At 43.6% G+C, this 57671-nt stretch carries 49 protein-coding genes (1 of these 49 running past the window's edge); 36 read left to right on the top strand and 13 right to left on the bottom strand.

Going from position 1 to position 57671, the window contains the following annotated elements:
* Positions 1-1708, top strand: the 3' portion of a protein-coding gene (gene gyrA, locus OCV12_RS10075) for a DNA topoisomerase (ATP-hydrolyzing) subunit A (protein WP_261884575.1). 953 nt of this gene lie to the left of the window's left edge; 1708 of the gene's 2661 nt are visible here — the last part of the coding sequence; the start codon falls outside the window, past its left edge; the stop codon is at positions 1706-1708.
* A gap of 174 nt (positions 1709-1882) precedes the next feature.
* Positions 1883-2512, top strand: a complete 630-nt coding sequence (locus OCV12_RS10070) for a tetratricopeptide repeat protein (RefSeq protein WP_261884574.1) — start codon at positions 1883-1885, stop codon at positions 2510-2512.
* Positions 2513-2551: 39 nt separating this feature from the next.
* Here the strand turns inward: OCV12_RS10070 and OCV12_RS10065 are convergent, their stop codons facing one another.
* Both OCV12_RS10065 and nrfA read right to left on the bottom strand, forming a co-directional pair.
* On the bottom strand, positions 2552-2896 hold the full coding sequence (locus OCV12_RS10065) for a rhodanese-like domain-containing protein (protein ID WP_261884573.1): 345 nt from the start codon (positions 2894-2896) through the stop codon (positions 2552-2554).
* 126 nt (positions 2897-3022) lie between these two features.
* Positions 3023-4453 carry an ammonia-forming nitrite reductase cytochrome c552 subunit gene (gene nrfA / locus OCV12_RS10060; protein WP_261884572.1) on the bottom strand — a complete coding sequence of 477 codons (1431 nt, stop codon included), beginning with the start codon at positions 4451-4453 and terminating at the stop codon, positions 3023-3025.
* 482 nt (positions 4454-4935) lie between these two features.
* On the opposite strand from nrfA, the gene nrfB reads away from it, so the two are divergent.
* The 15 genes from nrfB to OCV12_RS09985 all read left to right on the top strand — a co-directional run bounded on the left by nrfB (position 4936) and on the right by OCV12_RS09985 (position 19676).
* Positions 4936-5520, top strand: a complete 585-nt coding sequence (gene nrfB, locus OCV12_RS10055) for a cytochrome c nitrite reductase pentaheme subunit (RefSeq protein WP_123301150.1) — start codon at positions 4936-4938, stop codon at positions 5518-5520.
* A gap of 3 nt (positions 5521-5523) precedes the next feature.
* Positions 5524-6210 (top strand): cytochrome c nitrite reductase Fe-S protein, encoded by a 687-nt coding sequence (gene nrfC / locus OCV12_RS10050; RefSeq protein ID WP_017632059.1) that lies wholly within the window; start codon positions 5524-5526, stop codon positions 6208-6210.
* Positions 6211-6212: 2 nt separating this feature from the next.
* Entirely contained in the window at positions 6213-7187 is a 975-nt protein-coding gene (gene nrfD / locus OCV12_RS10045) for a cytochrome c nitrite reductase subunit NrfD (protein WP_261884571.1), read from the top strand.
* A gap of 131 nt (positions 7188-7318) precedes the next feature.
* The gene (locus tag OCV12_RS10040; RefSeq protein WP_261884570.1) at positions 7319-9235 is read left to right on the top strand and encodes a heme lyase CcmF/NrfE family subunit; all 1917 of its coding nucleotides are present in this window, start codon (positions 7319-7321) and stop codon (positions 9233-9235) included.
* Complete coding sequence (locus OCV12_RS10035) at positions 9216-9770, top strand: DsbE family thiol:disulfide interchange protein (protein ID WP_261884569.1); 555 nt, start codon at positions 9216-9218, stop codon at positions 9768-9770. The genes OCV12_RS10040 and OCV12_RS10035 overlap by 20 nt, the downstream gene beginning before the upstream one ends.
* Positions 9767-10207 carry a heme lyase NrfEFG subunit NrfF gene (gene nrfF / locus OCV12_RS10030; protein WP_261884568.1) on the top strand — a complete coding sequence of 147 codons (441 nt, stop codon included), beginning with the start codon at positions 9767-9769 and terminating at the stop codon, positions 10205-10207. Before OCV12_RS10035 ends, nrfF begins: the two co-directional genes overlap by 4 nt.
* An 89-nt stretch (positions 10208-10296) precedes the next feature.
* Positions 10297-10473 (top strand): hypothetical protein, encoded by a 177-nt coding sequence (locus tag OCV12_RS10025; protein WP_176680958.1) that lies wholly within the window; start codon positions 10297-10299, stop codon positions 10471-10473.
* Between the two features lie 209 nt (positions 10474-10682).
* Positions 10683-11318 (top strand): GTP cyclohydrolase II, encoded by a 636-nt coding sequence (locus tag OCV12_RS10020; RefSeq protein WP_390904523.1) that lies wholly within the window; start codon positions 10683-10685, stop codon positions 11316-11318.
* 177 nt (positions 11319-11495) lie between these two features.
* A complete protein-coding gene (locus OCV12_RS10015) occupies positions 11496-12755 on the top strand; it encodes an imelysin family protein (protein WP_176680959.1) in 1260 nt (419 codons plus the stop codon).
* A gap of 112 nt (positions 12756-12867) precedes the next feature.
* Positions 12868-14256 (top strand): di-heme oxidoreductase family protein, encoded by a 1389-nt coding sequence (locus OCV12_RS10010; RefSeq protein ID WP_261884567.1) that lies wholly within the window; start codon positions 12868-12870, stop codon positions 14254-14256.
* Between the two features lie 159 nt (positions 14257-14415).
* Entirely contained in the window at positions 14416-15477 is a 1062-nt protein-coding gene (locus OCV12_RS10005; protein WP_261884566.1) for an imelysin family protein, read from the top strand.
* On the top strand, positions 15467-16555 hold the full coding sequence (locus OCV12_RS10000) for a DUF1513 domain-containing protein (RefSeq protein WP_261884565.1): 1089 nt from the start codon (positions 15467-15469) through the stop codon (positions 16553-16555). The genes OCV12_RS10005 and OCV12_RS10000 overlap by 11 nt, the downstream gene beginning before the upstream one ends.
* 81 nt (positions 16556-16636) lie before the next feature.
* On the top strand, positions 16637-18175 hold the full coding sequence (locus OCV12_RS09995; protein ID WP_261884564.1) for a L,D-transpeptidase family protein: 1539 nt from the start codon (positions 16637-16639) through the stop codon (positions 18173-18175).
* 198 nt (positions 18176-18373) lie between these two features.
* Positions 18374-18922: a YcbK family protein gene (locus tag OCV12_RS09990; protein ID WP_048607178.1), complete on the top strand. Its 549-nt coding sequence runs from the start codon at positions 18374-18376 to the stop codon at positions 18920-18922.
* Between the two features lie 100 nt (positions 18923-19022).
* Entirely contained in the window at positions 19023-19676 is a 654-nt protein-coding gene (locus OCV12_RS09985; protein WP_132935726.1) for an MBL fold metallo-hydrolase, read from the top strand.
* A 102-nt stretch (positions 19677-19778) separates the two neighbouring features.
* Here the strand turns inward: OCV12_RS09985 and OCV12_RS09980 are convergent, their stop codons facing one another.
* Positions 19779-20579, bottom strand: coding sequence for a DUF2982 domain-containing protein (locus OCV12_RS09980; protein ID WP_261884563.1), 801 nt, complete (start codon positions 20577-20579; stop codon positions 19779-19781).
* Between the two features lie 220 nt (positions 20580-20799).
* Between OCV12_RS09980 and OCV12_RS09975 the strand changes: the two genes are divergently transcribed.
* The 9 genes from OCV12_RS09975 (at position 20800) to OCV12_RS09935 (ending at position 32754) form a co-directional block, all read left to right on the top strand.
* Positions 20800-21192 (top strand): hypothetical protein, encoded by a 393-nt coding sequence (locus OCV12_RS09975; RefSeq protein WP_048664741.1) that lies wholly within the window; start codon positions 20800-20802, stop codon positions 21190-21192.
* A 521-nt stretch (positions 21193-21713) separates the two neighbouring features.
* Positions 21714-22808, top strand: a complete 1095-nt coding sequence (locus tag OCV12_RS09970; RefSeq protein WP_017060957.1) for a TRAP transporter substrate-binding protein — start codon at positions 21714-21716, stop codon at positions 22806-22808.
* 197 nt (positions 22809-23005) lie between these two features.
* On the top strand, positions 23006-23551 hold the full coding sequence (locus OCV12_RS09965; RefSeq protein ID WP_261884562.1) for a TRAP transporter small permease subunit: 546 nt from the start codon (positions 23006-23008) through the stop codon (positions 23549-23551).
* 9 nt (positions 23552-23560) lie between these two features.
* The gene (locus OCV12_RS09960; RefSeq protein WP_048664743.1) at positions 23561-24844 is read left to right on the top strand and encodes a TRAP transporter large permease; all 1284 of its coding nucleotides are present in this window, start codon (positions 23561-23563) and stop codon (positions 24842-24844) included.
* Between the two features lie 104 nt (positions 24845-24948).
* Positions 24949-26304 (top strand): cache domain-containing protein, encoded by a 1356-nt coding sequence (locus OCV12_RS09955; protein ID WP_048659562.1) that lies wholly within the window; start codon positions 24949-24951, stop codon positions 26302-26304.
* Positions 26297-26935 carry a response regulator transcription factor gene (locus OCV12_RS09950; protein ID WP_176680967.1) on the top strand — a complete coding sequence of 213 codons (639 nt, stop codon included), beginning with the start codon at positions 26297-26299 and terminating at the stop codon, positions 26933-26935. The genes OCV12_RS09955 and OCV12_RS09950 overlap by 8 nt, the downstream gene beginning before the upstream one ends.
* A 169-nt stretch (positions 26936-27104) precedes the next feature.
* Entirely contained in the window at positions 27105-28703 is a 1599-nt protein-coding gene (locus OCV12_RS09945; protein ID WP_239846914.1) for a BCCT family transporter, read from the top strand.
* Between the two features lie 272 nt (positions 28704-28975).
* Positions 28976-30547, top strand: coding sequence for a BCCT family transporter (locus OCV12_RS09940; protein ID WP_176680969.1), 1572 nt, complete (start codon positions 28976-28978; stop codon positions 30545-30547).
* 323 nt (positions 30548-30870) lie between these two features.
* The gene (locus tag OCV12_RS09935; protein WP_239846915.1) at positions 30871-32754 is read left to right on the top strand and encodes a methyl-accepting chemotaxis protein; all 1884 of its coding nucleotides are present in this window, start codon (positions 30871-30873) and stop codon (positions 32752-32754) included.
* 85 nt (positions 32755-32839) lie between these two features.
* Here OCV12_RS09935 and OCV12_RS09930 read toward each other — a convergent pair whose 3' ends face one another.
* The 3 genes from OCV12_RS09930 to OCV12_RS09920 all read right to left on the bottom strand — a co-directional run bounded on the left by OCV12_RS09930 (position 32840) and on the right by OCV12_RS09920 (position 36144).
* Positions 32840-34258 (bottom strand): hypothetical protein, encoded by a 1419-nt coding sequence (locus OCV12_RS09930; protein ID WP_261884561.1) that lies wholly within the window; start codon positions 34256-34258, stop codon positions 32840-32842.
* A gap of 203 nt (positions 34259-34461) precedes the next feature.
* Positions 34462-35079 (bottom strand): redoxin family protein, encoded by a 618-nt coding sequence (locus OCV12_RS09925; protein WP_261884560.1) that lies wholly within the window; start codon positions 35077-35079, stop codon positions 34462-34464.
* 180 nt (positions 35080-35259) lie between these two features.
* Positions 35260-36144 (bottom strand): winged helix-turn-helix domain-containing protein, encoded by an 885-nt coding sequence (locus OCV12_RS09920; protein WP_261884559.1) that lies wholly within the window; start codon positions 36142-36144, stop codon positions 35260-35262.
* A 259-nt stretch (positions 36145-36403) separates the two neighbouring features.
* On the opposite strand from OCV12_RS09920, the gene OCV12_RS09915 reads away from it, so the two are divergent.
* Both OCV12_RS09915 and OCV12_RS09910 read left to right on the top strand, forming a co-directional pair.
* Positions 36404-36694 carry a hypothetical protein gene (locus tag OCV12_RS09915; RefSeq protein WP_261884558.1) on the top strand — a complete coding sequence of 97 codons (291 nt, stop codon included), beginning with the start codon at positions 36404-36406 and terminating at the stop codon, positions 36692-36694.
* Positions 36695-36703: 9 nt separating this feature from the next.
* Positions 36704-37561 carry an EAL domain-containing protein gene (locus tag OCV12_RS09910; protein ID WP_261884557.1) on the top strand — a complete coding sequence of 286 codons (858 nt, stop codon included), beginning with the start codon at positions 36704-36706 and terminating at the stop codon, positions 37559-37561.
* Positions 37562-37762: 201 nt separating this feature from the next.
* Here the strand turns inward: OCV12_RS09910 and OCV12_RS09905 are convergent, their stop codons facing one another.
* The 5 genes from OCV12_RS09905 to trxB all read right to left on the bottom strand — a co-directional run bounded on the left by OCV12_RS09905 (position 37763) and on the right by trxB (position 43758).
* Positions 37763-38104, bottom strand: a complete 342-nt coding sequence (locus tag OCV12_RS09905; protein ID WP_261884556.1) for a hypothetical protein — start codon at positions 38102-38104, stop codon at positions 37763-37765.
* A gap of 111 nt (positions 38105-38215) precedes the next feature.
* Positions 38216-38791 carry a nucleoside 2-deoxyribosyltransferase gene (locus tag OCV12_RS09900; RefSeq protein WP_261884555.1) on the bottom strand — a complete coding sequence of 192 codons (576 nt, stop codon included), beginning with the start codon at positions 38789-38791 and terminating at the stop codon, positions 38216-38218.
* 347 nt (positions 38792-39138) lie between these two features.
* The gene (gene cydC / locus OCV12_RS09895; RefSeq protein WP_261884554.1) at positions 39139-40860 is read right to left on the bottom strand and encodes a heme ABC transporter ATP-binding protein/permease CydC; all 1722 of its coding nucleotides are present in this window, start codon (positions 40858-40860) and stop codon (positions 39139-39141) included.
* Complete coding sequence (gene cydD, locus OCV12_RS09890; RefSeq protein ID WP_123296783.1) at positions 40853-42637, bottom strand: heme ABC transporter permease/ATP-binding protein CydD; 1785 nt, start codon at positions 42635-42637, stop codon at positions 40853-40855. The genes cydC and cydD overlap by 8 nt, the downstream gene beginning before the upstream one ends.
* Before the next feature lie 161 nt (positions 42638-42798).
* Positions 42799-43758, bottom strand: coding sequence for a thioredoxin-disulfide reductase (gene trxB / locus OCV12_RS09885; protein ID WP_050052961.1), 960 nt, complete (start codon positions 43756-43758; stop codon positions 42799-42801).
* 312 nt (positions 43759-44070) lie between these two features.
* Here trxB and OCV12_RS09880 point away from each other — a divergent pair, with 312 nt between their 5' ends.
* The 4 genes from OCV12_RS09880 (at position 44071) to OCV12_RS09865 (ending at position 50961) form a co-directional block, all read left to right on the top strand.
* A complete protein-coding gene (locus OCV12_RS09880) occupies positions 44071-44457 on the top strand; it encodes a DUF6575 domain-containing protein (protein WP_261884553.1) in 387 nt (128 codons plus the stop codon).
* A 123-nt stretch (positions 44458-44580) separates the two neighbouring features.
* Complete coding sequence (locus OCV12_RS09875; RefSeq protein WP_261884552.1) at positions 44581-48357, top strand: hypothetical protein; 3777 nt, start codon at positions 44581-44583, stop codon at positions 48355-48357.
* A gap of 728 nt (positions 48358-49085) precedes the next feature.
* Positions 49086-49742, top strand: coding sequence for a 2OG-Fe dioxygenase family protein (locus OCV12_RS09870; protein ID WP_029405418.1), 657 nt, complete (start codon positions 49086-49088; stop codon positions 49740-49742).
* A complete protein-coding gene (locus tag OCV12_RS09865) occupies positions 49726-50961 on the top strand; it encodes a cysteine desulfurase-like protein (protein ID WP_261884551.1) in 1236 nt (411 codons plus the stop codon). Before OCV12_RS09870 ends, OCV12_RS09865 begins: the two co-directional genes overlap by 17 nt.
* A 155-nt stretch (positions 50962-51116) precedes the next feature.
* On the opposite strand, the gene OCV12_RS09860 is transcribed toward OCV12_RS09865, so the two are convergent.
* Positions 51117-51788 (bottom strand): type 1 glutamine amidotransferase domain-containing protein, encoded by a 672-nt coding sequence (locus OCV12_RS09860; RefSeq protein WP_261884550.1) that lies wholly within the window; start codon positions 51786-51788, stop codon positions 51117-51119.
* Positions 51789-52031: 243 nt separating this feature from the next.
* On the opposite strand from OCV12_RS09860, the gene OCV12_RS09855 reads away from it, so the two are divergent.
* Both OCV12_RS09855 and OCV12_RS09850 read left to right on the top strand, forming a co-directional pair.
* Positions 52032-52916, top strand: a complete 885-nt coding sequence (locus tag OCV12_RS09855; RefSeq protein ID WP_261884549.1) for a LysR family transcriptional regulator — start codon at positions 52032-52034, stop codon at positions 52914-52916.
* 241 nt (positions 52917-53157) lie between these two features.
* Positions 53158-54450 (top strand): sensor domain-containing diguanylate cyclase, encoded by a 1293-nt coding sequence (locus OCV12_RS09850; RefSeq protein WP_261884548.1) that lies wholly within the window; start codon positions 53158-53160, stop codon positions 54448-54450.
* Positions 54451-54572: 122 nt separating this feature from the next.
* On the opposite strand, the gene OCV12_RS09845 is transcribed toward OCV12_RS09850, so the two are convergent.
* Positions 54573-55397, bottom strand: a complete 825-nt coding sequence (locus OCV12_RS09845) for a DUF2797 domain-containing protein (protein WP_029235797.1) — start codon at positions 55395-55397, stop codon at positions 54573-54575.
* Between the two features lie 303 nt (positions 55398-55700).
* Between OCV12_RS09845 and OCV12_RS09840 the strand changes: the two genes are divergently transcribed.
* Both OCV12_RS09840 and OCV12_RS09835 read left to right on the top strand, forming a co-directional pair.
* A complete protein-coding gene (locus OCV12_RS09840; RefSeq protein WP_261884547.1) occupies positions 55701-56996 on the top strand; it encodes a GGDEF domain-containing protein in 1296 nt (431 codons plus the stop codon).
* Positions 56997-57120: 124 nt separating this feature from the next.
* Positions 57121-57471 (top strand): GlpM family protein, encoded by a 351-nt coding sequence (locus OCV12_RS09835; RefSeq protein ID WP_017631289.1) that lies wholly within the window; start codon positions 57121-57123, stop codon positions 57469-57471.
* The last annotated feature ends 200 nt before the right edge of the window (positions 57472-57671 follow it).

Raw genomic sequence — 57671 nt, 5'->3', positions numbered from 1 at the left:
CCTATACGCTCAAACTCAACTGCAAACGACTTTCGGTATCAACATGGTTGCGTTGAACAACGGTCAACCACAGTTGTTCAACATCAAAGACATGCTTAAGTGCTTCGTAGACCACCGTCGCGAAGTTGTGACTCGTCGTACTATCTTCGAACTGAAGAAAGCGCGCGACCGTGCACACATCCTTGAAGCATTGTCTCTAGCACTTGCTAACATTGATGAAATCATTGAACTGATCAAGAGCGCGCCAACACCAGCAGAAGCTAAAGTTGGTTTAGTGTCTCGTGGTTGGGATCTTGGTAACGTTGCTTCAATGCTTGAGCGTGCAGGTACTGATGCGGCTCGTCCTGATTGGTTGGAAGACCAATACGGCATCCGCGATGGCCAATACTTCCTAACGGAAACACAAGCACAAGCTATTCTAGAACTTCGTCTTCACCGCCTAACTGGCCTAGAGCACGAGAAGATTCTAGACGAGTACAAAGCACTTCTAGAAGAAATCGCTGAGCTAATGCACATTCTTGCAAGCACTGAGCGTTTGATGGAAGTTATCCGTGAAGAACTTGAAGCGGTACGTGAAATCTATGGCGACGAACGTCGTACAGAAATCACAGCAGCAGTTCATGACATCGACATGGAAGAGCTGATTGCTCAAGAAGACGTTGTAGTAACGCTTTCTAACGCAGGTTACGTTAAGTACCAAATCCTAAGCGACTACGAAGCTCAGCGTCGTGGTGGTAAAGGTAAGAGTGCAACTAAGATGAAAGATGAGGATTACATTGAGCGTCTGCTTGTTGCTAATACTCACGATAACATCCTATGTTTCTCTACTCGTGGTAAGACATACCGTCTGAAAGTTTACCAACTGCCATTAGCAAGTCGTACTGCTCGTGGTAAGCCTATTGTGAACATTCTTCCTCTAGAAGAAGGTGAGCGTATTACGGCTATCCTGCCTGTTTCTGAGTTCTCTAACGAGAAATTCATCTTCATGGCAACAGGCGACGGTACTGTTAAGAAGACATCTCTGGATCAATTCGCAAACGTACGTGCTAACGGCCTAATCGCTGTTAACCTACGTGACGACGATTCACTGATCGGCGTTGACATCACTAACGGTGATAGCGACATCATGCTGTTCTCTAAATCGGGCAAAGTTGTTCGCTTTAACGAGGACAAAGTACGTGCAATGGGCCGTACTGCCTCTGGTGTTCGTGGTATGAAGCTTCCAGAAGACGATCAAGTGGTTTCACTGATTGTTCCTTCTAACGAAGGCGATATCCTAACTGTGACTCAAAACGGTTACGGTAAGCGTACTGAGCTAGCTGAATACCCAACGAAAGGCCGTGCAACGCAAGGTGTAGTATCTATCAAAGTCTCTGAACGTAATGGCCCAGTAGTTGGCGCTGTTCAAGTTGAAGAAGGCGATGAAATGATGATGATCACCGACGCAGGTACACTAGTACGTACTCGCGTAGCGGAAGTAAGCCAAGTTGGTCGTAACACTCAAGGTGTAACACTGATTCGTACTGCTGAAGACGAGAACGTTGTAGGTCTACAACGTATCGACGAAGTAGAAGAAGCTGAGATTGTAGAAGGCGAAGCTGAAGAAGCAAATGCTGAAACTATCAACGCTGAAGTTGCTGAATCAAGTGAAGAGCAAGCATCAGATGCTTCTGACTCTGAAAGTGATAGCGAGCAAGACACTGAGTAATCTCGATTACGCTAAGTAATTAAGCTTACTATTGAAAAAGCCGAGCCTAAGTGCTCGGTTTTTTATTGCCTGTTGTTTGTGGAGAAACGTTAAATACCAATAGCTATACCTTGATCAAGTTTGCTTTGTGGCGAAAGAGGTAGAGTGAATGGTCGGATAAAAAGGGAGAGTAAAATGGATATCTGGTTACTGGTTGCTTTGTTATTGATGAGCCTGTTTTTGGTGGTGATTGTTGTTGCATCAAACAAAAACAGTGGTAACCACAAGGGTAACCTTTTTATATCACTCGCCGCAGTGCTACTCAGTGTCACCGTCTGGTTTCAAATGAAACAAGAACTGCCTCAAGCACCTTCCAATGGCAACGAAAATTACACCACAATAGATTTTCAAGATGAGCTGCAACAAAGCCTTAAGCAAGACCCGAATCAATCTGATTTATGGTTTAAGCTTGGTGGCGTTTATATGCAGAAAGGGGAGTTTGATGCGGCGTTTACCTGCTACGATTACGCGATTCGTTTAGATCCTCAAGCACCTTCAGGCTTGTATTCCGCTAAAGCCACCGCACTTTATTACCTCGGTTCACAAGCGATGAGTGATGAAGTAAACAGACTGCTAGAACAATCTATGGATCTTGATCCGAACGATCGAACAGCCTTGATGTTAATCGCGACCGATCACTTCATCAGTATGCGCTATCAACAAGCGATCGATGCTTGGACTCAAATTCTCGACTCTAATCAGAAGGGAATTGATCGTGTCTCAATTATTCATTCGATCAACCAAGCCAAACAGATGATCCGCTAAGCTTGGCATAATCGCTAGTCGTTAATCGTTTGTCTTTCGTTATTTACTTTCCTGCATTTCAATCAGGCCACCTGCGTTGTGGACTTGAGTAAAGCCTTGAGCCTGCAAGAATTGATAGGCTTGTCCTGAGCGATTACCACTGCGGCAATACAAGACAATCGGTTGGTCTTTATCTATGTTGGCAAAGTGTGTTGCGACCTCAGACAGTGGATAGTTAATGGCGTTGTCTAGATGCCCTTGTTTGAACTCCTCAGGTGTTCTGACATCAACCACCATTGCACCTTTCTCAATTAACTCCCAACCTATATCGGCGCGCTCAGACGCGTGAACGCCAGAACTTAACAGTGCAACGCACAATGCTGAAAGTGAAAGTAAGGTTCTCATTCTTGATTCCTTGAATTAGCGAGTAGATCGGAGGTAGGTATTGATGTGTATTCCCCCAAAACCTAAAAAAACCAGCCACACCTTAATAGTGTGGCTGGTTTTGTTGTTATGGTCTATTTGAAGAAACTAGTATTCGTAGTTCGCTTCACGTTTTTCAGCTTGCTCTTCCCACTTAGGAACAACTGTGTCTAAGAAGTGTTGTTTCTCAGCGTTCATCTTATCCATGTCCATTCCTAGTGCTTTTTGAGCCGCTTCTTTGGTCGAGATATCAGGAATTTCAATAGGGTCAGTGATGCCTTTCTTCGCTAATAGACGAATGATCTTAGTACGAGCATCGGCTGCACGGTCAACGGCTGTACCTAGAACCTCAAGCGCAACTTCTGGTGCATGCATGTGAACACCATGAGACGCGATTGCGTAGTCCCAACGCCATTGAGCGTGACGAATATCCAGTAGGATTGGCTCCATCTCTTGCTCAGTTGCACCTACTTCCCATGCTGCGCCTGCTTCAAAGTGAGCAGCAACGATTTGTTTCTCAGCAGTCAGCTTCATGTTTAGCACTTGAGCTTTACGGCTTGAAACGATATTACGCATGGTCTCTTTCGATTGAGTATGACAGTTGGCACACGTATCTTCGAAGCGGTCAAATGGGTTACCCACTTTATGGTCGGTGTAAACAGTGCCGTCTTCTTTGGTGACTTTAGGCATATGACAGTCAGCACAAACGACTTTGTTCTTACCGTGAATACCTTCACGCCATGTTTCATAGCCAGGGTGCTGCGCTTTTAGCATTGGCGCTTTAGATACCTTGTGCGTCCAATCCTTAAAGTTAATGTCATCATAGTACTCTTCCATTTGCTCTACACGTGTCCCTTTGTCCCAAGGGAATTTCACGCCTTTGGTTGGGCCGGTGAAGTTGTATTCCACGTGGCATTGTGCACAAACTGAAGCTTGTTGGTCTAAACGGCTCTGCTCGTCAAACTTTTTACCAATCGCTTCGAAAGCGCGTTCAACATAAGGACGTGTAACTTTCAGTGCTGGCTCGCCGTTTTTGAACTCATCGCTTTGGGTGTCATGACAGTCAGCACAACCAATAGGGTTGACGATCTCGTTACCAAGACGTGCCCACTTGCCTTCGAAGTAGCCATCTTCACCGCGTTCTTCAATAACACGTGCAACGTCTGGGCTCTTACAACTCCAACACGCCATTGGCATTGGACCTGAGCTTTCGTCGGTCGGACCGCCAGTACGCAAGGTTTGTCTTACATCGTCAATCGCATAGAAGTGGCCGCGCGCTTTGTTGTAGTCTTTTGCGAACCCGTAGCCAGCCCACATGATCACCATGTTTGGATCTTCTTTTAGCGCATCTTCAATAGTTTCACTTTCTGACGTTTGTCTCCATGAGTGATATTGATCAGGGTGGTTTTGCTCGAACTGGTCGTTACGAGGATCACCAATTTCTTTTTGTTCAGACGCAGCAAAACTGGTCGCGCTTGCTAGTGACGCGCTAACCATTAATAGTGCTGTGACGGAATTACGTATCCAGTGCTTTTTCACAGTGATATCTCCAATATACTGATTTTTATACCAAGCGTTGTGAGTTTGCTATTCAAATTAAGAACTGGAGAATTCCTGTTTATATTAATTCATAAATAAACACATTTTGTTACGTGTCGGAAGTTTGCTTGTTTTAGATCAATTAATAGCAGTGACTTTAATCACGTTGAAGTTTATATAACCCTAAAGGGGTATGTGTTAGCTTGTGGAAGGAAGTTTAAGTGATAATTATTATCAAATATAACAAGCAATTACATACTATGCCCTTGTGATAAATAGGGTGATTATGTTCACATATTAACCTTCGAAAATTTCGCATTACCTAATTAGAGGTATATTCTAAATATAGAAAGCGTTGTGGCTTATCCAAAATAAGAATTGATATCATTTAAACGTTAATAATATCGTTTAAGGGTACTTTTGTTTAACCGGAATATTATTTAGTTGAGAGTTAAATAATGCCGGTATAAGGAAAGGATAAAATGGGCAATATTAAATTGGCCATAGTCATAATGCTTAAATCCCTTCTAGCATTCTGCCTCTATGGTTATTCCATTCATGCTGTTGCTGAGCCTGCTGTTACGCCAGTGGGAGAATCAACAAGACATGAAGTCGAATTAATCCGCGACAAAGACTACAAGTGTGTTCAATGCCACAAAGACTCCAAAGAAACGATATTGGGTTCACACGGTAAGAGCGCACACGCTTTACTTGGTCGTGAAGTGAATTGTACCGATTGTCATACCTCTATTGGCCCCGATCACCGTGAAGGTGCACCTGAAGTGGTGAAGTATCGCGCGGCCCAATCACAGCAGGGAACTGAAAAGGTCTTCCTCGATCCTAGCTTAATTCTAGACGCCAATAGCCAATGTATAGATTGTCATAAACCGGATGATCTGCGTGAAGCGAGCTGGACTCACGATGTTCACGCACAGAACTTAACATGTTCAAACTGCCATGATGTTCATGCGACTGAAGCTAAGGTGCTGAGCTTAGATAAAAAGCAAACCATTAAGCTGTGCGTGGATTGCCATTCAGACTTCAACCAGAAGAAAGAAGGGGAGTAATCTATGAGCTGCTCAAGAAGAAACTTTTTAGCTGGCGCAGGCGCTGTGATCTTTACGACCGGGGTTGCAGGAACGGCGGCGGTAACAAGCCGTAAAACGTTGGCTAATGTTCAGGAAGATGGCACTAAGCGCTATGGAATGGTTCATGATGAAACCGCGTGTATCGGTTGTACTGCCTGTACTGAAGCGTGTCGTGAAGTAAATAAAGTGCCAGAGGGTGTATCGCGCTTAGAGATCATTAAGAGCGAACCTCAAGGCGAATATCCAAATGTTGATTACCGTTTTACCCGTAACTCTTGCCAACATTGTGATAATGCTCCGTGTGTGATGGTTTGCCCAACGGGGGCAGCCTATAAAGATGAGAAAACCGGCATTGTTGATGTGCACAAAGAGAAGTGTGTGGGTTGTGGTTACTGCTTATTAGCTTGTCCATATCAAGTGCGCTTTTTCCACCCAGAGAATAAATCCGCTGATAAATGTAATTTCTGCCGTGATACTAACTTGGCTCAAGGGAAGTTACCTGCTTGTGTTGAATCTTGCCCAACTAACGCGCTGATATTTGGCGACTTGAACGACCCTAAGAGTGAGATAAACCAAGTGCTTCAATCGGAAGTGGTTTACAGAGATAAAGCCTACCTAGGGACTCAGCCAAAACTCTATAAAGTGCCACACCAAAAAGGGGAGATTTGATTATGAGTGCATGGGACACAGCTTTTCAGTCTGGTACCGTGGTATGGGACTGGATTATAGCTATCTATCTATTTCTGGCGGGGATGTCGGCGGGTGCCGTCATGATTTCCATTTACCTTAAACGAAAGGTCATTGAAGGCGATCCTGCTCATAATGGTGTGTTAAAGGCGACCGCTTTTCTTGCGCCATTTGGGATCATTTCAGGTCTGTTGATCTTGGTCTTCCACTTAACAAAACCGTTATCCTTTTGGAAGATCATGATCTTCTATAACCCAACGTCTGTGATGTCGATGGGTGTGATCTTATTCCAAGTGTATATGGTGATCTTATTTCTTTGGATCGGCATTATATTCCGAGATCAAATCGTAGTGTTCTTGAATGACCAAGCTTGGTTAAAAGGACGACTCGATTTTGTTGGGAATTGGATTGGCAAAATAGAAGTGTTTGAAAATGCTTTGGAAATATTCTTAGCTATTCTTGCTCTGATGCTTGCCGCTTATACTGGCTTCCTGCTTTCGGCGTTAAATACCTTCCCAATGCTGAATAACCCAGTACTGCCGATTCTATTCTTATTCTCGAGTTTATCTTCGGGTGCGGCTGCGTGTATTTTGTTTGGTGTTTTGGTTTTCAAAGAATCGCCACACAGCATCAGTGTTTCTTGGATTCACGGATTTGAGCGTCCGGTTGTGATGTTCGAATTATTTGTTCTGGTGACTTTCTTGACTGGGCTGGTATTTGCTGGTGGGCAAAGCGAACAAGCAGTGTGGAACGCGATTGGCAGCGGCTTCTGGGCAAGTTGGTTCTGGTACGGCGTTATAGGGGTAGGCATGGTTTTACCCTTGTTACTCAATGCTGTCACGCCAGACTCTATTCGTCATAGTTCGGTGTATATCTTCTCTGTGACGTCTTTGAGCTTAATGGGCGTGTTAATGCTACGAACCTTTGTTCTTTATGCTGGGCAATTAACACTCGCTTAATTCTGCTCAAGTTTGTTAGTGAGTAGATGTTGGATACTGGGCATCTGCTTACTCATTCTTTGTTTCTTTGCGTAAAGAAGCTAACAACGGTTTTACTTGGTTCTACTTAGGTGGAGCCTTATTGAGGTGATATGGTCGGTTCTTTGGGGCTGTTTAGTTTAGTTTTGGTCGCTGTGCTTAGCAGCATTATCGCTGTGCATTCGATTTACCCAATGCTCGCCAAGCAATCACCGAACCTTGGTTTAATTCGCAGCTTCTCTCTTTCAAGCGCACTATTTTCAATTGGCGCTATTATTCTGCTTGGCTATGCCTTTATCAGTGACGACTTCTCTGTTCTGTATGTCGCAGAACATTCTAATACCCAGTTACCTTCCTTTTTTAAAATGGCCGCCGTGTGGGCAGGGCATGAAGGCTCATTGTTGTTTTGGGTACTGACCATCAGCTGTTGGTCCGGTGTTATTGCTTTGCAAAAACGCTACTCAAGAGAATATCAAAGCCGTGTGCTGTGGGTGATGAATGTACTGCTCGCAATATTCGCTTGGTTCACGCTATTTGCATCCAACCCATTTGAATTGAATTCAACCTTGCCACTTGAAGGACGAGACCTTAATCCGATGCTGCAAGATGTCGGTTTGATATTCCATCCGCCGTTACTTTATCTAGGTTATGTAGGGTTTTCGGTTGTACTGGCCTTTGCAGTCGCGGCGTTATTGGTGGACCCGATTGAGTTTGATTGGGTCGCTCATTGTCGAAGCTGGTGTTTAGTTGCGTGGATCTTTTTAACCGCGGGGATCATTCTTGGTTCTTGGTGGGCATATTACGAATTAGGTTGGGGCGGCTGGTGGTTCTGGGATCCTGTTGAAAACGCGAGCTTGTTACCTTGGCTCACTTCAACTGCTTTGTTACATACCTTAGGTGTTGCCAAGGGCAAGCAACAACTGTTGAAGTGGTCTCTGAGTCTTGCCTTCATTACGTTTTGTTTAAGTATTCTCGGCACCTTTATTGTTCGCTCTGGCGTACTCACTTCAGTACACGCCTTTGCGGTTGACCCAAGTAAAGGCATCGCACTGCTACTGATCTTGGTCGTGGTGTTGGTGAGTTCGTTTTCTCTGCTTATTGTGCGTGGTGAATCTTTCGAGTCTAGCCCAATCACACGCTTTGCCAGTAAAACCTTTTTGAGTTTAGTTGCCGTGCTCATATTCGTTTTGGCAACGGCCGTCGTGGTTTTCGGTACTTTCTATCCAATGGTGTTTGAGCTGTTAGGTCTTGGAAATATATCGGTAGGCGCACCTTACTTTAACCTGCTAATAGCACCGTTAGCTTTGTTCGCAATGTGCGTTGTTGGCCTTGCTCCATTGCTCAGTATCAAACCCCAAGCGTCGAAAGGCGTTATGGCGTTAATCGCTCTGCTATCTATTGTCCTCGGATTTACCTGCTATGTTGTGCAAGTAGAGAAGATTCAAGTGATGGCACTGATGACATGGTCACTCGCGTTTTGGGTTGTGTTGACTCATGTTTATGGCTTAGTGGTCACACGGAGTTCTAAATTCCAACGTAAAGTATGGGTAATGACATTCGCACATATGGGTGTCGCTGTATTAGCGGTAGGTGCCGCGATGAACAGTTACCATTCGTTTGAACGCAGTTATAAATTGAGCCCCGGTGAACAGGTTGAGTTTATGGACTGGACGCTTTCTCATCGTGATACTGAGCTTTATGTTGCATCGAACTTTACTGCCGAAAGGGCAGTGCTTGACTTAGAGGCTAATGAACGAAGCTTTTACATCACACCAGAAAGAAGACATTACCAAGTTAGAGTCATGAACATGAGTGAGCCTGCCATGAAGTGGTTCTGGCATGGCGACGTGTATATCACCATGGGTGAAAAAGTGGATTCAACCGCTTATGCATTCCGCGTTCAATATAAGGCTTATGCTCGTTGGATTTGGTTCGGTGGATTGATATCTGCTTTAGGTGCGTTGCTCTCATTGATTTATCGTAAAAAGAAAACCGTTAAGGCGTCACAGTATGAATACCAGCGTTCGTAACAAACTCATCACGCTTATTGTATTGGCACTGATAGTGGTGTTGGCATTTTTGTTCGCGCTTGATAACAAGCAGCAAACCACCACAGTATCGATGCAGCAGAGATCGTTCCCTGAATTTACATCGGCAGCGTTAGCCAATAGCGAAGGCATCAGAGGGCAACAAGAACTGACGCGAACGGATATTACTGAGCACTCTTATCAGTTGGTGAATGTCTGGGCGTCATGGTGTGGTATCTGCAAAACCGAACACGCCTTTTTGCTCAAACTCCACGATAAAGGCATTCCTATTGTTGGTCTTAATTACCGAGATAACTCAGCTGCCGCTATTAATGTGTTGTCGAACGATGGAAACCCATATTCAAAAGTCATTAGCGATCCTCAGGGGAAGTTAGCCTTGGAGTTAGGGGTCATCGGTACGCCGGAGACATACTTGGTTGACGCTGACGGCCAAATCATTAAGAAGCTACTGGGTGTGATTAATGAATCCGTATGGCAAAACGAACTTGCCATGTACTTTAATGGTGAGATTGGATGATGAAGTCTTTAATACAGATAGTCGTAATCTTGTCTGCAGTTATTATTATTAGCTTTCCGACCATAGCAGAAGAGTTGTTTACAGCCAGTAATAAAGAGACAAGCATTCAAGTTGAACTGTTTGAGTTCGAAAGCCCTGATCAACAGCAGCGTGCTATTAGCTTGGCAAAAACGCTGCGCTGCCCTCAATGTCAGAATCAAAACCTGATTGAATCGAACTCGCCGATAGCAAAAGATTTACGTCTTGTTGTGTTTAATATGGTGAAAGAAGGGAAGAGTAATAATGAAATTACTCAATATATGACAGAGAGATTTGGCGAGTTTGTGCTTTATAAGCCAGCTATGAACGCTTCAAACCTATTACTTTGGCTTCTACCAAGCCTATTATTTCTCTTATTTATATATTTATCAGTAAAAAGTGTTAGAAAGAGCTCATAAAAAATGTGTATTACTGTTTACCAATTGACCTGTATTTTGTAACATTAAAGGATTATAAAGGCTAAGCACTGTTATATAAGGATGTATCTGTGGATAACGTAATCTCAAATTTAAAGAAAGAGTTCCATACTCATGTCCAGTCAGACAAGTGGGCAGAAAAATACAGTGCGAAGTCGAGCATTTCTACACTTACGCAAGAAGAGCTCACTGAATTAGAAAATGCTTGGGTTCAGCTTGTCATTTGGAAGCAAACTCAAGTAAGTTGAGCGTTCTGTAAAAATACAGTCTTAGTCGCAAGTGATTAATTTATAACCCCACATTGACCACCTCAATGTGGGGTTTTTTCTTATCTGGATAATTAATTGTTATATTATAACAATTTGTTCGTGGTCGACCTTGAAAAAAATTGTTAACAGCCTCATAGTGTCTATCATTAGATAGTCCACTACAAAATATTGCCTAGACATATCCTGTAGTGTCGTTAAATACATCGAATTTTCAAGTGAGTATAGCTATGGCGGAAGTGCGTGCCAGAATAGATTTCAAAGTAGGGGTAACAAGCAGTATCGATGCTGAACTTCTGTCTTTTCATGGGTTGAAAACAGATAAAGAGCATGTGGCTGTGATATTTAAATCAGCAGACAAGACACAAGACATACCTCTTGTTCGTATGCACTCTGAGTGTCTTACTGGTGATGTTTTCCATTCTTCTCGTTGTGACTGCGGTGAGCAACTAGACGAAACCATTAGAATCATGGGTGAAACGGGCGGTGTGATTCTTTATCTGCGCCAAGAAGGTCGTGGTATTGGTCTATACAACAAGATTGATGCGTACCGTCTTCAAAGCGAAGGGATGAACACTTACGAAGCGAATAACCACTTAGGTTTTGGCGATGACTTACGTGATTTCACTGAAGCGGCAGAAATGCTGCGTGCTTTGGGGACCACAAAAATTCGCTTAGTGACCAACAATCCTAAGAAAATCAATGAACTTAAAGAGTTTGGTATTGAGATTGCAGAAGTAGTGAACACCTCTGCTCACATTAAGTCGGGTAACGAAAGCTACTTGAAGGCCAAAGTCTCACACGGTAAGCATAATCTGGATATCTGATTAGCCATCTTTGTTGCGTATAACACAAAAATGTTCAAAGACCTCACAAATGTGAGGTTTTTTTGTATTTATCTTGCAATAAAATTGTAAGTTTGTATTATTCAAATCCGTAGTGTAAATGATAATGGTTTGCACTATTACTACGAATAATAATTTAAAGCTCAACAAGGATGCTTCATGACCATTAAATCTTTAGTGACAAAAGCCGTAACTTCGTCACTCATTTTTGCCTCTGCTTCTTCTTTCGCAGCAGTAACTCAAGATCAAGTTGTAGAACATTACGCAGATATTGCTCATGCAGTGTTTGCCGATTCAGTAATCACAGCAAAAGCGTTGAACTCTTCTATTGATACCTTCTTAGCTTCTCCTTCTGCTGGCAACTTCGAACAAGTAAAACAAGCTTGGCTTGAGTCTCGTGTTCCTTACCAACAATCTGAAGTGTTCCGCTTTGGTAACGTTGTTGTTGATGATTGGGAAGGCCAACTAAACGCATGGCCACTAGATGAAGGCCTTATCGACTACGTTTCTTCTGATTACCAATATGAGCTTGGTAACGAAGGCGCTAGCGCAAACATCGTTGCGAACAAGACTTTCCAAATTGGTCAGACTACTGTTGATGCAACCAACATCACCCCTGAGCTAATCGCAGACCTTAACGAGATCGGCGGTTCTGAAGCGAATGTAGCATCTGGCTACCACGCGATTGAATTCCTACTTTGGGGTCAAGATTTAAACGGTACTAACAGCGGTGCAGGTGAGCGTGCTTACACTGACTTCGTTGTTGGCGCTGAGTGTACTAATGGTAACTGTGACCGTCGTGGCGCATACCTAAAAGCATCAGCTGAGCTACTTATCCAAGACCTAGAGTGGATGGAAAAGCAGTGGGCTGAAGGCGAGAAAGGCAACTACCGTCAAGAGCTTCTTTCTGAATCTAGCGAGAATGGCCTACGTAAAATGCTATTCGGCATGGGGTCACTGTCTCTAGGTGAGCTAGCGGGCGAGCGTATGAAAGTGGCACTAGAAGCTAACTCGACTGAAGACGAGCACGATTGTTTCTCTGATAACACGCACAACTCTCACTACTACAACGAGCAAGGCATTTACAACGTTTACACGGGTCTATACAAGCGTGAAGACGGTACTTTACTTTCAGGTCCAAGCCTGTTTGACCTAGTAGAGCAAAAAGATGAGCAAGCTGCGAAAGAGATCCAAAAGCAGTTTGACCTAGCACGTGCACAAGTAGGCGAGCTAGTAACGTCTGCAGAGAAAAACAACCAGCACTTCGATCAGCTAATCGCTGCTGACAACGCTGCAGGTAACGCGCTAGTAAACAAAACAATTGTTGCGCTAGTGTCTCAAACTGCTGCAATTGAGCGTGCTGCTGGTGTGATTGGTATTGATAGCCTAAACCCAGACACGGCTGATCACGAGTTCTAAGAACCCGAGACCAAAACCAATGTAAGGGCTCTCATTGAGCCCTTAATTGTTTGCTACTCAAGAAAGTCACTCCCAAATAAAAACTAAAATCAAAAACACAGCAAGGCAATGTATGAAGTCGTATCTCTCAGCCTCACTATTAACCGCACTGTTTTTCGTATCTCCATTACACGCCCATGAAACCTACTCTGGTGGCAAAACGACCGTGAAGAAAGAGGGAGCGAACGCTTTTTCTCTTCCCGCAGCCAATCTACCTATGAGCAAACGCTTGGATTTCAGCGTAGGTAACAGCTTCTTTAGAAACCCTTGGGTTCCCGCACCGTCATCAACGGATGCTCGTGATGGATTAGGACCGCTATTTAATACTAACGGTTGTCAAAACTGCCACATCAAAGATGGTCGTGGTCATGCGCCAGAAAAAGGCGATGAGAACGCAGTATCCATGTTGGTTCGTTTAAGCATTCCGGCTGAAACGCCAGAGCAGAGACAAGCCTTTATTCGCGATGGTGGTATTCCTGAACCGACTTACGGTGGTCAGCTACAAGATTTCGCACTTCAAGGTGTTAAACCTGAGGGTAAAGTGAACATCAGCTACACCGATGTTCCTGTTGAATTCAAAGACGGCACTGTCGTTACTCTGCGTAAACCCATTTTAAAAATTACTGAATTTGCGTTCGGTGAGATGCATCCTAAAACTGAATTCTCAGCACGTGTTGCGCCGCCAATGATCGGCCTTGGCTTGCTTGAGAGCATTCCAAAAGAAACGATTTTAGGATTTGCTGAGCAACAATTGGCAGACAAACAGGGCGTGTCGGGTAAAGCCAACTATGTTCTTGATGTTCAAACCAATGAAATGGCGCTCGGTCGTTTCGGTTGGAAAGCCGGACAACCAAATCTAATGCAGCAAAACGCAGCGGCATTTAATGGTGACTTAGGCCTAACAAGCAGCTTGTTCCCGAATGAAAACTGCACATCAGCGCAATCGACTTGTGATGATTTCCCAAATGGTGGTGAGCCAGAAGTCAGCGACAACATCCTAGATTTTGTTGAGTTCTATTCGCAGCACTTAGCGGTACCTATTCGTCGTGATGTTGATAACCCTGCTGTTGTGCAAGGTAAAAAACTGTTCAAAGACGTTGGCTGTCAAAGCTGTCACCAAGCTGAGTTCCGTACGGCAGAGCGTGAAGGTCTACCTGCATTATCTAATCAGTTAATTAGCCCATATACCGACATGCTGCTACACGACATGGGTGAAGGCTTAGCGGACAATCGCCCTGAGTATCTTGCCAATGGTCAAGAGTGGCGCACCACGCCATTGTGGGGATTAGGCTATACCAAAGAAGTGAATGGTCACACCTTCTTGCTTCATGATGGTCGCGCAAGAAATGTTATGGAAGCGGTGCTTTGGCACGGTGGTGAAGCTGAAATGGCGAAACAAAAAGTTCTGTCTTTGAATGCGACTGAGCGCGAAGCACTGTTGGCATTTTTGAACTCGCTATAGGTAGTTTGAAGCTAAGCGCCTCTAAGACTGAGTTAGCTCGAATAAAAAGTTAACTTAAAGCACACAACCGCTGAACTTGTAGCAATACGAGCTCAGCGGTCGTTTCATATTTATTGAACTCATATAATTAAAAGAAAAACTAGGAAGTAAGGTAACAGCATGACACATAAATTTTTGTTAATGCCTTTGTCGGTATTAATCATGGCAGGCTGCCAATCATCAGGTGAGCAAACGGCTTCATCTGAGGTTAATGGTGTTTCTTATCAAGCAGACACGACTGCTCACATCAGCCGTAGCGTGTATCAACAAGAGTTTGATTCAGCCGTACTATTCGCTAAGCAAGCCAGTGAGCTAGAAGTCTTGATGCAGGGTTACTGTGAAACCAACAATGTTGAGCTGGATGCGTTGAAAAATCAGTGGCAGCTTACGATGAACAGTTGGATGGCACTGCAAGGTCAAGAAAGAGGCCCAACAGCGGCGCTGGAAGAGAGCTGGAATGTTCAGTTTTGGCCAGACAAAAAGAACACCACAGGCCTAAAGATGCGTCAGCTGACTCAGCAAGATAAAGCTTGGTCACAAGACGAAATCGCACAGCAGAGTGTTACTGTTCAAGGGCTTGGCGCATTGGAGTGGTCTCTGTACGACGAGCAATCTCCACTGCTTCAAGACAAAGCTTCAGGTTGTTTATCTTCACAAGCTATCGCCCAAAACTTGGCGATGAAATCAGCCTCTATTGCTGAAGCTTGGCAGATAAACCCGTGGTTAGCTCTGGACGAGATGCGTTGGGAATCTGAATACATTGCTTTATTGACTAACCAGCTTGACTACAGCATGAAAAAGCTGAGTCGTCCGATGGCGAAAATTGGTCATCCGCGTCCTTATTTCTCAGAATCATGGCGTGCACAAACCTCGATGACTCAACTAAAAGCAAACGTAGCAGCACTTCAGAACTTGTACCTTGCTGATGGCAATGGCCTAGACGGATTATTGAGAGAGAAGGGCTTAAATGACCTTGCTGATCGTGTTGCAGACCAGTTCATATTGACGCTAGAGACTTGGCCGACTGATTCAAGCTTGTTCGAGTTACTGCAGAGTAAAGAGGGCTACCGCGAGGTGCTGACTCAATACAATAAACTTGAACGTTTGAAGTACCTGATTCATGAAGAAGTGGCGATCGAGCTTGGCGTGGTAATAGGATTTAATGCTACCGATGGTGACTGATACTACGCGAAGAACGCTACTCAAGGCTGCACTGGGTTGTGCAGCTGTTCCTGTGCTTCCATTTGGCTGTGCGAGCCGAAAGGATGGCGTGAGTACATCTAATGATCCTCAGCTGATTGGCTGTGCGCTAAATGGCCGTGGTCAATATTCAGCGGTTGTGGCTGATGAATATGGCATGCCATTGAGCCAGTTGCCGATTCCTGATCGTGGTCATGGCGTCGCTATTTGTCCAACCTCATCGCATGCCGTGGTGTTTGCTCGTCGTCCTGGTGACTATTTTATGGTGTTCGACTATAAAAAGGGCGAGCAGATTAAAATGGTGGTGAAAGGGAACAACCGCCACTTCTATGGTCATGGTGTTTACTCCTTAGATGGCAAGTTACTGTATGCCACTGAAGGTAAAACGGACAGCAGCCAAGGTGTGATTGGTGTTTACGATGTCGCTCAAGGCTATCGTAAGGTTGAAGAGTTCACCGGTTTTGGAATTGGCCCTCATGAAGTGATCATCATGCCCGATGGTAATCTCGCGATCGGCGTTGGTGGCGTTCATACTGACGGAAGAACACCGAAAAACTTGGATTCAATGCAACCGAGTTTAAGTTATATATCTCCTGAAGGTGTACTACTTGATCAGGTTGAGTTGTTGGACAAGAAGCTAAGCATTCGACACTTAGCCCACGATGGCGCTGAAACCGTGCTTTGTGGTCAGCAATATCGCGGTGAACCGGACGAGTATCCTTCGCTGTTGGCGATGCACACTAAAGGCGGACAGTTTGAATCACTGAACGCAGAGCCTGAACAGTGGGCAAGGTTCAATCACTATATCGCAAGTATTGCAGCGTCAGATGATTGGATTATTGCTACCTCACCACGAGGCAATTGCTACGGTATTTGGTCTAAAGAGACGAAAGAGTTAGTGGAACTGTCTGCGCTATCCGATGCTTCTGGTGCTGTGCTGCTTGATGGTGAGTTTAGACTCAGTTCTGGAGCGGGTAGTGTGGTGAGTCAACGCAAGCCTTATGAGAAATCAAGCCAGCAATCATCCGTCCAGTGGGATAATCACTGGAGTGCAATCTGATTCATAAAATCCCTTAAAAAATAACATGCTTACTCCCATTTCTTTGCCATACTTATGGGATTACTGGTGACGGAGTTAAGCATGTTAGCGAAATACTTCTGTGGATTATTGGTGTTAGTTTCTGTGCATGCATGGAGCTATACGAGTTCTGGCGAGAGCCGTTTCATTCCGGCTGATTCAGAACTCTCTTTTATGCTGATTTATCCAGAGCTCACCCAGAGTATTTATCAAGACTCTTCTCTTCCTATCCTTTGGGATTCACCGGAACTTGTTAAAGCGTTTGAATTCCAACTGTCGCTGTTAGAACAAGCGCAAATGGCACCGCTGTTTGATCGACAATTAAAACAAATCCGTCAGTACCAATCTCGTGGTCAATGGCAAGAGCTAGACATCTTACTCACCGACACCTTTATCTATTACTTAAGCTACGTTGAAAATGCGCCACTTGCCGGTAAAGAGTGGTACTTCTCGGGTAAGCTACATTCTAAACTACCTGCGCCTTCGCCCCATATTTTGATGAGACTGAAAAGCAGTGTCGCCAATGATTACTTATTGGAGATGGTGTTGTCTTACGCGCCACCGGTAGGGGATTTCGACCAATTCAAAGCAACCTATTCTGTGTTAGAAACGGCGTCTGAACTCAAGATTGAGCGGTACAGACAGAAAGGCTTGAAACGCTTGGGCGACCAACTTTCAGATAAAGCCATTCTTGTTGAACGTATTGCCTTGGTTGGCGTTGATACTTCGATGATTGCGGTCGATTTCCCTAAGTTCGATCGAGATCTGCAAACGGCGATTAGGTCCTTCCAGCGTATGCACGGTCTTACAGACGATGGGATCGTCGGCCCTGACACGATCAAGTGGATCAACATGGGCTTTGATGATCGGTTAACCTCACTAGCTCTGAATGCTGAACGTGTTCGTTTGTGGCCAAGAGACAGAGACTCTCTCATTGTTGTTAACGTGCCGAGTTTCGACATGAAGTATTGGGAAGGTGGCGAAGAGGTTTTTGAGTCCAAAGTTGTGGTCGGTAGAAAATCGAGAAAAACGCCGCTTCTAGAGATAAACCTAGATTCAGTCATCTTAAATCCGACTTGGAACGTGCCGTGGAAAATCATGGTGAAAGACATCTTGCCTAAGGTCAAAGCCGACGAAAGCTACCTTGAAACGAATAACTTCCAAGTGATTGATGGTTGGCGTTCAATGGAAACGGTCGACACCACAGAGATCGATTGGCAGACCATCAACTTCAATTCGTTCCCATATCGAATGCGTCAACAGGCCGGCTCACGCAACGCATTAGGTTTGTATAAGTTCAATACACCCAATAAGCGAGCGATCTATCTACACGATACACCAAGTAAAGGTCTGTTTAATGACGACTTCCGTGCCTATAGCTCAGGTTGCATACGTGTTGAACACGCAGAAGAACTGGCAGAGCTGTTGTTTGCGACCAAGGTAAGGAAGGTCCCGAATCAGAATGACGACCTTGCTCCTAATACTAAGGTTCGCCTCAAGAAGCGAATTCCCGTGCATATCATCTATCAAACCGTGCTGTTTGAAGAGGGCGGCATACAGTACCGCGGTGACATCTACCAATATGATAAAGAGGGTGGCTGATTAAAATACGACCAATAAAGGTGATCTTGACCAAAAAATGACAACGAAGCTTCTATTGATAAAATTATAATGAGTATCAATAACTAACCGTGCAAAGGTTGCAAATACTAACGTTTTGCGTGGTTTTTGTACGTTGACGCAGCAAATACCATTATGTATCGTGCATTTTTCGTTCGATCTAATTGGTTTTTTTGCTGTATGTCTCAAAGTTTATTTTCACGCCGTCAGTTTCTGACTTACGCTGGTGGTACTGCTGTTGTCGCCTCTCTTACTCCTTCTATCGCTTTTGCTTCATACCCTGATCAACCAAGAACGATTAGCATGAACAATCTTCACACTGGTGAACGATTAGAGACTTGTTATTTCGATGGCACTAACTATGTTGGTGACGAGATGGCACGCCTTAGCAAGCTATGTCGCGATTTCCGCCGCAATGAAATTCACCCTATGGATAAGAACCTGTTCGATCAGATTACTCAGATTCAGAATATCTTAGGTATTCAGAAAGAAGTTCAGGTGATCTCTGGTTACCGCTCTCCAGCGACTAATGAAGCACTTCGTTCTAAGTCGAGTGGTGTGGCTAAAAAGAGTTACCACATGCTAGGTAAAGCGATCGATTTCCGTATCGACGGTGTTGACTTAAAAGAGCTGAGAGACGTAGCTAAAAGCCTGAACGCAGGTGGCGTCGGTTATTATGCGCGTAGCAACTTTATCCATATTGATACTGGCCCAGTACGCAGCTGGTAAAGCTAAACTGAGTTGAAGGGCAATACGGTAGGCACTTGTCAAAGTAGACATCCAATGTCATAGTTTGCCCAAATTTCAGTTTGCCCTTTAAGGTTTGTATATGTCTCTTAAGTATCAAGTTGTACCTGTTACCTCTTTCGCTCAAAACTGCTCGATTGTGTGGTGTGATGAAACCATGGAAGGCATCGTTGTCGATCCGGGTGGTGACGTTCAACAACTAGCCGCTATCATCGAAGAACTGGGTGTTAAAGTGGTGAACTTGGTACTGACGCACGGTCACTTAGATCATGTAGGTGGCACTGTGCCTCTTGCTGAGATCTTGAAGGTGAATATTGTTGGCCCACATAAGGCTGATAACTTCTGGTTGCAAGGTCTAGAGAATCAAAGTCAGATGTTTGGTTTCCCACTGTGTAAAGCCTTTGAACCAAACACTTGGTTAGAAGAGGGCGACAAAGTGACTTTTGGTAACCAAGTTATCGATGTGATTCACACGCCGGGCCACACGCCAGGTCACGTTGTACTGTTCAGCGAGCAAGCTCGTTTAGCGTTTGTTGGTGATGTGTTGTTTAACGGTGCAATTGGCCGTACTGATTTCCCACAAGGTGATTTCAATACACTTATCGCTTCAATCAAGACTAAGCTTTGGCCGCTAGGCAGTGACGTAACATTCGTGCCGGGTCATGGCCCTGAATCAACATTCGGTCGTGAGCGCGCATCAAACCCGTTCGTAGCAGATGAAATGCCTCTCTACTAAACCTCTGATTTTATAAAAGAACGATTGAAATGAAGCTTAGCTTTTCTTCTGAAAGCTAAGCTTTTTTATTGGGTGCGAGTTTAATTATGAACCGGTTTAACTTTAATCAGAGAGGCGCTCGGCTGCTGCCAAGTAGCGTCGAGCCAGACCAACAAACTCTTCTCCGCTAATATTCAAATCATGGGTTGATATGAAAATGTCATAACCGTGGAAGCCTCTTTGATACTTCATTCTGTTGGCAAGCATCGCCTGTAAGCCTGAATAGTCTTTGAACACCGCGTTTTGATTATTTGCTTCATCAGATGAATCGGCATCCATTTGTGCTTGTTGAGCGTTGAAATGCACCTCGTCATTACTCTTTGATTCTTTATATTGGCTTAATTCAACACAGCCGTTTTCGGTACAACGCGTGTGGTAGTGCGATGAGTCTAAAACCATGTCTTCAAAGTTCGACTCTTTACCCGCTTGCTTTGCTCCCAAGTACAAAAGTGCACGTTGGCTGAGCAATAATTCACAGGTGATCTTAGGGCAGATTGAATCGAGGTAGGGTGAGTAGTCTTTGACCTTAACTCCTACCCATGGCAAAGGTTGGTGCCAGCCATCTTGTTCGTAAGTGCACAGGCCTATTTTTTGGATGTTGCTCCATTTCAAAACCCAACCGCCTTTATAGAAATGCTGCTGAAAATGAGTCGGAGTCAGCGTGAACATCACTCGGCTGCGCAGCATCAAATAATAGCCAGTTCCCAGAAGGGTAATACTGCAAAAAGCACCAACGATCAGTAACTTTGGGTTGTCACTGTAGAGCGCAACGATTAGGCAAATGAAGCCCAAAATAACGGCTAGGATACGGTACGAGCGAGTGAATGAAGGCAAAGAGAAATTAGTAAGATGACGAGTGTCCATAGGCAACACCAAGTTTTCATATTTTTGTCTGGATGGATAACCAGTGTATATGACCCTGAATTGATAAGTCGATGTTTAAATAATAGACGCTAGTAGACAATATCGGTATTTTTCGTCGACTTTCGACGCTTCACTCTACAAATAGCTCCTGTTTTTTGGTATAAATCGCGCTTCAAATTTTCACCACTGCGAAAAGAGCAGTGAACTGGAGAAATATTCAATGAGACTTGCTCATAAGCGTAAGGTGCAGGCTAAACTGCAGAAACGCACTAAAGCGGCTGTAGTTAAAGCAGTGGCAACGCCGAAAAAAGCGAAGCCTGTCGCAGAGAAAGTTGTAGCAGAAAAAACTGTAGCAGCAAAACCAGCGGTAGAGAAAACAGTAGCAGCAACTAAAGAAGTTGCAGTAGCACTGACTCCTAAGCAACAACAAGTTCTAGACATCGTTGTTAGCAATGCTGAAGGCATTAACCCTAAAGGTATCGGCCTAGAAGCTGGTCAAGAAGACGCGAAAGCAGCTTCATGGGCAACAGGCGCATTGAAAAAACTTCTTGAAGAAAACCTAGTAGCGAAAGAGCAGCTAGCAGGTAACAAGGTTATCTACAAAGCTATCTAATCCTGTGGGATTACATTCGCTTCGTTAAGTTTTTAAGCCTCGATTATCGAGGCTTTTTTGTATCTGCCATAAACTTCATTTACCGCTTATTCTCATCTGCCAGTTATTCCCATTCCAAGCGACCGCCTAACTTGCTATCTCTAATTCCTAGTTTTGCTTCTAATCACCAAGCCCTAAAGTAGGGCGCCTAACTAAAAAGCGCGGGTGACTTTCCCTAAAATGCAGCAATGGATAGAGCTTCATCACGAAATGGGAATCAATTGTTAATAGCGGTTCATTATAACTACTTAGGTATTTATCAATACGTATTGCCTTAGTGAATATCCAAACTCCTTTTAAATCGACACTATTCAATCATCTCCTACGTAGTTCTACTTAATCCTTTGGTCTAATACGTAACTTTGCTCACGCCATGCGTGCGTGCTCTCCCTGATATCTTGTTGCCTCATCACGGTGCACTCTTATGTTGAATCATAAAAAATGCTCATAGAAAGAGTGTTAACCCAACAAAGGACGTGAACATGAGTCTCATTTCTAACTCCCTCACACGAGTTTTTAAAAACGTTGCAGTAACCGCTGCGGCTTGTTTAGCTTTGGTCGCTACTGGTGCTACAGCCGCTGATAAGGTTTACCGTTTAAAGCTTGCAGAAACGTGGGGACCAAACTTCCCAGTTTTCGGTGATGCAACTAAGAACATGGCAGCGATGGCTGAGAAGATGTCGAATGGTCGACTTCAAATCAGAATCGATTCAGCAAACAAACATAAAGCCCCTCTTGGCGTTTTTGACATGGTTAAGTCTGGTCAATACGACATGGGTCACTCAGGCTCTTACTACTGGAAAGGTAAAGTTCCAAACACTCTTTACTTCACTTCTATGCCTTTCGGTATGACGCCAGCAGAACAATACGCGTGGTTCTATCACGGTGGTGGTATGGAGTTGATGGAGCAGGTTTACTCTCCACACAACTTGATGTCGTTCCCAGGTGGTAACACAGATATTCAGATGGGTGGGTGGTTTCAAAAAGAGATCAACAGCGTTGAAGATCTACAAGGTCTGAAAATGCGAATTCCAGGCTTTGCGGGCGAGATTCTTGCTGAGTTAGGAGCTAAACCGACGAACATTGCCCCAGGTGAACTTTACACGTCCCTAGAGCGTCGCACGATTGATGCACTAGAGTGGGTAGGTCCATCACTGGATTTACGAATGGGCTTCCACAAAATCGCGCCTTACTACTACACAGGTTGGCACGAGCCGGGTTCAGAGCTTCAATTCCTAGTGAACAAGCGTACATGGAACAAGCTGCCTGAAGACCTACAAGAAATCCTGCGTGTTGCAATGCGTACAGCAGCTTACGACATGTACACACAAGCAACGCACGAAAGTGGTAAGAACTGGGTTTCAATGAAGACTGAATACCCTGATGTACAAGTGAAAGATTTCCCGCCAGAGGTTATGTCTGCACTGAAAGAAGCGAACGATCGCCTACTTGCTGCACATGCTGAGAAAGATGAGTTAGCAAAAGAGATTCAAGCTTCACAAGCAAGCTACCTAGAGCAAGTACGTTCATGGACGGATATTTCTCACAGAGCTTACCTAAATAGCCAAGCGAAATAATCGACAGTTGTTGAACTGAATCTAAATGAGCCCGAAGCTTTTCTTATTGAGTATTTAAGAGTGAATAAGCCGAGGGTTCATTTAAAACATAATAATTAAGCAGGATAAATCCTGTAATACGCCCAAGAACCCTTTCTACATCGAACAGCTTATTAACCCGGCTGCGCGATGTCTTTTCAAATTCCATGGAGTCGGGAATGCGAAGTCTAATTTATATTGAACGCCTGTTTAATCGTATCGGTGACGCACTGGGATGGCTTTCCAGTATGTTGTTTATTTTACTTATCGCCAATGTCGTGTATGACGTTGTCATGAGATATGCCTTCAACGATGTCTCTATTGCCTTCCAAGAGATGGAATGGCACCTTTTCTCCGCCGTTTTCCTACTCGGTGTTCCTTATGCAATCAAAGCAGGTGGTCATGTTCGAGTTGACGTGTTCTACGAGCAACTGAGCTTTAAGGCGCAAGCCATCATTGACCTGCTAGGTACGCTTATCTTTTTACTTCCGTTTTGCCTGCTGGTGGCTTGGTTTGGTATCGATGTTGCCAAAGAGAGCTATGAACTGGGTGAAACTTCGGGCGATCCCGGCGGCCTGCCGTATCGCTGGATCATCAAAGCCATGATCCCGCTGTCATTCTTCTTAATGGCACTCAGTGGCGTAGGTTTGATCCTGCATTCACTGAACAAGATTTTTAATCCGCACCTTATCCATGCAAACAATATTCATACAAACAACAAGTAGAGGCTGAACATGATTGGAATAGTAATGTTTTTCGTAGCCTTGTTTGCGCTTTTACTTGGCTTCCCAGTGGCGTTTACCTTTGGTGGTATCGCGTTAATCTTTGGTGTTTGGGCTGAGGGCATTGAAATGTTTGCCTTCATGCCATATCGAATTCAATCCATTATGGAAAACACGGTTCTGATGGCCGTTCCATTGTTTGTTTTTATGGGGCTCGTTCTACAAAAGACCAAGCTTGCTGAGCAGTTGCTTGAGTCTATGGGAAGGCTGTTTGGTGGCGTTCGTGGTGGTATCGCGATTTCAACCGTATTAGTAGGTTCACTGCTTGCAGCTTCTACTGGTGTGGTTGGTGCTTCTGTTGTTGCAATGGGACTTATCTCATTGCCAGTAATGCTCAAGTACAATTACGACAAAGGCCTAGCGTGCGGCACCATTTGTGCGTCTGGTACGTTAGGGCAAATCATTCCGCCATCCATCGTATTGATCTTATTAGGTGACGTATTAGGAGTACCAGTAGGGGACTTGTTCCAAGCGGCGATTTGGCCGGGCGTGATGTTAGTCGGCGCGTACATTCTCTACATCTTGATATATGCCAAGCTACACCCTGAAGCAGCTCAACCGATTGAGCGGGACGATTCAATCAGCCGCAAGCAAGAAGTGTTGGATGCACTTAAAGCGATTCTTCCACCTCTTGCGTTAATAATTGTGGTACTGGGTTCAATTTTTGCGGGTGTGGCAACGCCAACAGAGTCTGCAGCATTAGGTGGCGCGGGCGCGATGGTATTGGCACTGCTGTATGGTCAGTTTAGTTGGTCGATGGTGTATGACGCATCGAAAGAGACGGTGAAAGTAACAGCGATGGTGTTTGCTATCTTGCTGGGTGCGACTGCGTTCTCGATGGCGTTTACTTACACGGGCGGTGATTATCTGGTTGAAGAGTGGATGTTGCAGTTGCCGGGTGAAAAATGGGGCTTCTTGATCATCACCATGTTGGTTATTTTGATTTTGGGTTTCTTCATCGACTTCGTAGAGATCTGTTTCATCATCGTCCCAATCATTGCGCCAGTGGCTGAATTGATGGGCATCAACATGACTTGGTTTGCTATCCTGATTGCGATGAACCTGCAAACCTCATTCCTGACGCCGCCATTTGGTTTTAGCCTGTTCTATCTAAAAGGCGTGGCACCAAAAGGCGTAACAACGAAAGACATCTACCGCGGTGTGATGCCATTCATTTTGATTCAAATCCTCGTACTTGGATCACTTCTCGCATTTCCAGCCTTCTATGGAATGTGAGTGACGCCAAGAATGTGAATGATATGTTTCAACGGCTATCTATAAATTGCTAAAATAAAACGGCTTATTGATGTTCAATAGGCCGTTTTTAGTGAGGAAAAGGAATGCCTCTAAAAGCCAAGCTGATTTTGCTGACGCTACTCCCGTTGCTACTGGTAACGGCGAGCATTAGTTGGATCTCGTTACACCAAACTAAAACGTTGGGTGCGAAAGAGGTCGAGATCTTCAGAGACAGCTTAATCAAGTCGCGTGAAAACGCCCTTAAGGACACAGTAGACCTCGCATTCGATGCCATTGAGCACATCTATAACGACCCTGACATTCAAGAAGCCCAAGCCAAAACGGAAGTTCGAGCCATATTGTCTAAACTTAGATATGGATCTGACGGGTATTTTTTCGCCTACGATCGCCATGGAACCAATTTAGTTCATCCGATACAGCCTGAATTGATTGGTCAAAACCTACTCGAACTACAAGACGAAGATGGCGACTTTCTGATAGAAGCGCTGTTAAGAGAGGCGCAAACCGGTGGAGGTTTTCACCAGTATTTATGGCAAAAGCCGTCGACTGGTGAGGTTGTTTCTAAGTTGAGTTATGCCGCTTGGCTAGAGCGCTGGGACTGGATGATTGGTACTGGTTTGTATATCGAAGATGTGCATCAAGAAGTGGCTTCGATGCAGGCTGAGATAAACAAGAATATTGAAACCACGTTCTTTTCTATTGTGGTGATTTTGAGTGTGACAGTCGCTGTTATTATCGTGCTTACCTTAGCCATCAACATGCATGAACATCGCATTGCTGATAACAACCTCAAAGAGCTGGCACATAAGACGGTGATGTTCCAAGAAGACGAGAAGAAACACCTAGCGCGAGAGCTGCACGACGGTATTAATCAATTATTAGTGTCGAGTCGTTGCCACTTGGAGCTACTTGGTAATAAGTTACAGAGTGAGGACTTAAAAGCGCATCTGAATAAATCACAGCATTCACTGATGCGAGCCATTGAAGAGGTGCGGCATATCTCACACCAACTTCGCCCAAGTTCACTGGATGACATTGGTTTAGAGGCGGCGCTGTCTTCATTGCTGTTAGATTTTCAGGCGCACTCGGGCATAGAAGTAGAAACCATGTTTGCTACACAACCTGGCAAGTTAAAATCAGAAGCGGCGACGACCCTTTATCGAGTGGTGCAAGAGTCACTGAACAACATAGAAAAACACGCACAAGCGACCAAGGTAACGGTTATCGCACAGCAAATCGGTAACGTGCTTCAGTTACTGATTCAAGATAACGGTGTCGGTTTCAATACCTATAAAGCGATGGAAAAACGAGGGATCGGTCTACGCAATATGAGAGAGCGAGTGGAGTTCATCGGTGGTGATTTTGAACTGATGAGTGAAATTGGCTTCGGAACGGAAATTACAGTGTTACTGACACTAGAAGGATTAGTGAATGAGTGAAGTTATTCGAGTTGTGATCGCTGATGATCACCAAGTGGTAATGGATGGCTTTATGGCGAGATTGGAACTTGAGCCAGATATTAGCGTGATTGGCACGGCCAGTAATGGGCTAGAAGCCGTCGAGATAGTGAAAACGCTGCGCCCTGATGTGGTGTTGATGGATATCAGTATGCCTATCATGAATGGCATTGACGCAACCCACCTGATCAAAGAAGAAGACCCAGAAGCGAAAGTGCTGATGCTGACCATGCATAACAACCGTGAATACATCATGAAGGTGATGCAGTCGGGTGCGGTCGGCTATATGTTGAAAGAGATTTCGGCTGAAAAAATGGTGCAGGCAATCAAAACGGTCAATCAAGGCTCGACCTATTTCTGTGAAAAAGTGACGCAGAATTTGTTTACTCAGCCAATTACTCCGACGCAATCTGTGAAGAATCCATTGAGCAGACGTGAAGAAGCGGTGTTGAAATTAGTCGCGAAAGGGGAGAGTAGCAAAGAGGTCGCGAAGGCACTGAATATCAGCTATCGAACGGTAGAAACCCATCGACAAAATATTAAGCATAAGCTCGACATTCACTCTACAGCTGAGCTTGCTAAGTACGCGGTCAGCTCCGGGCTTGTGGACTGATCTTACGCTAAATTACATTAAATGTGTAATTTAATTACTAAATGTGTAATTTAGGCCTCCTTTATGGAGGTTTTTTTAGTATTTTTGCGACAGGTTGATATTCTTCTTTTCGAAATTTAAGCGCCGAATGCAATGTTGCAAACTGTGCGCTGCAAATTAGAGAGGAAGCATGGAGCCTGTAAAAGATAGGTATAGTATTGAAAATACCGATTATACAGTAGGACAAGATAACGTTCAGAAATGGGGTTTTGATGTTCATAACCCAGTATTTGGAATCAGTGCAGGGGCGATCATTATCTTCCTGATTGCACTTTTAGTCGCAGATCCGGAAACTGCAAAAGCGGCTCTTGATGGAATCAAATGGAAAGTCATCGGCAACTTCGATGGTTTCTTCATGTGGGCAGCCAACATCTTTGTTATTTTCTGTTTTGCCCTCATTGTCTCCCCGTATGGCAAGATACGTATTGGTGGCAATGATGCCAAAGCAGAGCACTCCAACCTATCTTGGATGTCGATGTTATTCGCCGCGGGAATGGGTATTGGTTTGATGTTCTGGGGTGTTGCTGAGCCAGTCGCTTACTTCACTGGCTGGTATGAAACGCCATTAGGTGTCGAAGCTTACTCGCCAGAAGCGGCTAAGTTGGCACTGGGTGCAACCATCTACAACTGGGGCTTACACGGCTGGTCTATCTACGCTGTTGTTGCTCTGGCTCTTGCCTTTTTCACTTTCAATAAAGGTCTGCCTCTTTCAATCCGCTCGATTTTCTATCCTATTTTGGGTGACAGAACTTGGGGTTGGTTCGGCCATATCGTTGATATCGTGGCGGTACTGGCAACCTTGTTCGGCCTTGCAACATCGTTAGGTTTAGGCGCTCAACAAGCAACCAGTGGTATTAACCATGTGTTCGGTACTGATGGTGGTATTGGCATGCAGTTGATTGTTATCGCAGTGGTGACTTTCTTAGCAACAATGTCAGTAGTTCGTGGCATCAACGGTGGTGTAAAGGTTCTAAGTAACGTCAACATGTTGGTGGCTTTGGGTCTGCTGATCTTCGTAACGATTGCGGGTGGAATGGCGGGCATTAAAGCCATCCCAACAGCACTCATGGGTTACATTGAGAACTTTATTCCTCTAAGTAATCCACACGGTCGTGACGATGAAACTTGGATGCAAGGTTGGACGGTATTCTACTGGGCATGGTGGATGTCTTGGTCTCCGTTCGTAGGTATGTTCATCGCGCGTATCTCTAAAGGACGTACGATTCGTGAGTTTATCGTGGCTGTACTGTTCATCCCAACCACTGTAATCATCATTTGGATGGCTATTTTCGGTGGTATCGCGATTGATCAAGTGGCGAACAAGGTGGGTGAGATTGGCATGAATGGTCTGCAAGATATTACCCTTTCTCTGTTCCATACTTACGATGCGCTGCCGATGAGCTCAGTACTTTCTGTAGTATCGATTGGTTTGATCATGGTGTTCTTCATCACCTCATCAGATTCTGGCTCGCTTGTTATCGATAGCATCACCTCGGGTGGTAAAGTCGATGCGCCAGTACCACAACGTGTATTTTGGGCGTTGATGGGCGGTGCTATTGCTGCGGTTCTATTGTGGGTTGGTGGTACGGAATCTATCCAAGCACTGCAAGCCGGAACCGTCTCTATGGCGCTACCATTTGCATTCATATTATTGCTTATGTGCCTAAGCTTATTGCTTGGTTTACGAACCGAAAATCAATTGGTTAATCAGCAAAGTGCTTTGAGCTAAAAGTATTCTTGAAACAATGGCCGACTCGTTCGGCCTTTTTTTCGCCAGTAATTTGAGTAATTACGTGAATATTGGATGAAAACCCATCGAACCGATTCAGGTTTACTGAAAACAATAAGTTAACCTGCTAAACTTCAGACATCCAAGTATTTGAATTATTGTGACAGCACGCTTGTTCTGCTTGGATCGTAGGTTCAAGTTTGTGATTAGGTCACAGGTAAGTAAGGGATACTCGGTCATCAGACCCTATTAGTATTCCGTAGAGAGGGATAATGACTAAAGGTATAGATAAATACAGTATCGACAGTACCGATTACACTGTTGGTCAGGACAATGTTCAAAAATGGGGTTTTGATGTTCATAACCCAGTATTTGGCATAAGTGCAGGTTTAATTACTCTGTTTTTGATTGGTGTTCTGGTTACTGATACTGCATCCGCAAAGGCGGCACTGGATGGCGTTAAAGGGCAAATCATCAATTCATTTGATTGGCTGTTCATCTGGTCAGGCAACATTTTCGTACTCTTCTGCTTAGGCTTGATTGTTTCTCCGTTTGGTAAAATCCGCCTTGGTGGTGTTGATGCAACGGCAGATTACTCTTTCATGTCTTGGCTATCAATGCTGTTTGCAGCAGGTATGGGTATCGGCCTAATGTTCTGGAGTGTGGCAGAGCCAGCGGCTTACTACACGGGTTGGTTTGAAACGCCACTTGGCGTAGAGCCAAATACACCAGAAGCAGCAAAACTGGCACTCGGTGCAACCATGTACCACTGGGGTCTTCACCCTTGGGCTATTTATGGTGTTGTAGCGCTTTCACTGGCTTTCTTCTCTTACAACAAGGGATTACCGCTTTCGATTCGTTCTATCTTCTACCCAATTTTAGGTGATAGAGCGTGGGGCTGGGCAGGTCACATTGTTGATATCCTTGCCGTTCTTGCAACCCTGTTTGGTTTGGCGACATCGCTAGGCTTAGGTGCGCAGCAAGCCGCGAGTGGTATTCAACACGTATTCGGTCTTGAAGCTGGTTTAGGGCTACAAGTTATCGTTATTACTGTAGTGACATTGCTGGCGGTCGTTTCGGTACTTCGTGGTATTGATGGCGGCGTTAAGGTTATTAGTAACATCAACATGTTGGTGGCTTTCCTACTGCTTATCTTAGTGGCACTGATCGGCTACGCAGTAACGCTAGGTTCAATCCCAACAACATTGATGGCATACATCGAGAACATCATTCCACTGAGTAACCCTCATGGTCGTGAAGACCAAGCTTGGTTGCACGGTTGGACGGTATTCTACTGGGCTTGGTGGATTTCATGGTCACCATTCGTAGGTATGTTCATCGCTCGTGTATCCAAAGGTCGTACGGTTCGTGAATTCATCACAGCGGTTCTGATCGTTCCAACTACTGTAACTATCATTTGGATGTCAGTATTTGGCGGCATGGCGATTGATCAAATCGTGAATAACGTTGGTATCCTTGGTCAAGAAGGTTTGACTGATGTGTCACTAGCGATGTTCCAAATGTTTGATGCTCTACCGTTTGGTACGCTGCTATCAATCATTGCGGTTGTATTGGTTCTAGTATTCTTCATTACATCGTCTGACTCAGGCTCTCTTGTTATCGACAGCATTACTGCTGGTGGTAAAGTTGATACGCCAGTGCCTCAACGTGTGTTCTGGGCGTTCCTTGAAGGTGCGATCGCTGTGGCTCTATTGTGGGTTGGCGGAACAGAAGCAGTGCAAGCTCTGCAAGCGGGTGCTATTTCAACAGCATTGCCGTTCACCATCATTCTATTGTTGATGTGTGTAAGCTTGCTAATGGGTATGCGTACAGAGAAACGCTAGCTCATAAAGCTCGATTCGACCGTGTTGAATATGCGGTCGAACGACAGATAATAAGAAGGCAGGTGAGGAGACTCACCTGCCTTTTTTACATCTATTTTTCTATTTGATTTCCACACCTATTTTACCGTATTAGATCTGACATATTTCCTAATAACCATACACATAATAGCGCCTTGAATTTGGCGACATGACAACTAATTGGCATATGCTAAGGTTATGGTTTACATAAAAATATATTCCATTATTAAATTGTGAAATCGCTCGAATTTAATACTGATATTGGGTAGTATGCGCGGGATTTCCCACCACTCGTGAACTTTGACATGAAACTAACACTAAAACAGAAGTTAATAGGTGCTAGCCTATCTGCTGTTGTCGTTATGGCTACAGCGCTGACTTGGTTATCAGCAAACCAGTTATTTGAACAGACTCGTAATGGCGTATACCTACGAGCTGAAAGCGTATCAGAAGCAGCATCTGAAGGTATTAAGAACTGGATTGATATTCGTACGGATATCGCTTCAGCATTTAATGACTTTTCACGAGAGGATGATGTTGTTCCTTTCCTTAAGCAAGCTCGTGTAGCGGGTGGCTTTGACGATATCTTTTTAGGTACTCCAGAAGGCGGAATGTACCGTTCACATCCTGAACGTAACCGTGCAGGTTACGATCCACGTCAACGTCCTTGGTACCAAGAAGCAAACGCTGCAGGTAAGCAGATCATTACTACGGCTTACCAAGATGCGATCACCAAAGCACTTCTAGTAACGATTGCAGAACCTGTTCGTCACAATGGTCAATTGGTTGGTGTTGTCGGTGCAGACGTACTTATCGACCAACTCGTTAACGACGTAATCAGCCTAGATGTGGGTGACAACGCTCACGCAATGCTGATCGATGCGTCTGACGGCACGTTCCTAGCGCACCCAGATTCAGCTCTAAGCTTGAAACCGGTAAGCGATCTTTCAAACGACATCTCTATGCCAATCATCGAGAACGCAGTGCGTACTGGTAGCATCGAGATCATTAAAGAACGTGGCGCTGAGAAGCTGCTTTACTTCACGAAGGTTCCTAACACTAACTGGATCTTCGCGGTTCAGATGGATAAAGCAACAGAAGAAGCGAACCACTCAACGCTACTTACGCAGCTGATCATCACTGCTATCGTGATCACTCTAATCGTAATCGTACTAGTGTCTTGGTTAGTGAGCTTCCTATTCCGCGACCTAAACCGTGTTTCTGCTGCACTTGAAGAGATTGCTTCAGGTGAAGGTGACCTTACTCAACGTCTTGAGCCTAAGAGCGATGACGAGATTGGTCAGCTTGCTACAAACTTCAACCGTTTCGTGGGCAACATGCACACTATGGTTATCAAGCTAAGCGAAGTGTCTGCTGCATTGGGCAACCAAGCGCGCCAAACGGCTTCTCAGGCTGAAGAACGTAGTGCTCGCATCCAGATGCAACAAGACGAAATCAACATGGTAGCGACAGCTGTTAACGAAATGGCTGCGGCAACACAAGAAATCGCGGGTAACGCTGACCACACAGCTCAGAACTCATCTGAAGCGGTTGGCGCGTGTGAGCACGGTACTGGTCAAGTGACACAGACTCAAAGCTCAATCCAAAACCTTGCTCAAGAAGTTCAAATCGCAACAAACGTGATTCTAGAACTTGAAGAGCACGGCAACAGCATCAACGCTATCCTGTCGAACATCCAAGGTATCGCTGAACAGACTAACCTACTAGCACTTAACGCGGCGATCGAAGCTGCACGTGCGGGTGAACAAGGTCGTGGTTTCGCGGTTGTTGCTGATGAAGTTCGTGTTCTGAGCCAACGTACACACGGCTCAACACAAGAAATTCAACAGACGATTGAATTACTGCAAGGCACGACAGGTAAAGCGGTTAACATCATGAATGATAGCCGTACGCTTGCTGAAACCAGCGTTGATGACGCTAACTCGGCAGCAGCGAGCCTAACGCAAATTCATGCAGCTGTTGAACGCATCAGTGACATGGCAACACAGATTGCTTCTGCTGCAGAAGAGCAAGCGTCTGTAACGTCTGAGATTACTCGTAACACTGAAGGAATCCGTGACGTGTCTAACGAGCTAGCTGACGAAGCACACCAAGCGGCAGAGCAAGCTGCTCAGCTGTCTGAACTGTCTCACGAACTAGAGAGCGAAATCAGCCGCTTCAAGCTGTAAGCGCTAACTCGTCATTTAAAAGCCGAATGTGATTGTCACATTCGGCTTTTTTGTGCCTGCTCGTTAGAGGCTTACTCAGCTAGAACTAGTTGTTAGGGTAACCTGGGAACTTAGCCTTAAGAGCTGCACGAGTAGGGAAGTATTCTTCCATGAATTTAACCATCTCTGGGTCGTTAGCTTGTAGCTCTGTGAATGTCGCAGAACTTAGCTCTTGAGCACGGTAGCCTTTGTAGTTCACGTCGTAGTAAGCATACAGAGAGTAAGCTAGATATTCTTGATCGTATGACTCTGCATCTAGATCCGCTTCGACGATCGTTGAGTCTTTTCCGTTTGGAAAGTAAGAACCCGCAAGAATTGCTTTTTCATTGAGTTCATCTAACTCTTTTTGCATCGTCGCCCATTTCGAAGAAGATGATTGTACCGCCAAGTTCATCACACCGTAATCGTGTACAAAGTGGATGATCTCTTCAAACGCAGCGTCTCTCTGAGTTGCTAAGTCCGGTTTGTTCTCGCCTTTTGTCGTGTCTGTAGTTTCAGTCGCAAACAGATCTTGGAAGCGGTAATTCTCATCTAAATATTCGCCTGCATCTCTATTTGGGCCATCAGCCCAATCTTCATCGTAAAAGAACCCCATTGTCGCTTTACTGTCGTAAATGGCCTTGGTCACTTCTGCCGGGAAGCTATCAAGGTAGTACTGCATGATGTTCTTAACGTGAGCGACTTTTGCTGCACCGTTATTCTTTGACTGGTCTTCAATCAACATTGGAATCTTATAACCGTGTGCTTCTACGCATGTGCGTTGCTTGATGCCATTGGCGAGCAAATCACCTGTCGTATTTGTGATAACAGAGCAATCACTCGTTGGTACACGTGCAAACGTCTCTGATGCACTTTGAGCAAAGGATGGAACAAATTGAATACCGTTACTCAAAGTGTTGCCCACACGAACATAGAGGTTCATTGGTCTCATTTGATCGATATTAAATTTGACGCCTGTGCTATCAGTAATGAATTGCTTGTTGATAGTGACAGTATCGGCCTGTTTCCATCGAACAACGTTATTTATATTGTTTTCAACTTCGGCAATTGCAAGCTTTTCAAGAGTGCTCGTTGAGTTAAAGTTTTCGTAGTAAATACTGAAGTTTTCAACGTCGAACGTCTTACCCGCTGAGTTTGTTGCCGTCACAGAGAAGGTGATATCTGCATCGCTTTGAGTCTTGTAATTGCGCTCAGGAATGCCGTGGACTTGCGCGAAACTGCCGCTCGCTTTTTGTGTATTACCGTACTGGGTAATATCAATGTTCACGTTCTTGTCTGTACCCGTTGCAATCGATTTAACACTGAATTGCAACGAGTAATTACTTCCTAAGCTAACAACGGATTTGGCGCTTGATGCATCGATGACATTCTTTGATGCGCTCGTGTTATTGCTGTCGCTACTTCCGCCGCACGCAGTGAGCATCGTAGTCAGAACTAGAGTGGGAATTGTGAGTTTGTATACCATAGGGGACCAAGTTATCTACAAGCTATAAAGCCAGCATGTTACAAGAAATGGCATTTGCTCTTGGTAAGCTTTTGTAAGTTGCGTATTGATAGTGCTTACAAATGTGTTACGAGTGATTGATCTGGGTTATTGATTTCGTGGTGCAAGGGAAGAGAATCGGTTTTAAGTGGACAAGCCTAAACTTGCCCACTGGTTGACTTTATTTAGAAGTATTGTTTCGCGACTTCAACAGCCTTGTTCAAGTCGGGAATCATAGTCAGCTCTGGAACTCGCTGAATATGAACAATTTTGTTGTCTTTATCGACAACGAACGTGCTACGAGCCAGTAGTCCAAGTTCGTTGATTTGTGTGCCTGATTCAAAACCAAATACGTGGTCTTTGGCATCTGAAAGCAAAGTTAGCTTGTCAGTGATGCCTTTCTCTTTCTTGAATCGATCAAGTGCGAACGTGGTGTCTGCGCTCAAACCAATGAATTCAATATTATTGGTGAGTTCAGGGTTTGCTTTGACGAAGTTCGAAAGGTCCTGAGCCTGTTGGTTACATACTGGTGTATCAATAGACGCTAGTACGCTAAAAATACGGACCTTATCCGTTTTCGCTGTCGTGTCGTATGGATGATTTTGGTTTGTCATTAACGTAACCGATGGCAGGTAATCACCCACAGACAGGCTGTTACCAACTAGGTTGAAAGTCGTCTCATAGTATAAAGTCAGCGTATTGTCTTTCCCTGTAGGAGCCGTTTCGCTGGTGGTTAAGTAGTCCGCAGCGCTAACGGTTGATGTAAGAAATAGTGCAGCTAGCGTGATTAGCGTTTTTTTCATGTTTAGTCTCTTGAATTTGTTTAATTAAGCTCAGTTTCAAAGCGGAGCGAACTCTATCTGAGTTACTCGGGTTTTGTTCAAACAAATAGATAATGAAAATTACACCAATCGATGTAATACGCGAATAGCAACTGAATTAACCTGCTAATATCGATGGACGACTCACTATTGACTTATTGATTAAAAAGACAGTTTACACAAACTGAGAATCTTAGAAATCTGTATTATTCTAACTTCCGAATTGTCATTTCTTACTTTGTAAGAATGTAAGTAATTATGAGCTTTATTTCGATAAATGATTGAGAAGTCTGTTTCGAAGACGCCATCATCATTTTTAGTTACGGTTATATCAATATGACGCGCCTTACAGTCTTTGTATGAGTTGAATCTTATTATTCCTTCAACGTTATCAAGATCTAATATTCCCGTATGATCAACAAGGTTGTATGAAATATTCTCGGTAGAGACCAAACGCTGATTCATGTTCTTATTAATATTATTGGTGTTATAGCAGCCTCTGATGAGTGAGAGGGAAGTAATAGCCAATAACAACATCATTACCTTTCTCAGATAAGCCAGTTTTTCATTACTTTTGGTTGGGACTTCTGTTATCGCGCGCACTTCAATAAGGGGTAATGCTTCGACTTTTACATCGGCCTTAACGTCAGCCTCAGCTTCAACTTCAACCTCTAAATATTCAGTAACCTTGTCGGCAGGAACCACAATATTTGTAGTTTCTTCAAGCACTACGTTCTCAAGTAAGTAGCCAGCTTTACTTACTGTGGTGAGTTTTACGTTCTTTATTTCAAGTGTGCTCAGTGCTTTTCTTAGCGTACTTATTGTATTGGTAAGAGATTGATCGGATACCACTGCGCCATTCCAACATTCATTAAATAGCTCATCCTTACTAATACAAAGGCCACTGTGGGTATGAAGGTAGAGTAAAACGCGAAAGGGCTTTGGCCTTAATTTGATTAAGGTTTTATTTTCAATGTTCATTATTGAACGATCGCTAAGGTTTATATGTAACTCATCATTAATTACAAGTGAATTATCATTATTCATTCTACTTCTCAAAAATTAATTATTGTTGTCGTTATTGCGCCTAACCTATTTGCTGTCGATTCTATTTTTTTTCATCGCTTTGGCTATCAAAAATCCAGTTCGTTTGAAAAATGTGTGGAATGTAGATTTGGTGTGTTTTTCATTATTTTTGAATGATGTGGTTTGAGAAGGGCGTAAGTAACATTAAAAACTTATTCACGGATAGAGCATCAACAGAAAAAGGGATAATCAATCGTGTTGTTTGTTTTTGGGAGTGGAAATGAAAGTTGTTTCTAAAGAAAGTGTTACACGTATTCTAGGCAGCATTGAAGAGTATAAACAACTCGCTTGCGTGGAATCAAAAGGGTTAGATGTGATCGGTTTATTGGTGCGCCTGTGCCATTTACAGAGCAAAAAAATCTCAACCGATGATCGCCAAATCTTAGCTGACCATATTAAAGAGCTGGTTTCTGAAGAGCTCACATTTGCTCGTAATATGGAGTTAGAAGAGGCAGAAGCCATCTTATTGGATTCAATTCAGCCTCTGTGCTGTTCTAACCAAGCCAAGTGAGGCTCTCTTATGCTTGAGTGGAATTCAGAGAACAGTCGATATGAGATGACCATACTTGGATTCAAAGTACACAGTGTATTTCAATCCATTAGTGATGATTCTCAGAGTGTGTTTGGCTATGAAGCGCTTTGCCGGATTGAGATGCAAGGTGAAAAAGTTAACATCAAGAGGTTCTTTAAAATACTCGAGGGCTTTGGTGAAAAATCAGAGTTCAGGTTTAAGTTCTTTCTGAACATCATGCATTTAAGAAACTTTAGGCAATCGAGCATCTACGATCGTGATACCAAGTTATTCCTCAATGTGACACCTTGTTTCTTTAAATACTTTTCACACGGGCATGATTTAAACAATTTATACCTTCCGTTAATCGTAGAAGAGCAGGTCGACCTCAGTCAGATAGTCGTAGAAATTGTCGAAGATTACTGCCCATTAGCGGATATCGAGAGCTTACATAAAGGCACAGAGTACCTGAAGAGTATTGGTATATCGTTTGCACTAGACGACTTTGGTACGGGTTGGTCTGGTTATAGCCGCATGGCGATCGTGCAGCCCAACTACATCAAAGTCAGCAGAGAGATGTTGATCGAATTTGGTATGAGCGAATCAATAGAGAACAACCTGCTTGAAGAGCTGAATACCATCACTAGCCTGCAAGGCATCAAGGTGATCTTTGAGGGTATTGAAAATGTCGAAAATTATCAGACTGCGGGTCGATATGGGGCTGATTATTATCAGGGCTATTACTTAGATCTTCCTAAGCCATACCCAGTAAACCTAATGAAACAAGGTGAGACAAAGCCCGATGAGAAGTTTCGGCTAAATACTTATCTGAGTAAGAAAACAAGAGTCACGAGTAGTAGTACTTAACTCGCTGAGTGATAGAACAGCGTTTAAAAATAGACAATTTTTAGATTTCCCTTAACTGAACTGCCTTTGCTTTTAGTTCACTAACCTCTCGTGTGGGAGGTTAGCTTTTTAGCACGTGAAATCGATAGGATTGAACGCTATTTGAATGACTTTGAAAAGAATAGTTTAGGAGGGGAGGGCTATCAGTATTCCAATCGATGATTACAGCTCGCTTTCTGAATTGCTTTCTGAATTGTGTTCTTTGATTAACTGAATCAATTGGCTTTTGCTGTACGTGCAATAGGCATGGAGAAATCTCTCAACCTCTTCAAGGCCAGCCTGATTAACTCTGCATGATAGATATTCTTCGTTCTGATCAACGCCTAGCTGGATGTTGTACAACTGGTGTTTTCGATCCACAAAAAGACAAGTCCCTTCACTGGTACAAATACTAACGTTGGCGTTTTCGTTTGAGTCAATCGAAGACCATAAATCATCGAAGGATGCTTTGATTGCATCATAGTCTTTGCCCTCTGCTATTTCGTCTCTTGTCAGAGACATCATGCAAGTCTCGTTCATATTTCTTCCTTAGCGTTAATATCTTAGAGTTAATATAAGTCTCCCAACATTGTGAGGATGCCGGGAGAATCATAGTCAGTCTACTTGGCTTGCGGTTTATGCTGCCTTAACGTTACTTTTTAGCTGTTCGAGGCAACGGATAAACGCACGCAGGTTACGATACACATCCGTTTGGTCATAAAACATGGTGACGTTTTCTAGTTCAATCGGCCCTGACACTGAATTATCAAGCATTAGGTTGTCCACTAAACCAAAGTTTTCTAGGGTCATGCCGATGCCATCTACATAGGTTTGGTCGTCTACTTGTTTTGCGTTTGGCAATTGGTCTAGGTTTCGTTTTAAGAAAAGATCGGAGTTGTTGGTATAAGCAAGTACCGTTTTACCCAGCGCTTTACCAAAGCCCATCTCATAGGCTGTGCCCACATCGCAGCTTGCGCCTCTGAAAGGGGTCATGTTAGCAATCACCACATCACAGCTTTCAATCAACTCTTCGTTTGCTCGGCCAATCTTCAAGCCGTTTTGCTGCGGGCTAGGTTCATTCAACTCTAAAATATTGTCGAGCGGAAAAATACCCTCGAACCCATACGCTTCACAAATCTTCTTCTTTTGATCACCGATAGAGACGGCGTCACTTAAAAATACTTCTGGTCCTGCTAGATAAATACGTTTCAACGTTTAACTCCTGATTAGCAACGGTGCTGGTGTTTGTGCTGATATTTTTATCTATTGGATTGTTTAAGTAATAACCGAAAGTACACGGTTTGATAATGTGTGATTTTGGTGTGTTTTTAGCTTTATGGTTTAAAAAGTAACGGATTCACTCAGCCTTGCTTAAGTTTATGATTTGAATATTGCTTGGGGGCTATTTTGTGCTCGATGAGGCGTGAGTGTCGTGGCGAGTCTAAGGGGAAGGTGGAATGTTTTTAGATGGAACAAAATCGACAGGCAACAAAAAGCCCGAGCATGAGTTCGGGCTTTGAATGGTTTTCTTTACAGCTTAAGTAGAACCTATGAAGGCGCTAGATTGCCTGACGAAGTTGGAAATAACGTCCTTCTTCGTTCAACAGTGTCTCGTGAGAACCGTTTTCTACAATCTCGCCTTGTTCAATCAGAACGATAGAATCCATCGATTCCAGACCAATCAAACGGTGCGTAATGAAGATAACCGTCTTGCCTTCAAAGTGCTGCTCGAACAGTGCCATGATGCTCTGCTCAGTTTGCTTATCTAAGCCTTCTGTAGGCTCATCAAGAAGCAGGATAGGGGCATCATGAAGAATCGCACGAGCGATGCCAATACGGCGCTTCTCACCACCAGACAGTTGACGACCACCGTCACCTAACCAGCTATCAAGAGCAGTATTCTCAAGCAGCTTCTCTAGGCCAACGTCTTTAAGGATGTTAGCTAGGTGATCATCATTGGCATCTGGTTTTGCAATCAACAAGTTGTCGCGTAACGTGCCATTTAAGATATCGACACGCTGGCTTACCACACTGATAGATTCACGCAGTTGTGACTCGTTCCATTGTGTCAGCTCAATACCCGCGATAGAGATGTAACCCTTTTTCGGATCCCAGTAGCGAGTTAGAAGCTGAATCAGAGTCGATTTACCAGAACCCGTTTGACCCACAATCGCAACTTTATTCGTAGCAGGGATCGTTAGGTCGACAGCGTTCAGAACACTGCGTTCAGAATCAGGGTAGTTGAACGTTACGTTTGAGAACGTAATATCCAGCGGCTTGTTGATGTCGAGCTTCTCTTCAGCGAACTGAACTTCAGGCTCAGAAAGAATCACTTCATTCAAGCGACGAGCAGAAGACAGAGTTTGACCTAAATGCTGGAACGCGCCTGCGATTGGCATCAACAATTCAAAACTTGCCATAGTAGCGAACGCCATTAGCGCGATGAACGGGTCTGGAGCATTGCCGCCAACACCATCAGCCGCAAGCCAAAGCATAAGAACAAGCGTCAAACCGTTGAACAGCATTAATGCTGCTGAAGCCATACCGGTTAGGTTAGCGTTTACAAACTGATTCGCCATCAGCTTGTGTTGTGTTTCTAGAATCGCATTACGGTAACGCTCTTCCGCACCGAACAGAGTCAGTTCGCTGTAGCCTTCAATCCAATCTAGCGTTGTAACACGAAGATCCGCTTTGTTCTGTGTAAGCTCACCGCCGTTACGTTTACCCAGCTTGTAGAACAAGATAGGCCAAACCAACAGCATGATCAGAAGGATAGAACCTAAGATTAAACCAAGCGAACTATCGAACCACATCAAGAACAGAGTCAGGAAGAAGATACCCAACACACCAACCGTCACTGGGCTTACTAAGCGTAAGTAAACGTGGTCCATTGCGTCGACGTCAGCAACCAAGCGGTTCAGTAGGTCGGCGTCACGTAGGTTTGAAATACGACCTGGGATCAGCGGAGCCAGCTTCTTGAAGAAGAAGATACGCAGATCAGTCAGAAGCTTGAATGTCGCATTGTGGCTCACAACACGTTCACCCCAACGACCCGCAGTACGGCTCATTGCCAAACCACGTACACCGCCACCCGGCAGCATGTAGTTGAAGGTTTCACGCGCAATCGTAAGGCCAGCAACCGCAGAAGCTGAAATGAACCAACCCGATAGCGTTAACAAGCCGATAGAAGCCGACAGAGTAGCAAAAGCCAATAGCATGCCTAGCGATAGGCCAAACCAATGCTTTTTATAGAGTTTCAGGTAAGGCAGTAAATCACGCATCTAAATTACCCTTATTGTCTTGTTGAGCTAAGTTCGCGTTAAGCATCTCTTCGAATAAACCACCCGCAGTCGAAAGCTGAGAGTAATGACCTTGTTCCACAAGACCACCATCGCGCATAACCAGAATGTTATCGACCGATTGAAGAGGAGCAAGTTGGTGCGTCACAAGCAGGGCAGTGCGACTTTCGATGTTGCTGTTAATGCCTTTCATCACGAGCTGTTCACTGCGAGTATCTAGGCTGGCAGTGGGTTCATCTAATAACCAGAATTGGCCGTCTTGAATCATTGCACGAGCCAAAGCTAAACGCTGAGATTGACCAACAGATAGGCCACCTGAACGATCAGAAATCATGTAATCCAAGCCATGTTCGCTGACAAATTCGTTAGCAAAAGATTGCTCTAGTGCGTTTTGAACAGTTTGGTCAGTGATATCTTGCTTCCCTAGAGTGACGTTGTCACGAATGCTGCCGTGAAGCAACAATGGGTTTTGACCAACCCAACTGATCGTCTTACGCCAAGATGCCAAGTCTAAATCACGCAGTTCGACGCCATTGATTTTCAAGCTTCCTTCATAAGGCATGAAACCAAGAATGGCATTAATCAAACTTGTTTTACCCGCACCACTTGGACCAACTAATGCAGTCGACTGGCGAGTATTCAGTGCAAACGAGATAGGGCCAACCAGTTGAACACCTTCAGGACTCAACACTTTCAGATCTTGAGCCTCAATATTGATGCCTTGAGCTGGGTCTAGTTGCGTGTCACCTGATTTAACCTTAGTGATGTCGGTTTCTAGGAACTCAACAATACTCTCGGCAGCACCCACCGCTTGTTGCTTCGCGTGGTAGAACGTACCTAAGTCGCGCAGAGGCTGGTAAAACTCAGGTGCCAAGATAAGGATAAACAAACCAGCGAATAGCGTAATACCAACGCCGTAGTGACCGAAGTTAAGCTCGCCGATGTAAGTGAAACCAAAGTAAACCGCTGTCATCGCAATAGAGATAGATGTGAAGAACTCAAGTACAGCAGAAGACAAGAAAGCGATCTTCAACACATCCATGGTGCGCGTTCTGAACACCTCAGATGCACCTTTCAATACTTCTGTTTCAGCGCTAGTACGGTCGAAAAGACGAATCGTTGTCATGGATTGCAAACGGTCGTAAAAGTGACCTGAAAGACGCTGAAGCGCTTTGAAGTTTTTACGGTTTGCATCGGCCGCTTTCATACCTACAAGTGCCATGAACATCGGTACCAGTGGCGCAGTCAGCAAGAAGATAAGGCCAGCTGCCCAGTTTACTGGGAACACCACGACTAAAATAATGAACGGAATCATTACCGACAAAGACATCTGAGGTAAGTAACGAGAGAAGAAGTCTTGCATGTCTTCAACTTGTTCTAGCAACAAGGTTGCCCACGTACCTGCAGGCTTACCTTTGATGTAAGCAGGACCAAGTTCGCGTAACTTATCGAGAATGAGCTGCCTAATGTAAACACGGATCTGTTCACCACAGCGATAACCTGCGATTTCACGACCCCATGTACAGCCCGCACGGCCAACGACCGAAAGTGCCAAGCCAGCAAAATGACCAACCAGTTCAGACTTATCGACATTCTCGATGATCAGCTGGTGAAGAATAGAGGCGAGAAGAGCTGCTTGAGCAATTAAAAACACGCTTGAAAGTACGCCAAGGCTAATCGCAATCATAAGCCAGCGTTTCGCTAACTTACTCTGTTGCTTAAGCCACTTGTTCAAGCTGCGTTGTTTTTTCTTATCCATTATGAAGGCTTAATGATAATTATTATTTGTTGAGGGCGGCTAGTATACAAAAGAAAGCCCAGTGGATATACCACTGGGCTTTAGGGATTTACAACAAAATGTGATGACGCCCTGCATCTACTGAGGCGAGAGCACCGATAATCAAATCTGCAATCTCAGATTTACTTATCGTTAAGGCCATCTAGGAAGCGTTCAGCATCCAGTGCAGCCATACAACCTGTACCAGCAGAAGTGATTGCTTGGCGGTAGTTGTGGTCCATTACATCACCCGCAGCAAATACGCCAGGGATGCTTGTTTGCGTCGCGTTACCTTCAAGACCAGACTGAACGATGATGTAGTCATCTTTCATATCAACTTGGCCTTTGAAGATTTCAGTGTTCGGTTGGTGACCGATAGCAATGAACGCGCCCATTACTTCGATATCTTCTGTCTTATCAGACTGAGTATCTTTAATACGAACGCCAGTTACGCCCATGTCGTCGCCAAGAACTTCGTCTAGTGTGCGGTCAGTGTGAAGAACAATGTTGCCGTTCTCTACTTTGTCCATTAAACGCTTAACAAGAATCTTTTCAGCGCGGAACGTGTCACGGCGGTGAACTAGGTGAACTTCAGACGCGATGTTAGATAGGTAAAGTGCTTCTTCAACAGCCGTGTTACCGCCACCCACAACCGCTACTTTCTGGTTGCGGTAGAAGAAACCATCACACGTTGCACAAGCAGAAACGCCGCGGCCTTTGAATGCTTCTTCAGACTCTAAACCTAGGTACTTAGCTGATGCGCCTGTTGAGATGATCAACGCATCACATGTGTACTCGCCAGAATCGCCTTTAAGACGGAAAGGGCGGTTTGAAAGGTCTACTTCGTTAATGTGGTCGAACAGGATCTCTGTTTCAAAGCGCTCTGCGTGCTCTTTCATGCGATCCATTAGAGCTGGACCCGTTAAACCTTCCGCATCACCCGGCCAGTTTTCCACTTCTGTTGTGGTTGTAAGCTGACCACCTTGCTGCATACCAGTAACCAGAACTGGGTTTAGGTTTGCACGAGCAGCGTAAACTGCAGCTGTATAGCCAGCAGGGCCAGAACCAAGAATCAATAAATTACAGTGCTTTACGTCGCTCATGAGGACTCCGAAATTGAATTTGTTTTTATTTATAATCGCTTAGGATTGTATGGAAAATATGGAGGCAATAAAAGTGTAAACAAGGGCTGAAGTGTAATTAATCGTTATAGTTTAGAACTTAATCGAGACAAACGTTTTCGTGGCTGAAAGATCAGTGAAAGCACTGTGTTCTTCAAGGGTTCGTGCTGCTTCGTTATCGATTTCTTATTGCCATATCAAAATACGCTCAGATAACTGTATATAAAAACAGTATTTAATTGTAAGATTATTCGCAATGTTTGATAGCAACGTTAGAAACATGAGGAACGAGCAATGAACTTACTCCCAACAGGCACACAGCTAGGTAAATTGGAACTACTGGAAGTGTATCAAGACGTCTTAGGACCGAAGTGTTTCTCGGTTAAGAATGAAAACACCCAAAGGTTTATGGTGTATTGGAGTGGGGACTATGACAACGGCCAGTGCATTAAGTGGGCTTACATTCCGGTAACCAAACCATTGCTAGCCAGCTTGTTAAACAAAGAAGTGAGCTTTCACGCCGCATTCCACCGTTCAGACAAACTTTATCTAGCGACTATCTACACAAACGAAGTAGGGAAGTCCGCGAAGGTCGAACTACTGAATGCTACGAACAAGCATCTAGCAAACCTACCGCCCGTTGATTTTGAAATCGACCTTGAAGAAGCTTGTATGTTTTAGTGTGTAGAGACCTTGTAGGCTCTACACACTATTGGATAAAACCAAATCAGAACATTGGAGTAATTGTATATACATAGTAAGATACTGTATGTATATCAACATCTTGTGTTAGTGGAAAGTGCTATGTATCAGAACAACCAATTACCGCTCAAAGAACTAAACGAGCTTCTAGCAGACCTTGATCAATATCAACAGCATAATACCAATATTCCAATTTTTGATATTGTCGCTCATACTGAAGCAAACTATGTTTCTGAGTTACTCTTAAACATGAAGTTAAAAAGCCCGAAATTGACTCGTGAGTTTGTAAAAAAGTTGCATTCAGGAGAAGTTAGTTGGAAGACAATAGATGGTAGTGACAGGTACATAGCTGAAAACTTTGACTTTGATTTGCTAGAAGAGCTGGGTATTATCTTTTTCGAACACGACTGGCTTAGAGTTAGTGCAATGCTGCCTAGTAGTCGTCACGATGAATATATACACGAAACCATCAAACCCTTACTATCTTTTGCTCGTTCATTAAAAGATATAGTTTACTCAAGAGATGATTTCCAAACCGTAAAACTAGGTATTGATAAGGAAGTGTATTCAACTATTGTTCCTGCCGACTACCAGTTTAAAAAATGCACTCTAAATGTTTCTGAAGAATCTGATTATCATCATATCGAATTTTCATCAGAAGATAGAGGTATCAAAACATTAGTATCTAAGTATTATTGGAAAAAAATCATCAATTCAACTAATCGAAGCGAATTCTTGAATAGGCATAATAATGTAAAGATTTTATTTTCTGATTTAGTTTCACCACCAAGCTTATCAACGCTCTCCATTGAAGAAAGAAAAATATTTTCTGAAATATGTATTGATATAATTAATAACTCTGAATTACTTAAATATTCGTTTGGGAAATTTCAGAATATATTACGGTCACATAGATATTTAGATGCAAACCTCATAGCAACCACTACTCATATTAACTTTAATTTAGGTCCTGAATCTGATACATCAAATACTAATAGAGATACCACCACGCGTACTTCTTTGACTATTGATGAAGTTCGAAGTTTATACAACCTAAATAATAAAAACAAGTTCAGGAATAACTTAGAGTTAGTTAATTTGGGAAATCATCTCAACCACTTAATGTTTTTTGACGATGAAATCATGTCGGCATTATTGTTTATAGTTAGAAATGATTTACTCTTCGACTATCAGAAGGTTATAAGTAAAGAATACACCGAGTATCTACTCGGTGAGTCTCAAAAAAATGAAACTCTTAGACACTACTTAATAAATGTAATCCCCAACTATCTAAAAGACAACACTTATGATCTCTATCTGCTATCTCGAGAAAATTACTTTGAAGTTGGAACATTAAATTTAATAAAAAAGGTAAAAAGAAAATATCACTCTAATGAAGTTTCTTTCATAGAAGTAAAATCAAATATATCTAAGATATTAGCAGATGCGATAATTAAAGTTTCAATGACCCATAACAAAGAATACGAACTTTCATCACTTATTATTTCGTTTGCTAAAGATTACGTTGGAGATAGTAGAGATAGTAATCAATTCGAAAAGGTTTTAGTTGAAAATATTGTAAATAAACTATCCCCTGAAGAGTTTACAAAAGTATCAGCGGCTTTGATCCAGAATTTAAAAAATATGGATGTATCTGGTACTTGGCCTTGCTATACAATTTACTTATTATTCTTGTTTGCCGATATATCTGTTAGTTTACATGGAAATAAACTGGGAGATATATCATTAATACTAAGTGAAGAGATTTATATTGAGTATGAAAAGTATTTTAATTTTAGCCTAAATCATGACTCTCATTGTTTGAACTCTGATGATTTTTATGACAGCCTTAATTGGGAAGTATGTAATAATGAAAGCGTAATAGATAGCTTTATCAACTTAAAACCATCCATCAGAGAACTAGTTAAAGGATTCTTCTTCGAAGATAATAAAAATTCAATTTATTATATGCAATCGATTAGATCCTATATTCAAGTTCTCATTAACTTACATTCTCTATCAAATGCGAACAAGAATAAAATTCAAAGAGTATTATTAGATATAGTAAAAAGTGTCGGTTTCGAGTCAGAAGATGTTGAAATCCCTGTTTTTATAAATCATTTCTCTGGTGAGAAGTACGATTTATGGTCTAAGTTTACCAAAGTAATTAACGACTTCGATGAAGCTGCATTTGACGAAATCATGTTGTGCATTTCAGAGCATGCACCATTAGATGCGATGATGTCTCTATACTCTAACGCATCTAAGCAAGAAAGAAGAAATAAGGTAGCAGAGAAAGTTGAACATCGTAACAACTGGGAATTAGATAAAAATAATTTACCTGACATTGAAAAATCGTTTCTGTTGGCATTAGAAGAAAATAAACTAGACATAGCTAACGTGGCATTAACCGCCGCTAACGAATTTATAGAGAATCATCCTTGGAGACAGGATAAACGATTCAAAGAAACGATAGAACAATGGTCTGTTTTCGATTATAAATACAAAATTTTAAGGATATTTTACTCTTCTGATTCATGTGAAGATAAAACCAAACTAATCAATGAAATATCTCAACCTGATTTAGAGCAGAAAAAACCTTACCAAGATAATAAAAACGATTGGCACAAAGAAGTAGATTTATTCAGACGATATATAGTTGGTTTGATTAAGTTAAATGATGAGCCTGAAAATTCAAAACAAATATTTGAACAGTTATACAAAGAACACAAATCTTCTATGTTTTCTCATCTTGTATTCACTTCAAAACTTCAGGAGTTGATCAAAAGCAAGTCTGATAATGATAATTATAGAATATTAATTAAAGAATACAAAGCAAGCCAAGAGAACTTTAATATTGACACCTTGTCATTAAAAAATAAGTCAGATTATCTACATGCTCTGTTGCTTTCAGGTAACTTCAATGAAGTAGATGCTGAATGTTCAAAGTTAGTTCGGTCAGAAAAATTTTATCGTTCAATTACGATTACATATTGCAAATCGCTTCGTGCAAAGGATAACTTCAAATCAGCACTGAAACTTCTCGAAGACTATAAAAAATATCATTCAGTTGAGTTAAACGATCAGGCGTTGGAGCAAGAGATTACAGAGATTGAAATTGAAATTGAGAACTCTACAAGCTCACTACAAATTGAGAAGATAAAAAGTCAAGTTTTATTTTCTAACAAATCTAATGATGAACTTAGAATGATTTATAATGAAATAATTAGAAAACCTATATCTGACTTAGCTAAGATAGTCTCAAATGATTCTGAAACTAGAATGGAAGATTTTCTCTACAATCAAGTTTTTTCTTGCTTAAAGGAAATATTAAAGAGAGGGAGAAATTTAGAGAAGTTAATCAATAATAAAGATGAAAATTCTATCAATGACTGGTTTGCATCTCTTTTTAATCAAAAAATGTCTAGTTTTTCAATTGAGTTATCTGATCAAGCACGCATAGGTTCTGCTGAGAGTAATAAAAATGTAGGTGAAACTGATGGTTTAATCCGTGATTCTCAAAGTTCATCTATATCAATATTTGAAGCATTGAATCTTACATCCATTGATAAAACCGTGATAAACAAACATCTTAATAAAATCACTAAATATGACCGTGAAAGCGTATCTCCAGTTTTTATCGTATCTTATTGCTATTTCGAGAAATTCAGTACAAAAGTTAATGATTATTGTGAGCATATCAAAAGCGAACAATACAATGGGTTTGATGTTATAAATACCCAAAGTCATCAGCTAAAAAGGCTTGATCGTGGTTCTGAGTATTTTTGTACTGTAGAGTCAAGATTTCGTGGCGGTAAAGAAATCTCTATATATCATATTCTAATTGATCTGACGTTGCCTCAGTCTGAGAAGAAGTAATAGTAAAGGCAAAGCGCACCGTTATCGGCGCGCTTTATCAAACACGCTTGTGCCTGCAGATGATCTCAAAGTTACGTCCATCGCTATAGTCGATTTCAAACGCTTCATGTTCTCGCCGTAAGAAAACACTGAGTAAACCCTACCCGCGCATTTAATTAAGAGCACTTTCCAGATTGGAAGAATACTCAATTCTCCATTAAAAGAAGTAAACCTTTGGGGCGGCCGAGTTCCCCCCGAACTCGACCTGTTCCAGACGCGCAAGCAAAGGCGTGTGGATTCTGGCGTACTCATAAATTAACCAATTTCAGTTTGTTGTGTAAATAATCAATAGCTTGGCAATTGATAGGTAGGTCGTATTTCGCTGTGCAAAAGCATAGAAATGAATGATGACGAGTATGATGCCTGAACTCATGCAAGGAGGCTGGCGTATTGAAGCGAAAGGGCTGACACAATATGAAACATCACTTGCTAGTTAATAATATCGTTAAATCTAAATTTGTAGGGATTTATAACTAGCTAGTGGAGTGTGCTAGTTTTAAGAGTTGGTCATCTTTTATTCTGGTGTTATACACTGCTTTTGGATTTCAGGTTAGATTTAGTGTCTTAATTATTAAATCTGACGGGATAAATGATTGTTTAATGTTGATTTGGCAAGATCTTCAAGTATCCTTTATGTAAACAAAACGTTAAATATCGAAAGTTAATTAACAATCATTAAGGAGTCGATGATGTTACATGCTCACGAAAATACCCTACATATTACCCACCTCAGTAACCACGCAGTTGAGGAGTTGTCACCGTCATTCTCTAAGCTTCCAAGCACAGAGCATGCGGATGGTCAGTTTCGATTGAGAAGGTACTCGGTGGTTCAATTCAGTAATGGACAAGTCGTAGAGCTAGACAAACATAACTTTGTTCAGTCTGAAGACATTAATCACTTTCAAGGTGACGTTGTTCGCCAATTCGAGCCAATTGAAGCACCAATCCTAAGCAGCGAAGGCATGCAAGAGATGTGTGAGCTGTTTATTGAAACCAATGGGCTTGAAGACGGACAAGAAATCGAAATCCACCAAATTCGTATTGCAGCCATTTTTGAAGAGACACAGGTTGCGCCAGAAGGTGTTCACCAAGATGGCTTCGACCACATCGCTTTAATTGGTGTTAACCGTCATAACATTGTGGGCGGCGAGATCATGCTGTACCAAGATTCTCATGAAGCGCCATTCTTTAGAAAAGTGCTTGAAGACGGTGAAGTCGCAATGCTGGCCGACAGCAAGCTTTGGCACAACGCACAGCCGATTCGTACCATAGACCACGATGAGATGGGCTATATGGATGTGTTTGTTCTAACGGCTAAGGATGCGCGCAATGTCCTTCACTCTTAATGATGTGCGCCAGCAGTTTAGCGCGCTAGGCCAATACCATAACGGTAAGCCGGTGACCTTTTTTGATGGACCGGGTGGCTCTCAGGTTCCTGAAAATGTTTTAGCATCCATGACGGAATACCTCGGGCACTTTAATTCAAACCTAGGCGGACATTACTTTTCTAGCCAAAAGACCACAGGTTTAATGCAGCAAGCGCGAGAAGCGGCACAAGCGCTACTCAATGCTGAGTCTTCTGGCAACGTTGTGTTCGGTGCGAACATGACCTCACTGACCTTCCAGCTTAGCCGTGCAATCAGCCGAGATTGGAAAGAGGGCGATGAAGTTATCGTCACTGCGTTAGACCATTATTCGAATGTATCAAGCTGGCAGCAAGCGGCAGACGACAAAGGCGCGATTGTTCGCCAAGTTCGTGTCGACGAGTCGGATTGCAGCCTAGACATGGCGCACTTTGAGTCTCTGTTAAATGAGAAGACCAAGCTTGTTGCTGTGACGTTTGCTTCGAACACCACAGGTTCGATTGTTGATATGGCGAAGGTCATCGAACTTGCACATCAGCACGGGGCTCAGGTTTATGTTGATGCGGTTCATTATGCTCCTCATCACTTGATCGATGTTCAACAACTGCATTGTGATTTCTTAGCGTGCTCGGCTTATAAGTTCTTCGGCCCGCATGTGGGCATTGCTTACATTGCACCTCAATGGCTGCACACGTTAAAGCCATACAAGGTAGAGCCTGCCACTAACATTGGCCCTGGTCGATTTGAGACAGGAACACAAAGTTTCGAAGGCCTTGCAGGTGTGATTGCGGCGGTGGATTACTTAGCACAGTTTGGTGAGCCAACAGATTCACTGCGTTCTCGTTTAGAGCAAAGCTACGCGCTTTATAACAAGCATGAAAGCCTGCTGAGCGAGTACTTCCTAAAACGCTTGGGCGATCTGGAAGGGGCGAAGCTTTATGGTAAAACAGAGTTTGATTCGAACCTGAGAACACCAACGTTCGCCATCACCTTTGATAACCATTCTCCAGAGTTCATCGCTAAGAAGTTGGGTGAGCATAATATATGTGTATGGAACGGACACTTCTACGCGCTAGGTTTGGTGAAGCAGTTGGGTATCGAAGAGCAGGGCGTGGTGCGTATTGGCTGTATGCATTACAACTCGATTGAAGAGATCGATTTGCTGTTCAATGTGCTTGAAGGGATCTTGCGAAGCCATTAGCAGAAGTTATTAGCAATAAGGCACTAGCACTTAATCGCGACAGAATTAGAAAAGAGCATACTTCTCTCATGAATAGTGAGTAGGAAGTATGCTCTTTTTCGTTTCACCGCGCTTATGTAGTTAGCGCCAGTGACCTAATTAAAACAGCGATTCGACTAAGAAAGCTGCTCAACAATGGCGACACCCACTGCGTGTGCGCTAGTCGGGTTTTGGCCTGTAATGACTCGCTCATCAACAATCACAAGCTCTTGCCAAGGTTGAACCTTGTTGAAACGCGCAGCGCTACGAGCAAGCGACTCTTCCAGTAGGAATGGAATGTCGTTGATCGTACCAAAGTCGATCTCTTCTTCACGTGTAAAGCCAGTCACCGATTTAGAGCTTAGTAGCTTCTCGCCGTTGCTCAGTAAGATAGGAAGTAGGGCTGCAGGGCCGTGACATACCGCCGCGACAATACCACCATCTTCATAATGCTTTGCTGCGATGCTAGCAAACTGCTCATTGGTTGCTAAGTCTGAAAGCAGACCAAAACCACCCGGGTAGAAGATAGCGTCGTAGCTTTCTGCATTAATTTGGCTGACTGGAATCGTGTTGTTAATGCGGTTTTGGAAGTCATCATCCGCCAAGATATCAGCGTTAACTGCATCTCCCTCAATATCCGTTCCGTAGAGCGGGGCTTTGCCACCATGGATAGAAGCGATGTCGTATTCATATCCAGCAGCCATGATCTCTTTCAGAGCGTGGGTAAGTTCTGGAGCGTAAGTACCGTTAGCTTGGTCTGTATCGCCAAGTGTTGCGTGGTTCGTTACTGGAATTAGTATTTTTTTCATGATTCATCCCTTTGAGCTGCTGTTTTTATTTAGAAACGATGCCTGTAGTTAGATACTGACGCTTTTCGTTAAGCGCTGATGCTGTTCGTTAGGCGCTAACGCTTAGCGCTAGGTATCGTGTTGTTACTTAGCTATCGCGTCTTGTTGTATCTAATACTAGTTCCAAACCGATTAGGTGATAATATGCTAAACAGGCAAAACATTGTTGCTATATAGCAAAGATAGAATGCGAGTATATTAAGTATGGTTAGCTTTGAAGGGATTAATGAATTTGTTGCGGTTGCTGAGTGCCACGGCTTTTCAGCGGCCGCCAAGCAGTTAGGTTGCAGTACCAGCCATGTGAGTCGGCAGGTTTCAAGGTTGGAAGAGAGAGTGGGAGTGGCTCTGCTTGCGCGTTCAACACGTATGGTTAGCCTGACTGAATCTGGCCACACTTATTACCAACAGTGCAAAGACTTAGTGATTGGGCTGCAACAGGCGAATGAACAAGTTACGTCTCAACAAACTCAACTTAGCGGTACTTTACGTGTCAGTGCTGCAGGTGCATTTGCAGAGAACCATGTTGCCGCAGCACTGATGGAATTTGCTAAAGATCACCCTGATCTGACTATCGAAATGAACTTCAACACCAAGATGGTTAACTTTATCGAGGATGGTATCGACTTCGCCATTCGCTACGGTCGATTAGACGATTCGGGGCTGGTGGCAAGAAAGTTGGTTGATCGCCCAATGGCCGCCGCAGCAAGCAAAGATTACATTGCTGAGTTTGGAGCGCCAGCGAATCCAGAACAACTTAAATTGCACAGCTGTATTATCGCTAACAGTGACCAGTGGTTATTCGAGAAAGATGGAAATCCGCTAACTGCGGTAAGAGTTCATGGCCGTTGGAGAAGTAACAATTCAAGCGCGGTACTTAAAGCTTGCGAAGAGGGGCTTGGCATCGTTTATCTACCTAAAAGCAGCTTCAATGGTGGCCTTAGCAATGGAAAACTCGTCCCTGTGTTAGAAGAGTATTGGGGAGCGGGCACAAGCAGCTGGATTGTTTATCAGAACCGTCGCTTTCTTCCACAGCGAGCACGGTTGGCTATCGACTTCTTAGTCTCTTATTTCTCTGATTGGAATGAGTAGTGCACGGGTTCTTTCATCAGATTTAACCCAAAAATAGAAAAAGATAATGATTACATTGGTATAGGTTATCTATTTCTGTTTTTTGACGCGAATAATGGGATTGAGATGCTTGTCTACTTTTACTAACTCGTGTTAGCGATTGAGTTGTAGAGAAGGCCGCAACAGTACGATATACTAGATGGCATATTAATGTCCCTAGCGCGTGATAGATTGTGTGGAAGCGTTGGCAGGATGTGTTGTTATGCTCCAGTTCGTGAAGTATAGCTATAATACGGAGTTGGCAATGTCTTCAATAAATTTCGAATCCACGTACGGTGTAATAACTATTCAAGATATGAATGTGGTTAGTGTTGACGCTAATTATGCTCGTATTTATGGATACCAATCACCCGAAGAACTACTTTCCAATATAGATAGCTTTCTGGACCTCATTCCAGAAGAGTTTCACGTTCTCGCCTACCAAAATTACCTTGAAACCGTCAGTGGTCAACGCGACCCGCAGGTGCATACTTACACCAATGTTGATCGCCATGACAGAGAGTTCACGGTGTTCTCTATCGACCATGTCACTGAGTGGCATGGTAGACCAGCACTGCAAGTGACGGTTATCGACCTTTCTCCTGCGATTCAGCTACAAAACGTGGTGCGCGAGCAAGATAAGATGTACCACGATATGATCATGCAATCTGGTCAGGGCATCTTAGTTCATCGAGATTTTAAGCCATTAATGGTCAATCAATCTTGGGTAAAACTCCAGGGCGGTGAGTCGATTGAGCAAGCCTTGAAGCTAGACTCTATCCTTGATTTGGTACCGAAGCAAAATGTCGAAAGCATCTATCAACGCTATCAGTCGGTGATTTCGGGTGAACCTTCAGGCATGAGCAATGTGGTCGAGAATATCGGTTTAGATGGTGTTCATCGCTTCTTCAATATCTACGATAATGCGATCACTTGGAAAGGCCAGCCTGCGGTTCAGGTTGTGCTCGAAGACGTGACTCAGAAGGTGATGTTAGAAAGGCAGTTAGTTCACCAAGCGAATTACGATGAAATGACCGATTTGCTTAACCGTAGGGCAATTTATGAGTGGCTGAGAGAGCACCTTGTCTCTGAGACTCACTTAGTGTGTATGCTGCTTGATATCGATGATTTCAAATCAATCAATGATACCTACGGGCACATGGTGGGTGACGAGGTGATTTGCGCACTGGCTGATATTACCAAGCGTAATGTTGAGGCTGTGGGCGGTGTCGCGGGTCGATGGGGCGGTGAAGAGTTCATTGTATTTATCCCAAATGCGTCGCCTCAGGTTTCGCGTCAAGTGTCTGACCAGATCCGAGAGCAGTTTAATCAAACCGAATTTAAGATTGATGAGCACGTTCGCTTTAATGTGAGTGTGAGTATCGGGGTGAGTGATAGCCGAGCTTGTGAAGGAACGGTTTCTATCGATGCACTTGTGAATGTGACTGACCAATCCCTTTATCGTGCAAAAGCGGCTGGCAAGAATCGCGTGTGTGGCGATGTGGTCGTGCTTTAGAGCTTGATAATACGTAACACAGTTTTTAATTAAAAATGCCCTGAAGTAATGAGCTTCAGGGCATTTTTGTTTTGGCTATCGCGACAGAGCGCTAACAATTAGAAGCGCTCAAGTTCTACAAATTATGCAGAAACCTCAACTTCGTAAGAGCCAAATTTACGAATGTTAATTACGCCCGTATCTAAGATTAGGTATTGACCTTTAATGCCTTGCAGCACACCAGATACCTCAGGGTTCTTGTCAAAGTTGTGCGACACAATCTTCACTGGGTGCTGTTCAACTGGGTAGCTCAGTGAAGTGATGTTCTCACTCAGAATTTCGATAGCATCGTCACCAAATTTTGCTCTGATCTCTTGGATTTTATCCTCAACCAATGGCAACAGTTCTTTGGCTTTCTCTACCAACTCCATATCGTCGCCATCGCCTTTTAACAGCGTGCGCCAGTTGGTTTTGTCTGCGATGTGTTTTGCCAATTCAACTTCAATCAGGCCAGAAATCTGACGAGTTTTTACCTTCAAGATAGGTAGGCCTTGAGTCGCACCTTGGTCAATCCAACGTGTTGGGATTTGAGTGTGACGCGTGATACCAACCTTAAGGCTAGACGTGTTCGATAGGTAAACGAAGTGATCAACCATGCAGTTCTCTTCACCCCATTGAGGCTCGCGACACGTGCCTTCATCGTAGTGACAAGTCTCTGGTTTCATGATGCACATGTCGCAGCTTGCTAGCTTTTTCATGCACACAAAACAGTGGCCTTGAGAGTAGCTCTTCTTAGTTTTCTTACCACATGAGCAACAAAAAATGTTGCCAGTGTGAGTTAGGTTGATGGTTTTACCAATCAGAGGGTTTAGCTCTACAAACTCTTCGCCTACGGGCAAACGGTAGGTAACCGCGCCATCAAGGGAAGCACTCATCTTTTTGAGTGTTCCTTTTGCTAATAAAGACATGACATTACTCGTTGTATTTTGATTATTATTTCGTCGACTCGATTGCGCTGTGAGCAGGCAGTACGGTTAACGATGATTATGCGATGAGTATAACAAATAGAGCCTGTTTTTATACGCAATATTACTTGATTCTCGCCGTGAATAATCAACAGCAAATACATGCATAAAAATATAGTATGACATTTTGTTCGGGCGTGATATAACGTTTTTTAGTGATTTATTGGTATTAAGATCACTAATTTATCTGACTTGTTTTTTATCGTGAAATCCCAACTATAGGGATATTAAGCCGGAAGCTTAGACGTGAAGTGGATCCATAAGATTGTTATCTTTCTCGTTATCGCAACGCTTGCCATTGTTCAGTATTACCGTGTGAGCGGAAATCGTGTGATAACAGCAATAACCCCTGATAAATATGAATTTATCGCGACCAGCGATCGAGTTGATAGGGGCGTCAGTACATCCCAATTATCCTATGAAAATGGGCAGTATATTCTCGACTGTGAGCTTAAAGAGTCGGAGTATCCTTGGCCTTATTGCGGCCTGTCGATTCGTATTAATCCAGACATTACCGAAGGCCTTGATCTCTCCCAGTATCACACCTTTAGAGTGAATATTGATTACCATGCGGAAGCGGACTCTAGTGGCCGTTTGAGAACTTACCTACGCAACTACAATCCTGCTTATTCTGTTCCTGATGACGAGTACACACACAAGTACAACGGGATGGAGTTTTCTCCAGGAATCGATGGTGGTGTGATTGAGATTCCGATCAAAAACCTGCAAGTGATGACATGGTGGTTAGCCGATAATGATGTGGCGTTAGAGCACTCGGCACCTGAATATTCGAACGTGAATATGGTCGAATTTGCTACCGCATCTGGAGCGAAGCTAGGCCATCATCGAATTGTTATTCGCAGCATTGAGTTTGAAGGCTCGTATATCTCTGCGGAAAGCTTGTTCTTGATCTTGCTGTTTATCTGGGTCGGAACGGGCACTGTGTTCTTACTTTCAGAATTACATCGTTCAAGAAAGCGTATGGTGATTGCCGAGAAGAGACACAATCACTTAAAGAATGTGAACCGAGCATTGAGAGAGCAGAACTTTGAATTCTCTGAGAAAGCGCACCGTGATGAGTTAACGGGGATCCTCAATCGACACGCAATTCGTGATTGGTTGAAGATGCAGTCGCAGCACGTGAAGCAAGGCCACGGTAAGCTCAGTATGCTCTATCTCGATATTGACTACTTCAAGAGTGTGAATGACAAATACGGACACCAAATGGGTGACCATATTCTGCGTGAATTCAGCATGGTTGTAGGCAGTTCTATCAGTGCGACCGACAAACTGGTGCGTTGGGGCGGTGAAGAATTTATCGTTTTCTGTCCAGAGACCGAAGCCGGAGAGGCGCAGATGAAAGCCGAGCGCATTCGATTATTGGTTAGCCAGCACCTTTGGGTTCATGGTGACCCGCTTACTTGCAGTATTGGTATCGCCGAGATGAAACAAGAGAGAGTGACAGAGACGATAGCTCGCGCCGATGAAGCGCTCTATCAAGCTAAACACTCAGGGCGTAATCAGGTGATCTTGAGTCACTAATCTGCAAATTGTTTTGATTACTTAATAAGCCACACGTGCATATGTGACGTGTGGCGTTTTTATGGGTGCTATATGAGTTTACCCTCTAGAGCCTTTTGTTGGTTTGTTTGGATAACGTATTGAAATGATTTCCCTGTTCTTTAAATGCTTGCTTGGTGCCGCGGCTGTTTTATTGATTGCGCTGTTGTCGAAAAGTAAGAGCTTTTATATCTCTGGCCTTGTGCCTCTGTTTCCTACTTTTGCTTTGATTGCCCACTACATTGTCGGCACGGAACAAACCATGGTGGAATTGCGTACCACAGCACTGTTTGGCTTGTTTTCGCTTGTGCCTTACGCGGCTTATCTTGGTGCAGTCTATGTGTTTAGTTATCGCTACAATTTGGTGTCGACGTTGTCATTGGCAACAGTCGTGTGGGTTCTGTGTGCATCTATGCTGCTGTTGGGTTGGACGCGTCTAGTCCCAAGTGCAATCTAGTTCCGAGCGCAATTTAGTCATTGGTGAGTTGGTTAGTTGGAATATTGGAAGGCTAGCGGTTAGAAACAAAAAAGGTGGCGAAGAGCCACCAAAAGGGAAAAGCGTTTTATTGTTTTTTTGGATGCCCGCTCAGTGTGTGTTTCATGTTGAGCGGGCTTTTTATATTGGCTGAGTGGGGGAACTGCAGCCAGTTTAGGGGA

It is taken from the genome of Vibrio pomeroyi, assembly GCF_024347595.1.
In the GTDB taxonomy this organism is placed as follows: domain Bacteria; phylum Pseudomonadota; class Gammaproteobacteria; order Enterobacterales; family Vibrionaceae; genus Vibrio; species Vibrio pomeroyi.
This window is presented reverse-complemented; position numbering and strand designations above follow the sequence as displayed.

Bases quoted from the DNA above. Each gene is read 5' to 3' on its own strand.
- nrfF (WP_261884568.1), top strand. From the start codon at position 9,767: ATGATGAAGTCTTTAATACAGATAGTCGTAATCTTGTCTGCAGTTATT.
- OCV12_RS09865 (WP_261884551.1), top strand. From the start codon at position 49,726: ATGTCCTTCACTCTTAATGATGTGCGCCAGCAGTTTAGCGCGCTAGGC.
- OCV12_RS09870 (WP_029405418.1), top strand. From the start codon at position 49,086: ATGTTACATGCTCACGAAAATACCCTACATATTACCCACCTCAGTAAC.
- OCV12_RS09905 (WP_261884556.1), bottom strand. From the start codon at position 38,104: ATGATGTCTCTGACAAGAGACGAAATAGCAGAGGGCAAAGACTATGAT.
- OCV12_RS09910 (WP_261884557.1), top strand. From the start codon at position 36,704: ATGCTTGAGTGGAATTCAGAGAACAGTCGATATGAGATGACCATACTT.
- OCV12_RS09990 (WP_048607178.1), top strand. From the start codon at position 18,374: ATGTCTCAAAGTTTATTTTCACGCCGTCAGTTTCTGACTTACGCTGGT.
- OCV12_RS09940 (WP_176680969.1), top strand. From the start codon at position 28,976: ATGACTAAAGGTATAGATAAATACAGTATCGACAGTACCGATTACACT.
- OCV12_RS09920 (WP_261884559.1), bottom strand. From the start codon at position 36,144: ATGAATAATGATAATTCACTTGTAATTAATGATGAGTTACATATAAAC.
- OCV12_RS09950 (WP_176680967.1), top strand. From the start codon at position 26,297: ATGAGTGAAGTTATTCGAGTTGTGATCGCTGATGATCACCAAGTGGTA.
- OCV12_RS09915 (WP_261884558.1), top strand. From the start codon at position 36,404: ATGAAAGTTGTTTCTAAAGAAAGTGTTACACGTATTCTAGGCAGCATT.
- OCV12_RS09875 (WP_261884552.1), top strand. From the start codon at position 44,581: ATGTATCAGAACAACCAATTACCGCTCAAAGAACTAAACGAGCTTCTA.
- trxB (WP_050052961.1), bottom strand. From the start codon at position 43,758: ATGAGCGACGTAAAGCACTGTAATTTATTGATTCTTGGTTCTGGCCCT.
- cydC (WP_261884554.1), bottom strand. From the start codon at position 40,860: ATGCGTGATTTACTGCCTTACCTGAAACTCTATAAAAAGCATTGGTTT.
- OCV12_RS09855 (WP_261884549.1), top strand. From the start codon at position 52,032: ATGGTTAGCTTTGAAGGGATTAATGAATTTGTTGCGGTTGCTGAGTGC.
- nrfC (WP_017632059.1), top strand. From the start codon at position 5,524: ATGAGCTGCTCAAGAAGAAACTTTTTAGCTGGCGCAGGCGCTGTGATC.
- OCV12_RS09835 (WP_017631289.1), top strand. From the start codon at position 57,121: ATGATTTCCCTGTTCTTTAAATGCTTGCTTGGTGCCGCGGCTGTTTTA.
- OCV12_RS10040 (WP_261884570.1), top strand. From the start codon at position 7,319: ATGGTCGGTTCTTTGGGGCTGTTTAGTTTAGTTTTGGTCGCTGTGCTT.
- nrfB (WP_123301150.1), top strand. From the start codon at position 4,936: ATGGGCAATATTAAATTGGCCATAGTCATAATGCTTAAATCCCTTCTA.
- OCV12_RS09960 (WP_048664743.1), top strand. From the start codon at position 23,561: ATGATTGGAATAGTAATGTTTTTCGTAGCCTTGTTTGCGCTTTTACTT.
- OCV12_RS09845 (WP_029235797.1), bottom strand. From the start codon at position 55,397: ATGTCTTTATTAGCAAAAGGAACACTCAAAAAGATGAGTGCTTCCCTT.
- OCV12_RS09880 (WP_261884553.1), top strand. From the start codon at position 44,071: ATGAACTTACTCCCAACAGGCACACAGCTAGGTAAATTGGAACTACTG.
- cydD (WP_123296783.1), bottom strand. From the start codon at position 42,637: ATGGATAAGAAAAAACAACGCAGCTTGAACAAGTGGCTTAAGCAACAG.
- OCV12_RS09985 (WP_132935726.1), top strand. From the start codon at position 19,023: ATGTCTCTTAAGTATCAAGTTGTACCTGTTACCTCTTTCGCTCAAAAC.
- OCV12_RS10065 (WP_261884573.1), bottom strand. From the start codon at position 2,896: ATGAGAACCTTACTTTCACTTTCAGCATTGTGCGTTGCACTGTTAAGT.
- OCV12_RS09995 (WP_261884564.1), top strand. From the start codon at position 16,637: ATGTTAGCGAAATACTTCTGTGGATTATTGGTGTTAGTTTCTGTGCAT.
- OCV12_RS09975 (WP_048664741.1), top strand. From the start codon at position 20,800: ATGAGACTTGCTCATAAGCGTAAGGTGCAGGCTAAACTGCAGAAACGC.
- OCV12_RS09935 (WP_239846915.1), top strand. From the start codon at position 30,871: ATGAAACTAACACTAAAACAGAAGTTAATAGGTGCTAGCCTATCTGCT.
- OCV12_RS09850 (WP_261884548.1), top strand. From the start codon at position 53,158: ATGCTCCAGTTCGTGAAGTATAGCTATAATACGGAGTTGGCAATGTCT.
- OCV12_RS09955 (WP_048659562.1), top strand. From the start codon at position 24,949: ATGCCTCTAAAAGCCAAGCTGATTTTGCTGACGCTACTCCCGTTGCTA.
- OCV12_RS09925 (WP_261884560.1), bottom strand. From the start codon at position 35,079: ATGAAAAAAACGCTAATCACGCTAGCTGCACTATTTCTTACATCAACC.
- OCV12_RS10015 (WP_176680959.1), top strand. From the start codon at position 11,496: ATGACCATTAAATCTTTAGTGACAAAAGCCGTAACTTCGTCACTCATT.
- OCV12_RS09860 (WP_261884550.1), bottom strand. From the start codon at position 51,788: ATGAAAAAAATACTAATTCCAGTAACGAACCACGCAACACTTGGCGAT.
- OCV12_RS09945 (WP_239846914.1), top strand. From the start codon at position 27,105: ATGGAGCCTGTAAAAGATAGGTATAGTATTGAAAATACCGATTATACA.
- OCV12_RS09965 (WP_261884562.1), top strand. From the start codon at position 23,006: ATGCGAAGTCTAATTTATATTGAACGCCTGTTTAATCGTATCGGTGAC.
- OCV12_RS09980 (WP_261884563.1), bottom strand. From the start codon at position 20,579: ATGGACACTCGTCATCTTACTAATTTCTCTTTGCCTTCATTCACTCGC.
- OCV12_RS10000 (WP_261884565.1), top strand. From the start codon at position 15,467: ATGGTGACTGATACTACGCGAAGAACGCTACTCAAGGCTGCACTGGGT.
- nrfD (WP_261884571.1), top strand. From the start codon at position 6,213: ATGAGTGCATGGGACACAGCTTTTCAGTCTGGTACCGTGGTATGGGAC.
- OCV12_RS10005 (WP_261884566.1), top strand. From the start codon at position 14,416: ATGACACATAAATTTTTGTTAATGCCTTTGTCGGTATTAATCATGGCA.
- OCV12_RS10010 (WP_261884567.1), top strand. From the start codon at position 12,868: ATGAAGTCGTATCTCTCAGCCTCACTATTAACCGCACTGTTTTTCGTA.
- OCV12_RS09970 (WP_017060957.1), top strand. From the start codon at position 21,714: ATGAGTCTCATTTCTAACTCCCTCACACGAGTTTTTAAAAACGTTGCA.
- OCV12_RS09930 (WP_261884561.1), bottom strand. From the start codon at position 34,258: ATGGTATACAAACTCACAATTCCCACTCTAGTTCTGACTACGATGCTC.
- OCV12_RS10035 (WP_261884569.1), top strand. From the start codon at position 9,216: ATGAATACCAGCGTTCGTAACAAACTCATCACGCTTATTGTATTGGCA.
- OCV12_RS10070 (WP_261884574.1), top strand. From the start codon at position 1,883: ATGGATATCTGGTTACTGGTTGCTTTGTTATTGATGAGCCTGTTTTTG.